This window comes from Winogradskyella sp. (genome assembly GCF_025210595.1).
In the GTDB taxonomy this organism is placed as follows: domain Bacteria; phylum Bacteroidota; class Bacteroidia; order Flavobacteriales; family Flavobacteriaceae; genus Winogradskyella.
Map to the genome: position 1 here is coordinate 1 of NZ_JAOARH010000037.1, position 57,671 is coordinate 57,671.

Here is a 57,671-nt window from a genome sequence, read left to right on the forward strand (position 1 = left end):
TGTTAGGCAAATTGTAAAAGGAAATTTTAAAGATTCGTTACAGCAATTTAGAGTTCAAATGAAGCAGCATGCCGAAGCTATGCAGTTTGAAGATGCTCAAAGAATAAAGGAAAAACTCGAAATTTTAGAAAATTATCAGGTTAAATCTACTGTCGTAAATCCTAAGATTAGTAATGTAGATGTGTTTTCTATTGTAAGTGATGAAACCTATGCTTATATCAATTTTTTACAGATAAGTTATGGTTCAATTATTAGGTCTCATACTTTAGAAATAAAGAAGAAATTACAAGAAACCGATAAGGAGTTGTTAGAAATAGCGATAACAGAAATCCGTCAACGATTCAATTCAAATTCTAAAGAAATATATGTGCCTTTTAAGGTAGATTTAGGTGAAAAGATTAAGGTAACTGTTCCAAAACTTGGAGATAAAAAAAGTATAGTGGATTTATCTGTGCGCAATGCAAAATATTTCCGCATGGATAAATTAAAGCAAATAAAAATCGTAGATCCAGACCGTCATGCCAATAGAATAATGGCGCAAATGAAAGCAGATCTACGGTTGTCTGAAGAACCAAGACATATTGAATGTTTTGATAACTCTAATATTCAAGGTACAAATCCTGTAGCAGCTTGTGTAGTATTTAAAAACGGAAAACCTAGTAAGAAAGATTATCGTCATTTTAATATAAAAACAGTTGAAGGGCCAGATGATTTTGCATCTATGGAAGAAGTTGTTTATAGACGTTATAAACGTTTGTTAGATGAAGATCAATCCTTACCGCAACTTATAATTATTGATGGAGGTAAGGGGCAATTGTCTTCCGCACTTAAAAGTCTAGATGCTTTAGAGTTAAGAGGGGAAATTGCCATAATCGGAATAGCAAAACGTTTAGAAGAATTGTTTTACCCAGATGATCCAATTCCCTTATATTTAAACAAAAAAAGCGAAACACTAAAAATTATTCAGCAATTACGAAATGAAGCGCATCGTTTTGGCATAGAGCATCATAGAAATAGAAGAAGTAAGAGTGCTTTAACTACAGAACTTGAAAATATATCTGGTGTTGGTGAGCAGACTATTATAGATTTAATGAAGCAATTTAAAACCGTAAAGCGAATTGCTAATGCTAAATTAGATGAACTAGAAGCGGTGATTGGAGTTTCGAGAGCCAATAAAGTGTATAACTATTATCATAAAGAATAAATATGTCCCAAACATACAGCCGAATACATGTTTTCTTTTTATTAATTCTCTTTCAATTAATGCTAGGTTTTAATAATCTTCAAGCACAAGATGATAAAGAGCCAAAGGTTGGTCTGGTTTTAAGCGGAGGTGGAGCAAAAGGCTTTGCGCATATTGGTGCTTTAAAAGTTATAGATAGTTTAGGTATTAAGATAGATTATATTGCAGGTACAAGCATGGGAGCTATTATTGGCTCTTTATATGCAACAGGATACTCAGGTAAACAATTAGAAGAGGTCTTTAAAACTATTGATTTTGATGAATTAATTAATGATGAATTTCCAAGAGAAGCTAAATCCTTTTATGAGCGCGAAAATTCTGAAAAATATGCCATAAGTATACCATTTGATAATTTTAAGATTAACCTACCATCGGGTTTATCTAGAGGGCAAAATGTATATAATTTATTATACCATATGATGCTTCCTGTTAACGATGTAAGAGATTTTAAAAAATTGCCAATTCCGTTTTTTTGTGTTGCAACCAATGTGGAAACAGGCGAATCTTTAATATTAGATAGTGGTAGACTTGCAGAAGCGGTAACTGCAAGTGGTGCTTTACCTTCTTTTTTTCAGCCTGTTATTATAGGAGATGATATTTTAATTGATGGAGGTGTTACTAATAATTTTCCTGTTGAAGAATTAAGAGCAAAAGGTATGGATATCATTATAGGTGTTGATGTACAAGATGATTTGAGAGATAAAGAAGATTTAAAGACAGCGCCAGAAATTCTATTGCAGATAAATAATTTTAGAACAATTAATGCAATGAAGGGTAAAGTGCCATTAACCGATATTTATATAAAACCAGATATAACAAAGTATTCTGTGCTTTCTTTTGATGAGGGTGATGATATTATTGCAAATGGGGAAAAAGCTGCAAAGTCTAAAATAGATGTTTTAAATAAATTAAAAAGCATTCAAAAAAGTTTACCAAACCGCCCACATCTCAAAATTATAGATAGTATTAATATAAAATCTGTAAAAATTAAAGGAAATGAACGTTATACAAGGTCCTATTTTTTAGGAAAATTAAAACTTAGAGGCAATGAAACTTTGAGTTATGAGGATTTTAAAAGTCGTATTAATAATATTATTGCTACAAATAATTTTGAAACATTTAGATATTATTTAGAGCCAACAGATAGTATTAATCAATACAGATTGAATGGTCACATAAGAGAATCTGAAGCCACAGCATTTTTAAAATTAGGTGTGCATTATGATGGTTTATATAAAAGTGCTGCGCTGGCAAATCTTACTAAAAAAGGACTGCTGTTTAATAACGATATAGCATCTTTAGATGTTATGCTTGGGGATAACACCAGATATAATTTAGATTATTTTATAGATAAAGGTTTTTACTTAAGTGTTGGAATTAAATCAAGATACAATCAGTTTAATAAAAGTGTAAATCCAAGTTTAGTGCTAGAAAGTGGCTCACCTATGTTAGATAACTTAAATAAAATAAGTATTCACTTTCAAGATTTTACCAATCAGGTTTATTTACAAACGTTATTTAGAAAAGATTTTTCATTAAGATTAGGGGGTGAGCATAAACGATTAAAAATTACTTCAGAAACGCTGATTTCTGAAAATCAGGATGACGAATTTATTTTTGAGAATACAGATTATTTAAGTCTATTCGGAAATTTAAAATACGATAGTTATAGTGATCCTTACTTTCCAAAAAGTGGCGCTTACTTTAATGGTGATTTTCATTGGTATGTAAATGCATCAGATTTTAACTCCGATTTTAAACCATTTTCTATAGCAAAAGCAGACCTAGGTTATGCCTTTAGCTTTAGTGAAAAATTAGCATTAAAAACAGAAACAAGTGGAGGTTTTAAATTAGGTGATGATTCAGCGACAGCACTTGGTTTTGCATTGGGAGGATATGCTAATAATTTAATTAATAATTTTTATAGCTTTTATGGTTATGATTATATAGACATAACAGGAGATAGTTTTGTTAAAGCAACTTTTACTTTAGATTATGAATGGCTAAATAATCATCATGTATTATTAATGGCAAATTACGCTAATGTAGAAAACCAATTGTTTGAAACAGGTAATTGGTTGTCAACACCAGATTATACAGGCTATGCTCTTGGATATTCTTTAGAAACTTTTTTAGGACCTTTAGAAGCTAGGTATACTTATTCTCCAGAAACAGGTGAAGATTATTGGTTTTTTAATCTTGGATTTTGGTTTTAAATTAAAAATTTGCCAAATTTGTAACATTATGAAACCATTTTGGGAAAATTTAAAACTTCATTTACATTTCCTTATTAAGAGGGATCCAGAATAGCATTTTTGTTATTCCTGTATAGCTAGGAATCTAATTTAATCTTAGTTGTTCTCCTCAATTTTTGTACCTTTAGAAACAGCGTTGTTGACTACAGCTTATAAGTTCTATAAACCATAAATTTTAAAATTTAAATCAAGCCATGCCATTTTATCATAAATTAGGAAAAATTCCACCGAAGCGTCATACGCAATTTCGTAAAGAAGACGGAAGCTTATATTATGAGCAACTGTTTGGTACCATTGGTTTCGACGGAATGTCAGCTAATTTGTACCATGAGCAAAGACCAACTCAGGTTAAAGAAATTCGTAAGCAATATTCTGTAGCGCCTAAAGTAGCATTGGCTAACAATATTAAGTCATATCGCTTTAGAGGTTTTCAAGTACCACAAGTTGATGATTATTTAGAAAGTCGAAAAGTAGTGCTTACCAATAGTGACTGTAATGTGATTTTATCAGCACCAAAACAATCTACAAAAGATTACTTTTATAAAAATACAGACGCAGATGAAATAATTTTTATTCATAAAGGTACCGGAAAACTGCGTACACATATGGGTAATCTAGATTTTAAGTATGGTGATTATTTAGTAATACCACGTGGAATGATCTATAAACTAGATTTTGATAATGAGGATAATCGTCTGTTTATTGTAGAATCTTATAGCCCTGTATATACACCAAAGCGCTATCGTAATTGGTTTGGGCAACTACTAGAGCATTCTCCATTTTGTGAGCGAGATTTTCGTCAACCACAAGAACTGGAAACGTATAATGAGAATGGTGACTTTTTAATGAAGGTGAAAAAACAAGATGAGATTATAGAAATGGTATATGCCTCTCACCCTTTTGATGTGGTAGGCTATGATGGCTATAATTATCCGTATGCGTTTTCTATTCACGATTTTGAACCTATTACAGGCCGTATACATTTGCCACCACCAATTCATCAAACTTTTGAGACTGATACTTTTGTGATATGTAGCTTTGTGCCAAGATTGTATGATTACCATCCAGATGCAATACCAGCACCTTATAATCATAGCAATATAGATAGTGATGAGGTATTGTACTATGTAGATGGTGATTTTATGAGTAGAAATGATATTGAAGCAGGTCATATTTCATTGCATCCAGCAGGAATTCCACACGGACCACATCCAGGTGCAACCGAGCGTAGTATAGGTGAAAAAGAGACTTTAGAATTAGCGGTAATGGTAGACACATTTAAACCATTGATGGTCACTGAAGAGGCAATGAAGATTGCAGATGAAGACTACTATAAGTCTTGGTTAGAGTAAAATGTTATTTCTGTTTTTACAAAAAAGAATAAATGAATCAAAATAAATTATCTGCAGATCCTTTAGCTTTAATTTTAGGGATATTAGCTTTAGTAATAGGTGTTGCAGGCTGTTGTTGTTATGGCTTAACAGCGATAGTGCCTTTAATTATGGCGATTATTGGATTGGTAACCGCTAATAAAAGTTTACGTGAATATGGCGATAACCCAGACGCTTTTTCATACCAATCTAGGAGTAATGTTAATACGGCAAAGATTGTTAATATTATAGCAATTGTTTTAAATGGATTGATTTTGTTAGTCACAATAATTGCTTTAATTTTTTACGGAACAATGTTGTCGTCTGGTATGTTAGATGAAATACAATCTGGAGACATAGAAGAAGATGGTTCTAGTGTTATAGAAGTGCAAGAAGATATGGTTTCAGATTCATTAAATGATGATGCATATGTTATTGAAGAAGATACGTTAAAAGCGAATGAAAAAAAGGAAAAATCATTCGAAGAAATAATGAGAGATATAGATTCAAAATATTAAGAATAAATTTTTTTTTATGGCAAAGGAGATAAAATCCGTTAATTACGGTCTAGAAAAAATATTTGAAGGTGCACAAGATTTTTTGCCACTTTTAGGTACAGATTATGTAGAGTTTTATGTAGGTAATGCTAAGCAAGCAGCACATTTTTACAAAACAGCCTTTGGCTTTCAATCTTATGCATATAAAGGATTGGAAACAGGTAGTAAAGAGACTGTTTCTTATGTTGTAAAGCAAGATAAAATTAAATTAGTGCTTACAACACCATTAAATTCTAAGCATCCAATAAATGATCATATTGTAAAACATGGTGATGGTGTTAAAGTTGTAGCACTATGGGTAGATGATGCTCGTAAATCTTATGAAGAGACAATAAAAAGAGGCGCTAAATCATACATGGAACCTGTTGTAGAAAAAGATGAGCATGGTGAAGTAGTTAGGGCTGGAATTTATACTTATGGAGAAACAGTACATATGTTTGTAGAGCGTAAAAACTACAATGGTGTATTTATGCCAAAATTTGAAAAGTGGGAGTCTGATTATAACCCAGAACCAGTAGGTTTAAAATATGTAGACCACATGGTTGGTAATGTAGGTTGGGGTGAAATGAATACTTGGGTAAAATGGTACGAAGACGTTATGGGATTTGTTAACTTCTTGTCTTTTGATGATAAGCAAATCCATACAGAGTATTCAGCATTAATGAGTAAAGTAATGAGTAATGGCAACGGACGTATAAAATTCCCAATCAATGAACCAGCAGAAGGAAAAAAACGTTCTCAAATAGAAGAGTACTTGGATTTTTATGAAGGTCCAGGAGTGCAACATATTGCTGTAGCTACTGATGATATTATTAAAACCGTAACAGCTATGAGAGCAAGAGGTGTAGAATTTTTATCTATACCACCAGAAGAATATTATAGAGCAGTACCTGGAAGATTAGAAGAATTTAGTCACGAGCTGAGAGAAGATATTGAAATGTTAAAAAGCCTTGGTATAATGATAGATGCTGATGAAGAAGGCTACTTATTACAAATATTTACAAAACCAGTAGAAGACAGACCAACCTTATTTTTTGAAATTATACAGCGTATGGGAGCAAGAGGATTTGGAGCTGGTAACTTTAAGGCTTTATTCGAATCTATCGAAAGAGAACAAGCCAAAAGAGGTACATTGTAAAAAAATAGAAGCGCGTTTAGATCCCTAAACTCTAAACGCGCTTTATAATAAGACTAACCTTAAAGCTCTTTCTGTTTAAGGCAAAGGAAATAAAGCATATATTATTATCTACACTTAATTATTTCAACAGGTTTTTTCATAAAGGCTTAAGAACTTCTTTTTTATATCGTTAAGTATTTGAAATGTGAGCATTGATCAAAAAAATATAAAATGCTTTAAGTTTTTTGATTGTGTTTCAAGGTTTTAATAGATTTGGAATAGAAATTGTATTTAATGTGATTGTAACGTAAAAATTGAGTTACATTATTTAAATTTACATATTCTAAATACTATGAAATATTTACTCACCATATTTATTTTTTTTATAGGGTTAAAAACAGCAAATGTAAATCAAGAACCTGCTTTTCAAAAAGGCGAATGGTTTAAGTTTAAAATGAGTTACAGTGGTTGGTTTAAAGCAGGAGAAGCTACTCTAAAAGTTGATGAAAAAAGACTCAATGGTAAAAAAGTTTATCATGTTGTAGGTAAAGGAAAAACAACTGGAGCCGTCAATTTCTTTTTTAAAGTTAGAGATCGTTATGAAAGCTATTTCGATAAAGAAACAGGAATGCCTTATAAATTTATTAGAAAAATAGATGAAGGTGGTCATACTAAAGATATAGAAATAGAGTTCAATCATGAAGAGCAAAAAGCCATTGTAAATAACAAAAAGCACAAAAAGATAAAGACCATTTCAACAGAAGAGGGTGTGCAAGACATGGTGTCTATGTATTACTATCTAAGAAATAATATTGATATATCTTCTTTAAAAAGTGGAGATGAAATAACAACCAATATGTTTTTTGATGAAGAAAATTATGGTTTTAAGCTTAAGTATCTTGGTAAAGAAACCATAAAAGTAGATATAAATGGCTCTAAGGTTAAAGTTAAATCTATAAAATTTAGGCCTTATGTAATGGCAGGTCGTGTTTTTAAAGAAGAAGAAAGTTTAACCTTATGGGTTAGTGCAGATAAAAATAAAATTCCACTAAAAATAAAAGCAGATTTAGCTGTAGGCTCTTTACGTGCAGATTTAATACAATTTAAAGGGCTAAAACACTATTTTCCTATAGAACTTGAAAATTAATTTATGCCAGACCAACCTAATTACACAGAGATTTTAAATGAGCTTCAAGAGAAGTATAATAAAATAGATCAAAACACAGATGATCATTTATATGGCTTACTTTACAGTAAGCCAATTACATATTGGGATTATATACAAACCGATGCGTTATTAAGTCTTCAAATTCAGCGTACCACGCTTCCAGATGAGATGGTATTTATAGCCTATCATCAAATCAATGAACTTATTTTTAAAATGATACTCTGGGAAATTTCTCAAGTAGCAAATAAGGAAGGTTTAGATGTAGTCTTTTTTGAAAACAGATTAATGCGTATTAGTCGTTATTTTGATATGCTTACGACATCTTTCAATATTATGAGAGATGGTATGGATGTAGAGCAGTATATGAAATTTAGATATACTTTAACACCAGCAAGTGGTTTTCAAAGCGCTCAATATCGTTTAATTGAGTTTGCTTCAACTGAGTTGATTAATCTTATTGATTATAGATTTAGAGCTAGTATTGATAGGAATACGCCGTACACACATGCTTTTGAACATTTGTATTGGCAAGCCGCAGGCAAGGACCATAAAACAGGTAAGAAATCTACACTTTTAATCAACTTTGAAGAGCGATATAAAGATGAGTTTTTAAGATTTATGAAAGAGTATAACACTAAAAATCTTTGGACACGTTTTAAAGAATTACCTGAAGAAGATCAAAAAAACGAAGATTTAATTAAAGCAATGCGCCATTTTGATTATACTGTTAATGTAACTTGGGTAATGGCACATTATAATGCGGCAAAACATTATATAGAAAGCGGTATTGGTGATGGAGAAGCAACAGGAGGAAGCGATTGGAAAAAATATATGCATCCAAGATATCAAAGACGTATTTTCTTTCCAGATTTATGGACAGAAGAGGAGTTGAAAAATTGGGGAAATAATTTATAAATAGCAGTATTGATGCGTTTAAGAGGGTTAATGGCACTAGCCTTTGTTACGGTATTTTTCTTAGCATGTAACAATGATGAGTCAAAGAAAAATACTAATAAAGGTGTAGTAGAGAGAGTTGAACAAAAGCAAGTTTTAGAATTTGGTTTTGATGTAGAAGAGTATGAGTTTAAAAGAGATACTGTTAAAAAAGGTGATACTTTCGGGATTATTTTAGAACGAAATAATATAGGGTATCCGAAAATATTTCAAATAGCAGAAAAATCAAAAGACACTTTTGATATTGCAACCAAGCTACAAGTCGGTAAGCCATATACATTATTGTTTTCTAAAGAAAAAGCAAATGATAGTGTCCAAAAACCTACAACGTTCATCTATCAACAAAATTTAGAAGATTATGTTGTTATAGATTTTAAAGATTCTATTCAGGCTTATAAAAGAACAAAGCCTATAACTTATGTAGAAAAAACGGCTACAGGTGTTATAGAGAATAATATATCAGAAACCTTAGAGAAAAAAGGACTTAGTCAAAAACTAGCTTTTAAAATGGCAGATGATATTTATGCGTGGACTATAGATTTTAGGCGTCTTCAACCAGGTGACAGGTTTAAAGTAATCTATACAGATAAGTATATAAACGACACAATTTATGCAGGTGTGCATGATGTTAAAGCAGCTTATTTTGAGCATAATGGTGATTCGCTTTATGCCTTTGAGTTTAAAACAGATTCCATAAAAAATATAGTAGATTACTTTAGTGAAGATGCTAAAAACTTGCGTCGAGCTTTTTTAAAGATGCCAGTGAAATTTGGTAGATTATCTTCCCGTTATAACCTTAAACGACGTATAGCGTATTATGGTTACAAAGTAAGGCCTCATAAAGGAACTGATTTTGCTGCACCAGTTGGTACACCAATTATGGCAACAGCCAATGGAACTGTTATAGAATCTACTAGGCGAGGCGGAAATGGTAAGTATGTTAAGATAAGACATAATGCCACTTATAGCACTCAATATTTACATATGAAAGCTCAGAATGTAAAAAAAGGACAATATGTAAAACAAGGTGATGTGATTGGTTGGGTTGGTATGACAGGTAATACTGGTGGACCTCATGTGTGTTATCGTTTTTGGAAAAACGGAAAACAAGTAGATCCGTTTAGACAAAAATTACCAGAAGCAGAACCTATTTCAGATAGTTTAAAAGTGAAATATTTAGATTATATAAAGCCTATCAAAAAAAGGTTGGATGATATTTTCTTTTTAGAAACTGAACCTGAAAGTATAGAGAATACAATAACTGAAGGCAATAATACAGATATACAATAATGGCACTTAAATCTATTAATCCAACAACAACAGAATCTTGGGGAGCGTTACAATCACATTTTGAAACAATAAAACCAAAACATCTAAAAGAACTTTTTGAGGTTAATCCCAATAGAGTGAAAGATTTAACTGTTGAGTGGGAAGATTTTTATGTGGATTTTTCAAAAAATAGATTTACAAAAGAAACTCTAAGTATGCTCATTGAGCTTGCTAATGAAGTAGATTTAAAGGATGCTATTACAAAATATTTTGAAGGAGAGATTATAAATGCAACAGAAGGTAGAGCAGTGTTGCATACAGCATTAAGAACTAATAATGATGATGAAGTTTTTGTAGACGGAAAGAATGTTATACCAGAAGTTTTTGAAGTTAAACAAAAGATTAAAAATTTCACACAGTCTGTAGTAAGTGGTGAGCATAAGGGATTTACAGGGAAACCTATGACAGATGTAGTGAATATTGGTATAGGAGGTTCAGATCTTGGGCCAGCAATGGTTGTAGATTCACTTCAGTATTATAAAAACCATTTAAGCACACATTTTGTAAGTAATGTAGATGGTGATCATTATAACGAAGTTGTAAAAAACTTAAATCCAGAAACCACACTTTTTGTTATTGTTTCTAAAACTTTTACGACCCAAGAAACCTTATCTAATGCCAATTCAATAAAATCTTGGTTTCTTAAGTCGCTACCAAATGAAGCAATTTCTAAGCATTTTGTAGCGGTTTCTACAAATATTGAAAGTGTAAAAGCATTTGGTATCGATGAGGCTAATGTCTTTCCGATGAAAGATTGGGTTGGTGGCCGTTTTTCGCTTTGGAGTGCTGTAGGTCTGTCTATAAGTTTATCATTAGGTTATGAAAATTTTGAAAACTTACTAGTAGGCGCAAACAAAATGGATGAGCATTTTAGGACATCAGAATTTGAAAATAACATACCTGTAATTTCAGCTTTGTTAACAATTTGGTATAATAATTTCTTTAAGGCAGAAAGTGAAGCAATAATACCTTATACACAGTATCTAAATCAATTCGGAACCTATTTGCAGCAAGGCATTATGGAAAGTAATGGTAAATATGTAGATAGAAACGGAAATGCGATTAATTATCAAACAGGTACAATTATTTGGGGAGAACCAGGTACCAATTCGCAGCATGCATTTTTTCAATTAATTCACCAAGGTACTAAATTAATACCGGCAGATTTTATAGGTTTTATAGAATCACTTTATGGAAACAAAGATCATCATGATAAATTAATGTCTAATTATTTTGCACAGACAGAAGCTTTAATGAATGGTAAAACTAAAGATGAAGTTTTGGAAGAATTAAATGGTCAAGACATTTCCGAAGAACAAAAAAAGAGACTACTTCCTTACAAAGTGTTTAAAGGCAATAAGCCTACAACCTCTATACTCATTAAAAAGCTAACACCAGAAAGTTTAGGTAAGCTCATTGCTATGTACGAACATAAAATATTTGTACAAGGCATTATCTGGAATATCTACAGTTATGATCAATTTGGTGTTGAATTAGGTAAACAACTAGCTAAGTCTATTCTAAATGAGTTAAAAAGTGATGATAATACAGAAAACCACGATTCATCAACTCAGAATTTATTAAAATTTTACAAAAACAATTGTTAAGAACTGTTTAACAAGTTCTTCATAAGAATAATTATGCATGCATAAAAAATGCAAAAAGTATAATTAACTTAGTTGTGTTAAAATTATTAACATTTAGGTAATGTTATAATTAGCCTTATGTGTAATTTTGCGACAATTATTGAAACCAATTAATTTAAATTTTATATGAAAAAATTTAATCAAATTTTATTTGTTGCTGTAATGATGCTATTCACTACAGTAGCGTTTGCTCAATCAACTATTACAGGTAAAGTAATGGATGGTGATTTGAATTCGCCTCTTCCAGGAGCTAATGTGATAGTTAAAGGAACTACAAAAGGAGCTACAACAGATTTTGATGGTAATTTTAGTATTACTACGGAGTCTAGTTCTGGAGAAGTAATAGTTTCTTATGTAGGCTATGTGTCTCAAACAATTGTTTTTAATGGTGATACAGACTTAGGAACAATTACGTTAGTATCTAGTGATGTTGGTCTAGATGAAATAGTGTTAGTTGCATCTGTAGCTGTTGATAGAAAAACACCTGTTGCTGTTTCTACAATTAGAGCAACAGAGATTCAGTTAAAATTAGGAACACAAGAGTTTCCAGAAGTTTTAAAATCTACACCTGGTGTATATGCAACCAAAGCTGGTGGTGGTTTTGGTGATGGACGTATAAATTTACGTGGTTTTGATTCTGAGAATGTGGCGGTTATGATAAATGGTGTGCCAGTTAACGATATGGAAAATGGTCGTGTTTTTTGGAGTAACTGGGCAGGTTTAGGTGATGTTACAAGCTCTATGCAAGTGCAAAGAGGTTTAGGTGCGGCAAGAGTTGCAGTACCATCTGTAGGTGGTACAATTAATATTCTTACAAAAACAACCGATATTGAGTCTGGAGGAAACGTTTATGCAACTTTAGGTAATGACGGTTACGAAAAATATGGCGTAACCTACTCAACAGGTTTAATGGATAATGGTTTCGCAGCTACAGTTTCTGCTGCAAAAACAGATGGTGATGGTTATGTAGATGGTACTCAATTTAATGCAGTAGCTTATTTTGTGAACATTTCTAAAGAAATAAACGAAAAGCATAAATTATCATTTACTGCTTTTGGCGCAAAACAACAACATGGTCAGAGACAAAATAGACAACTTATAGAAACTTATAGAAGAAGTGAAAGAGGGAGAAAGTTTAATGCAGATTGGGGTTATAAAAATGGTCAAGTTACATTCCAAGAAGATAATTTCTACCATAAACCACAGATGTCTTTAAATCATTATTGGGATATAAGTAATAAGACACAATTATCAACAGCGGTTTATGCATCTTTTGGTACTGGTGGCGGCGGAGGTATCCGCGGTGTTAATAAATTTATAATTAATGCGGATGGAACAAGTGATTATAGAGATGGTTTATATGGTCCTATAAACTTTGATAAAATAGTTGATGAAAATGAAGCGTTAGGTGCAAATGGTTCTGAGACAATTTTGAGAGCATCTCGTAATGATCATAAATGGTATGGAGTGCTTTCTACTTTAAAAACAGATTTGTCTGATGAATTAGTATTGTTAGGTGGTTTAGACTATAGGTATTATAAAGGGATACACTTTCAAGAAGTAACAGATCTGTTAGGTGGACAATATTATGCAGATTCTGGGTCAAACGTAAACAACCCATTAGGAATATCTCAAGTTGGTGATAAGATTAACTATCATAATGATGGTATAGTTGGCTGGTTAGGAGCTTTTAGTCAATTGGAGTATTCTAAAGATAAATTGTCTGCGTTTGTTTCGCTTGCAGCGTCAAATACTTCTTACAAAAGAATAGATTATTTTAATTATCTAGATAGTGATCCATTACAAGAAACCGATCGTTATAATTTCTTTGGCTTCAGTGGTAAAGGAGGTGCTAATTATAATATTGATGAAAATCATAATGTATTTGCTAATTTAGGGTATTTTGAAAAAGCACCTAACTTTAGATCTGTTTTTCCATTATTTAATAATGAAGATATTAATGATGGTGCTGAGAATCAAAAAATTACTAGCTTTGAGTTAGGTTACGGTTATAGAGGTGAGAAGTTTTCTGCTAATATAAATTTATACCACACTACTTGGAATGATAGAACAGAGATTTTCCGTTTTCAACAACCAGATGGAACAGTTGCTTTTGCAAATGTACTAGGTGTAAATGCACTACATCAAGGTGTTGAAATAGATTTTAAATATCGAGCAACTGATAAATTAAGCTTTAATGGTATGGCTTCTTTTGGTGATTGGATTTGGAAAGACGATATAAAGAATGTAGAAATACGTGATGAAGAACAAAACTTAGTAGATACTGTAGATATTTTAATTAAAGATTTACATGTAGGTGATGCTGCACAAACTACTTTAGCTCTAGGCGCAGATTATAGATTCTCTAGTGACACAAGGTTGTCAGTAGATTATAACTACTTTGGTAATTTATATGCAGATTTTAATCCTAGTGATAGATCAACTAGAAGACCAGATGCTTGGGAATTGCCAGATTATGGCATTTTTGATGCTGCTCTAAATCATAAGTTTGATTTTGGGTCTTTTAAGGCAACTTTAACAGGTAGAATTAATAACATATTCGATACAGAATATATAGCTGATGCTCAAGATGGTTCAGATTCAAATGCTGAAACGGCTTTAGTATATTACGGTTTTGGAAGAACATTTAGTGTTGGGATGAAGCTTAATTTTTAAAAAAAAAGAAAATGAAAAAATTAGTTTATTTATTAATTGTAATAGGAACAATCTTTACAGGTTGTAATCCTTTAGAAGATATCAATGATGACATTGATGCGGTTGAAAACCCAATTGTAGGCATTTTAGATTATACACTAATTGAAGATGATTATACAGAATTAGAGTTAGATAATATTTATTTTGAATCTGTTGAAGCTGCTAAGTTAGCTTTGCCAGGATTTTTGTCGGGTAAATATCCAAATTTCGGGCAAGGATCTACAATTAATGTAGGTTATAATTTGTTTGTAGGTGACGCAGAGGGTGTAAGTGATTTTATAACATCAGATACATACAGCCTGCAAAATTCTGATTACACCTCTTTTGGTAGTGATGCTTTTGGGTTTTATCCTAATGAAGAACCATCAGATTTTATTCCAGCAATTTTAGATGCTCAAATTTCTGATCCAGTGGAGGACCAACTTGTTTTAGCAACTTTTCAACAATATGTTAGCACGCCACAAGTTGGTTTAGCTAACATATATCAAGCAACATTTCCAACAGATTATGATAGTTTTGAGCTTGTATCTGTATCTGGTTTAGATGAGTTAGGCTGGACAGTTGGTGGTGCTAATGTTCAAGGTTCTGGATATGATGGTGGTGCTAACGCTGTTGAAGAATGGCTTATTTCACCAGAAATAGATTTAACAGGTCAGTCAGATTTAAAATTCCAAATTACTCAAGAAATAGATTTCTTAGGAGACGATACTTTGATTGATGTTATGATTTCTACAGATTATACTACAGGTACAGATCCTATGACAGCTACTTGGACTGCTTTAAGTTTTGATAAAACCATTTATGGTGATTTAACTACGTCTGAAGATTTTGATTTTTCTACTTATGATGGTGAAACTATTCACGTAGGACTTAAATATAGCTCTACAGATTCAGATTCACCAAGATGGAGAGTTCAGGATTTTGCAGTTAGAGCTGTTGGAGTAGAAGGTGAAACAGAAAACTTAGGCGAATATTATACATACTCTGGTACAGAATGGGAGTTGACTGATGGTGTATATTATTTAAGTTCTGCAGACTATGATTCTATGGGTGAGGAATTTGGACAACCAGGTCGTTTTGATAATTTTAGTAATAGTGTAGCGCCAGAAAATTATTTGCCTCAGTTTTTAAATATTAAGTATCCTTTTGCACAAGAGGAAGATGAAATTTTTATTATATACAATTTTTACGATGGTGGTTTAAGTAGACAGGGTAACCTGTATACATTCACAGATGGTGAGTGGATGGGAGATACTGATGTTATTGCAACTACTTTACAATTTGGCTTTAGTGATGGAATATGGGAGCCAGACAATACTATTGCTTACACATTAGTGCAGTCAGATTATGATGCAATTGTAGCAGGTTTAGGGGAAACATATCCAGACGCAACTGAAAGCATGGGCAACTATAGTAATTTTGAAAGAAGAGTTGGTAATGTTTCTGAATGGACAAATTCAATGGTTTTAGAAGCTCTTAATATTGTATTAGATAACATTAATCCTTCTGCAGAAGAAGCTCAAAAGTACGTTGTTACAGTAGCTATTTATGATGGTTCTGTAGGTACAGAATCGTTTGCAGTGATTAAAGAAGGTGGAGTTTGGGTTTATCAATAAAAACCAAATAATTAATCATAAAAAAGCAGCCGATTGGCTGCTTTTTTATTCTCATAGAAATTAATTTTTCCAACGAACAGATTCCATAATGCGTCTAATATCTTTTTTTAGATATTCAGAGGCTGGATAAATAGAATCGTAATTAGGTTTTGCGTAGAAATATAAAGAACCACTTAAAAAATGATTTATGCTATCTGTAACATAGAATTGTGATTGAGATGCAGCATCACCACCAACCTCGTATAGCATACCAAATACTTTGTTTTTAGTATTTTCATAAGGTTTGTAAGATATCTCATCTGCCTTCATTGTGTGTTTTTGTGTAAGATTTTGTGCATCTCTAAGTAGACTGTCTAAATTACGGTTATTTACCTTTTTGTATGTAAAATGAATCGTAGCTTTTAAAGCTGGATATTTTACATCTATTCCTTTTGTGTTTCCAAGAGTTTTTACTTCAGTTATTGTTGATGATATTTCATTTTTATCAAAAGTAAATGGAAGAGGAGTTGTGGCTTTTTTGTAGGTTGCCTCTGGGTACTCTAATCTTAAATAAGCTTTGGGTTTAGGTAAAGGGTCATTGCCACAGCCTAATAAAAAAAGACTTAATATTGGTATTACTATGCGTTTCATATATTTTCTTGCCTTTCGGCACTGCTCAAGATAAACTTTAGCAAGAATCTTTTTAAGTTGAACTTTAATTTGTATTATCTAAAAGCGTAAGCTTAATTTGTTTTATGCGTTTGCGCTCTAAGGCTTCAATAGTAAAAACGTAATTTTTAAAATTTATTTTACTTCCTATTCTTGGAAAGCCTCCAGAAATTTCTAAAACAAAACCTGCAAGCGTTTCTGCTTCCCCTTTTTGGTTTTCAAAATCTTCAGCTTTATCTTCTATGTTTATGATTCTATAAACGTCTTTTAAAGGTGTTTTTCCTTCAAAACTAAAATTATGATCATCTAATTTTGTGTAAATTAAGTCGTCATCGTCATACTCATCACTAATATCACCTACAATTTCTTCAATAACATCTTCTAAAGAAACTAAACCAGAAGTGCCTCCGTATTCATCTACAACTACAGCTAAGTGTACTTTCTTGGTCTTAAATTCTACCATTAAATCGTCTAGTTTCTTGTTTTCTGGAACAAAAAATGGTTCTCTAAGTAACGTAGTCCATTCAAACGTTTTTTTGTTTAAATGAGGTAAAAGATCTTTTACATAAAGTACACCTTTTAGATTATCTATGTTTTCTTCGTAAATAGGAATTCTAGAATATCCTTTATCAACAATTTCTTTAATTACAGTTTCAAAAGGTGTTTCAATATTTAAGGCAAATAGATCCATACGAGGGCGCATTACCTGTTTGGTATCTGTGTTTCCAAAAGAGACGATACCTTGTAATAATTTTTGTTCTTCTTGTGTAGTATTTTCATTATTGGTTAACTCTAAAGCTTGTGATAATTGATCTACACTTAGGTTAGAGCGCTGCTTGCCAAATCTATTTTGAATTTTTATTGTTGTATAACGCATAGGAAGGCTAATGGGAGAAAAAACAACATCTAATATCTTTAGTGGCCTTGCCATAAAGGAAGAAAACTTTACGCTATTTCTGCTGGCATAAATTTTTGGAATGATTTCACCAAAGAGTAAGATTAAAAAGGTTGCAGAAACAACTTCTAGCAAAAACCGAACAATAGTGTTAGTAATGTCTTTAAAAATAGTTTCGCCGATATAAGCAAATAGTAAGACGATTGCAATATTAAGAAAGTTGTTAGCCACCAAGATAGTGGCTAGTAATTTTTTAGGCCTTTCAAGTAATTTAGCAATGATTTCCATTGCCGAAGATTTTTCTTCAATGCCTTTATCTATATTAGATTTTGTTAATGAAAACAATGCAACTTCTGCGCCAGAAATTAATGCAGAACAAGCAAGTAATATAATGAGAAGAATTATACTAGTTAAAAAGGAGGTATTAGAGACTAATAAATTTGAGAATAAAACCGTGGGTTCGGGATCCAAAATAAAATATATTAATTAAAATGGTAAATCGTCATCAACTTCTGGTGTAACGCTATTTTGAGTAGGTTGTTGAGGTTGTGCTTGCTGCTGATTTTGCTGCTGCTCGTTCTTGTTAGTTAAAAAAGTAAAGTCGGTACAATGTATTTCGGTAGAGTAACGATCCATGCCTTTATCATCTGTCCATTTTCTAGTTTTTATACGACCTTCAATATAGACTTTGTCTCCTTTGCTAAGGTATTTTTCGCATATTTCAGCAGCTTTATTTCTTACAACAATATTATGCCATTCAGTACTAGAAACTCTTTCGTTTGTGGTCTTATTGGTGTAAGTTTCGTTAGTTGCTAAAGGAAATCTACCAACACAATTTCTATCATCGAAATAATGCATTTTTACTTCATCACCCAAATGCCCAATTAGCATTACTTTGTTCAATGTTCCAGACATATTAAATTATTTAAGCTTACAAAGTTACTTATTTTGTAATCACACCTTTAAAATTAATAAAAAAATGTGATTTACATCTATTTAAAATTTTCAAGAGCATTAGATATTGGTAAAGCTACTGTTTGCCAAATGCTTATTATTAGTTTTTATGCTTTACGAAAAATTAAAAGCTTTAATGAAGTTATCTATAAGAATTGGTACAGGATAATTTTTTAGTTCTTTAATTGGAACTGATGCCTCAGGTAACTGATTAATTTCTATAATCCAGAATTTAGTATGAAGATGTTGATGAGATAGCTTATGAACTTTGTCTTTAATATTATATAAAGAATACTCAAATTTAAGATCCTTTAAAAAGCTATGATTTAGGTCGAGAAGATGAAATTCATCTGAGGATAAACTTTTTTTAGATTCAATTAAGGGGAATTGATATAAATTCTGCCAAATACCCTTAGAAGTTCTTTTTTCTATAAATGTATTTTTACTTTTATCAATACACACCAAAAAGTTGAAATATTTAATTTTTACTTTGGTTTTCTTTATTTTAACTGGAAGTGTATTGATTAAATTCTTTTCTAGAGCAACACAACTTTGACTTAATGGACAAACCATACAAGATGGGTTTTTAGGTTTGCACTGTATAGCACCAAATTCCATAATCGATTGATTGAAAATAGCAGGTTGCTTACTATCGATAAGCGAAGTTGCCATTTTTTTAAATTCCTTTATGCCTGCAGTGGAATTTATAGGAGTATCAATGCCAAAATAGCGAGCTAATACTCTGTAAACATTTCCGTCTACAACTGCTGCAACCTCATTAAAAGCAATTGAAGCAATAGCACTAGCGGTATAATCACCAACACCTTTAAGTTTTATTAGGTCTTTGTAGTTGTTAGGAAAATCACCTTTTAGACTAAAAGCTATATGTTTGGCAGTAGCGTGTAAATTTCTGGCTCTAGAGTAATAACCCAAGCCTTGCCATAGTTTTAATACTTCTTCTTCATAAGCGTTTGCAAGGTCAAAAACAGTAGGGTATTGCTTAATAAAAGCATTATAATAAGGTAAACCTTGCTTAACTTGTGTTTGCTGCAAAATTATTTCAGAAAGCCAAATATGATAAGGATTTATAGTCTCTCGCCAAGGCAGGCTTCTGTTATTATTTGAGTACCAATTAATTAGCGTGTTGCTAAATTCCATCTGTTCATTTACAATTTTTAACAAAATTAAATCTTTATGTTGTTAAATTTTAATTAATTACGCTTGAAATATTGAAATTAAATTACATATATTTGCATCCCTTAGAATTAATAGTAACCCTAAAACTAATAACAATGACAAAAGCCGATTTAGTAGCTAAGATATCTGATAAATTAGGTATGGAGAAAGGTGACGTACAAGCTACAGTAGAAACTTTTATGGAAGAAGTTAAATCATCATTAGAAGGTGGTGATAACGTATACTTAAGAGGTTTCGGAAGTTTCATTATTAAAACTAGAGCAGAGAAAACAGGTCGTAATATTTCTAAAAATACAACGATTAAAATTCCAGCTCACAACATACCAGCTTTTAAACCAGCTAAAGTATTTTTAGAAGGTGTAAAATCTAATGTTGAAGTTAACTAAGACATTAAAAAAGATTATTAATTTAAAAAGCATTTTTCATTATGCCAAGTGGTAAAAAAAGAAAGAGACACAAGGTAGCGACGCATAAGCGTAAAAAACGTAGACGCGCTAATCGTCACAAAAAGAAATAAGCTGAGAAAAAGTAGTTTTAAACTACTTTTTTCAGTTTTTTTTAAAACGTTCTTTGATATAAAATTAGATGTATTTAATAGAGTACATCATAATTTGTTTGGATTATCCGATAGATTATTATCGGAATCCTGTGTCAAATAATTTAGTAAAATCCATCCCGATGTTTACTATCGGGATTTAAATTAACATTATGAACAAAGAATTAATCGTAAGATCGAGTTCAGATATTGTTGATTTTGCCTTATTAAAAGATGGAAAACTTATTGAATTACATAAAGATGAAGAGGATAGTAACTTTGCAGTAGGCGATATTTTTATTGCTAAAATCCGCAAAGTAATTCCAGGTTTAAATGCAGCATTTGTAAATGTTGGATATGAAAAAGATGGTTTTTTGCACTATCATGACCTTGGACCAAAATTACCTTCACTTTTAAAATTCATTAAACGTGTAAGCACAGGAAAATTAAGAGATTATAGTCTCAAAGACTTTCCGTTTGAAAAAGATTTAGATAAGCATGGCGCTATTGCTAATGCCCTTAAGTCTAATCAATCAATTTTAGTACAAGTAGTAAAAGAGCCTATTTCTACAAAGGGACCACGCATTAGTTCAGAATTATCTATTGCTGGTAGATACATTGTCTTAGTACCTTTTTCTAATCGTATTTCAATTTCACAAAAAATTGAATCTCAAGAAGAAAAAGACCGATTAAAAAGACTCGTTAGAAGTATTACTCCTAAGGGATTTGGCGTTATTATTCGTACTGTAGCTGAAGGCAAAAAAGTTGCCGAGCTAGATAATGATTTACAAAATTTGCTGACAAGATGGACAGCAATGTGTAAAAAGTTATACAAAGCACATCATCCAACTAAAGTTTTGGGAGAAATGAATAAAGCATCCTCAATATTGAGAGATATTTTTAATGATTCGTTCTCTGGTATTGTTGTAGATGATGAAGAATTGTATATACAAGTAAAAGATTACGTGCAAAAGATTGCACCGAAAAAAGAGTCTATTGTAAAGCACTATAAAAACGGAGTTCCTGTATTTGAAAAATATGGAATAGAACGCCAAATAAAAACATCGTTTGGTAAAACCGTTTCTATGGCTAAAGGCGCTTATTTAGTTATAGAACATACTGAAGCTATGCATGTTATAGATGTAAATAGTGGTAATCGTTCTAACAAAGAGAAAAGTCAAGAAGATACAGCCTTAGAAGTTAATTTAATCTCTGCAACCGAAATTGCTCGTCAATTACGCCTTCGTGATATGGGAGGTATTATAGTAGTTGATTTTATTGATATGGGCAAAGCAGAAAACAGAAAGCAACTTTACAATCATCTCAGAGAAGAGATGAGAGACGACAAAGCAAAGCACAAAATATTACCGCCGAGTAAGTTTGGTTTAGTGCAAATTACCAGACAGCGTGTTAGGCCAGAGCGTAATATTAAAACAAAAGAAGAGAATCCAAATCTCGTTGGTGGTGATGAAATAGAAGCACCAATTAAAGTGGTAGAGCGTATTAGGCAAGACCTAGAGCGGATTCTTAAAAAAGACTATAAAAAGATAACATTAAATGCACATCCTTTTATAGCTGCCTTTTTAACCAAGGGGTATCCATCTATACGTGCAAAGTGGTTCTTTGAGCACAAAAAATGGGTAAAAGTTTTACCTAGAGATGCTTACACATATCTTGAATATCATTTTTTTGATAAAGATGGTAACAAAATCAAATAATATCTATTAGAAAAGCCCTTCCTTATTTTGGAAGGGCTTTTTTGTTTTTATGTACAGTTTTATTAGATAGTGTTTGTTTAAAGCGAGATGTTAAATGTAAATTTAAAAGCAATATTATCTTCAAATTTAGGAATATGATATGCACCATAACGATAAGCAAAACTTAATCCAAAACCAAGCAATAATTTATTGATTTCAAAACCAGATTCTGAGTATAAGTGGTTAAGTGTATTAAATGAAATTCCTTGATGCTTACTTATGCTTTTCATATTTCCAAGAGCATATCTAGATATTAATACAAGTTGAGGTTTAAATCGTTGAGAGATTTTAAATGGCCTGAAATAGTGTTTTAACTGCAATGTTGAGAACTTATCGCTAAAAAATTCATTAAAGTACATAGTTTCAAAACTATTAAGACCAGCAACAGAAAAACGTTGCAAAATGGTTTCTTTAGTAATGTTGTTAGGATAGGCATGATACAAATGTGTTAGAGGTACATCTCCTTCTGCTATGCCAGCAACTAATGTAATGTTAGTTTTGGCATCATTAGAGTGAATAAACTCTTGTATAGTCCTAAAGTCTAATTTAGTAAAGTTAAAATCACTGTTTAAAACCGATTTAAAACCTTTTGTAAGCTGTAATGTAAATTTTGGATAGCCATCTTTAGATTCAATAATTTTATCCTCTTTTGTATCAAATCTACTAAAAGGACTCCACTGTAAACTTAATTTAGCTGTACTCAAATTAAATCTGTCATAAGCTACATTATCTAAAAGATAATTATAGTTATACGTAGGATTAATTTTACTGTATGAGAATTGGGTCTCAGACAATAAATGATTAGAAATTTTGTGTTGTAAGCCTATAGATTTTGTAATGTGTTTATGAAATAAACTTATATTAAGAAGTCGTGGTTCAAAAAAGGTAAAGAAACGTTTATCAGTTAAAAATGCTGAGCTTCCTGTTTCTTGTAAATCATCTGTATAAGATAAATTTACCCAAGTATTAGAGGTTTTATTAATCCTAAAACCTCCTCCAATACTGTGCTTGTATTTCTTGTCTAAAAAACCATAAACTAAATACCCATTAACACGATATTTTTCAGAAAAACGTTCGTTAGTTGTTCCGCCTAATCCAGTTCTAAATCCTTCAAACTGATTAAATTTAATAAGATATCTAAGGTCTAAATTAAAAAAGTTTATGGGTAAGTAACCGTTTCCGATGTTTTTAAGAAACTCAGCTTTTTTTATAGAATCTTTTTCTGTTTCAGATTGATAAAAATTCTTTTTTTCTGAAATAGGATTTTGAGCAAAGCTATTTATTGCAAGGCAAAGTAGAAAAACAACAAATAGTCGCTGTAGCATTTAAATTAACAAGTTTTTATATTAAAAAAAGAGACTGTCTGAAAAGGTAATGTTTTGTCAATCTGAACTCTTTTCAGATTCTAAAACATATTGAAAACGAATTAATAGAGATTCTAAAATAAATTTAGAACAACAGGTTTTCGTACTTTTTAGACAGTCTAATGTATTATTATCTAAGTTTTGATTATACAGTCATAATCTCTTTTTCCTTAACGTCTAGAATACCATCTATACTTTTAACGTAAGAATCTGTGAGTTCTTGTATATCAATTTCAGCATTACTTTTTAAATCTTCAGAAGCGTCTGTTTTTTTTATGTCATTCATCGCTTCTTTACGAGCATTTCTTACACCAACTTTAGCATCTTCAGATTCAGATTTTGCTTGTTTAGCTAAATCTTTACGACGTTCTTCAGTTAAAGGTGGTACATTGATTATAATTGTTTCACCATTATTCATAGGGTTAAAACCTAAATTGGCTAACATTATACCACGCTCAATTTCTTGAAGCATACTTTTTTCCCATGGTTGTACTGAAATTGTTCTACCATCTGGAGTGTTAACATTAGCAACCTGATTTAATGGTGTTTGAGAACCATAGTAATCTACCATTACACTTCCTAACATTGCAGGGCTTGCTTTACCAGCTCTAATGTTTACAAGTTGTTTTTCTAAATGCTTAACAGCATTATCCATAGCTTCTTTTGCTGTGTCTATGATAAATTGAATGTCGTCGTTCATAATCTTTAATTTTAATGGATTGCTATCAAAAGTTAAGCCAAATATTATAAGTTAACTTCAGTGCCTATGTTTTCACCAGAAACTACTTTTAGTAGGTTTCCTTTTTTATTCATATCAAAAACAATGATTGGCAATTTATTTTCCTGACTTAATGTAAAAGCTGTAGTATCCATTACTTTAAGCCCTTTACTAAGTACATCGTCAAAAGTAATATGATCAAATTTAACTGCAGAACTGTCTTTTTCTGGGTCTGCTGTATAAATACCATCTACTCTTGTACCTTTTAAAATAACATCAGCCTCTATTTCTATGGCGCGTAATACAGCAGCTGAATCTGTTGTAAAATATGGGTTACCAGTACCACCACCAAAAATAACAACACGTCCTTTGTTTAAGTGGCTCATTGCTTTCCTTCTTATAAAAGGTTCTGCAACTTCGTTTATTTTAATAGCTGTTTGTAAACGCGTTTTTACATCGGCATCTTCTAGTGCGTTTTGTAAAGCTAAACCATTAATTACGGTTGCTAACATTCCCATATGATCTCCTTGTACACGATCCATACCATTAACTGCACCTGCAACACCTCTAAAGATGTTTCCACCACCAATTACAATAGCGACTTCTACTCCTAAGTTAGTTATTTCTTTAATGTCATGGGCATATTCAGCTAAACGTGTAGGATCTATACCATATTGGCGATCTCCCATTAAGGCTTCACCAGATAATTTCAGTAAAATTCTTTTGTATTTCATGCTTAATTTGAAAGTTGAACAAAAATAATAAAATAGTACGTTTTTCTTTTTATTTTTTTGATGACATTTTATAATTGATTCGATTAGTTCATATAATACTAATGCAAAATTTATGAAGTCAAATTACATTACAGTAGTTGTTCTTTTATTTAGTATCAATGTTTTTTCACAGGGATTTGAATGGGTTCAACACATTGGAGGCACAGGACATAAGTATGTAAATAAATCTGTAATGGATGATTCTGACAATGTGTACCTTGCCGGATATTTTTTTGGTGAAGCAGATTTTGATACGTCTGAAAACAATAGTGTAATATTTAATACTACTGACAGTAATAATATTAAAGCCTATGTGTCTAAGTATAATAACGTTGGTGATTTAGAATGGGCTACTGTAATTGAATCTTCAAATATCGTTTATGCAAATACACTTTCAATAGACAATAATGGGATTTATGTTGCAGGTCAGTTTATCGAAAATGTTGATTTTGATTCTGGTACTACAGTATTAACATCAAGCATTAGCTCAGGTTTTAAAATGTTTGTAGCTTTTTATGATTTAAATGGAAATTTTCAATGGGTAGTAGATTGGACGAGTTCAACCGCTAAGACTACTCCAAAAGATTTGCTTTTAGATTCACAAGGGAATCTTCATATTACAGGAAGTTATTATGAAGGAATATTAAAACCAGATCCTATAAGTGATATTGATAGTTATAGTTCAACAAGGCAAAAAGGATTTTGGATAACATTGAATAATCTTCATGAATATGTTCAATCTAAGCAGTTTGGTGATATAGCTAATACATGGTATAATTACGATGATGTAGATAATGCTATTTTAGATGAGTCAGGTAATATATTGATATCTGGAAACTTTAGAGGAAGTTTTGATTTTGACTTTGGAAGCGGTACAACACTACTTGAAAATGATAACGGAGGAAGTTTTTTTGCTAAATATACGTTAGGTGGTACTTTAATTTGGGCAAAACAACTTGAGCGTGTTGAAACCCAGAAGATAGCTTGTGATGATGATGGTAATATTTTCGCTACAGGAACATATGGAGGAAATGTAGATTTTGACCCTTCAGATGCTTCAGAATATTTTGTTCAAGCATTTGGAACTTATTACGATAACTATCTTCTTAAATGGGATAGTTTAGGGAATTTTAATTGGGCATTTGGTTTTGGAGGTAATTATGGACCATCAGATAGAAGTTATGATATAGAATTAGATGCTAATACAGTTTACATTACAGGAAGTATAACCTTTGCAGGTGATATTGATTTTGATCCAGATCCTATTGATGAATACAATATTACTACTTACGGTTTTGCAGATTACTTTGCTGCAAGATATTCTACTGATGGCGATTTTATATGGGCTGTTAATTTAAATGGAGACCAAGCATCAAGTAGTAATGTAACTGGAAAAAGTATTATGCTAAATAATGAGGGTAAACTACTTTCAGTTGGAGAATTTAGTGATATGGTTAATTTTAATTCAGGTGCTAGTTCAGAAATTATCTCAGCTCAAGGTACACAAGATATTTTTTTGATGCAGCTAGATAATGAGCTTCTAGGAATCAATGATGAGAATTTTGCCCCTGATTTATCCGTTTATCCTAACCCAGTGACTAATGATTTATTCATTAAAACAAAATCATTGATGCAATCTGTTTCAGTTTATAATATTAAAGGGCAACAAATGTATTTTAAAGATCATAATGATTTAGAATCCACAATAAATTTGAGTAGTCTAGCCTCTGGAATTTATTTATTGAAAGTTAATTATGCTCAAGGATTAATAGGTTTAAAACGAATAATTAAAAATTAAAAAAGCCTCTCAAATTTGAGAGGCTTTCAATTTATAAATGAATAATTTTATAGATTATCCTACATTAGCTCTATTAAAACCAGTAACTTCAACGTCACCATAAGTTTTAACGTATTCAGCAACAGTTTTCTTTTCGTCTTTAATAAACTTTTGATCTAATAAACATTGTTCTTGATCTAAAGTAGTATTATCAGAAATGAAACGCTCCATTTTACCTGGTAAAATTCTATCCCAGATTTGCTCTGGCTTACCTTCAGCTTTTAATTCTGCTTTTGCAGCTTCTTCAGCCTCAGTTAATACTTCAGGAGTTAATTGTGCCATAGAGATGAACTTAGGAACATTTTTTAAAGTCTTACCTAAACGTCCTAATTCAATATTATCTTTTTCGATTACAGCAATACGAGCTTCAGTTTCTGAAGCTATATAAGCTGGGTCAAAGTCTTTGTAAGATAATGTTGTTGCTCCCATAGATGCAACTTGCATAGCTATATCTTTAACTAAAACTTCAGCGTTATCAACTTTTGCAGATAAACCAACTAAAGCAGCAATTTTATTAATATGAACATATTGCCCTACAAATGGTGCGTCTAATTTTTCGAATGAAGTAATTTCTAACTTCTCACCAATAACACCTGTTTGTTCAGTTAATTTGTCAGCAACAGTCATGCCTCCAAAATCACCTGCTAAAAACTCTTCTTTTGAATTGTAATTTAATGCTAATTCACCTAATTCGTTAGCAAGCTTTACAAAGTTTTCGTTTTTACCAACAAAATCAGTTTCACAACCAAGTACAATAGCAACTCCAGAAGTATTGTCTGCGTTGATTTTAGCTACAGCAGCTCCTTCAGAAGAATCTCTGTCAGCTCTTTTTTCTGCAACTTTTTGTCCTTTTTTACGTAAAACTTCAATGGCTTTATCAAAATCACCACCAGCTTCAACTAAAGCTTTTTTACAATCCATCATACCAGCACCAGTGGCTTTTCTTAGCTTGTTTACTTCTGCTGCTGTAATTTTTACAGTATTTTCCATAGTTTATAAATTTAAAAAAGTCGTTTAATTCATTCTTTTTAAGAAACAATTAAACGACTTAATTATATCGTGTAATTGTTGTTTTTATTCTTCTTCTTGAGCTGCTACTGGAGCTTTTTCAGCTTTTTTAGTTTCAGCTTTTACTTTGTTATCTTTTTCAACACGTTCAGCTTTTCTTTCGTTTAAGCCATCTTCAATAGCAGATGCTACTATAGATAAAACTTTGTTGATAGATTTTGAAGCATCGTCATTTGCAGGAATTACATAATCTACCTGACGTGGGTCAGAATTAGTATCTACCATTGCAAAGATTGGAATATTCAATTTTTGAGCTTCTTTAATTGCAATATGCTCACGCTTAATATCAACAACGAATAAAGCACCTGGTAAACGTGTCATATCAGAAATAGAACCTAAGTTCTTTTCTAATTTAGCACGTTGACGGTCTACTTGTAAACGTTCTTTTTTAGATAAAGAGTTGAATGTGCCATCTTTCTTCATTCTATCGATAGCAGCCATTTTCTTAACCGCTTTTCTAATAGTTACGAAGTTAGTTAACATTCCACCTGGCCAACGCTCAGTAATGTAAGGTTGTTTTACAGCACCTGCTTTTTCAGCAACAATGTCTTTAGCTTGTTTTTTTGTAGCTACAAATAAGATTTTTTTACCTGATGCAGCAATTTTACTTAATGCAGCACAAGTTTCTTCAATTTTAGCAGCTGTTTTGTAAAGGTTGATGATATGGATGCCGTTACGCTCCATATAAATGTAAGGAGCCATGTTTGGATCCCACTTACGTGTTAGGTGACCGAAGTGTACACCTGCTTCTAGTAGTTCTTTTACTTCTACTTTTTCCATTTTTGTAATAGTTTACGTTCTGTTGAATTAGCAATGCTCTATTTTAGCTATTAGCTTTTGCTATTAGCGATTAGCTCATTTAGATGCTAAACTAAATCCCAATGTTTCCATTGTGGACAACAATAACTGGTTTATATATTGCTGCACTATGCAGCGATTTCATTAAAATAAAATAATTCAGAATCTGAACATTCAGATTCTGAATTAAGTGTTGTTGGATATTAACGTTTAGAGAACTGGAATTTCTTACGCGCTTTCTTCTGACCGAATTTCTTACGCTCTACCATTCTTGGATCTCTTGTTAATAGACCTTCTGGCTTTAATATTGCTCTGTTTTCAGCATCTATTTCGCACATTGCACGAGATAATGCTAAACGTATAGCTTCCGCCTGGCCGGTGATACCACCTCCATATACGTTTACAGTAATATCAAAGTTGCCATCATTGTTAGTCATGGCTAAAGGTTGGTTTACTTTATACTGCAGTGTTGCAGTAGTAAAATAATCCGCCATGTCTTTTTTGTTCACGGTAATGTTGCCTTTTCCTTGAGCAACATACACACGAGCAACAGCCGTCTTTCTACGGCCAATTTTGTGAATTACTTCCATTAGTTAATTTCGTTTAAATTAATTGCCTTTGGTTTTTGAGCTTCGTGAGCGTGCTCAGTACCAGCAACAACAGTTAAGTTTCTAAAAAGAACCGAACCTAATTTGTTTTTAGGTAACATTCCTTTTACTGACTTTTCTACTAATCTGGTTGGGTCTTTCTCAAACATCTCAGTAGCAGTCAAGCTTCTTTGACCACCTGGATAACCTGTATGACGGATATAACTTTTATCTGTCCACTTGTTACCAGTTAAGTTGATTTTTTCTGCGTTTATAACAATAACGTTATCACCGCAATCAACGTGTGGCGTAAAGTTAGGTTTGTGCTTACCTCTTAAAAGTATTGCTACTCTTGAAGCTAAGCGACCTAAAGTTTGTCCTTCAGCATCAACTAAAACCCACTCCTTATTAACGGTAGCTTTGTTAGCTGAAACTGTTTTGTAGCTTAATGTGTCCACACTAATTTGATTTATAATCACGTAAAATACGCGATAGATTAAACATTCCTCTTCCGAAAAAGAGTTTGCAAATTTACGATAACTTATTGGATTGGCAAATCTTAAGGGTGGTTTTTTTAGCCTGAAAATCAGAGTAATTCAAATCTAACTTCTTTTTAACTTTTAGTTGCTCTTAGAAGTCTATCGTTTATAGATTTGCCTAAACCATAATCTGGTAATTGTTCGGCAATAATAATGTCTAAATTTTGTTGGTCTAATTGATGCAATGCATCGTATAGTTTTGAAGCCGCTTCTTGTAGATTATTATCTTCAGATAATACAATTTTGAAGTCTATAACATCATCGTCTATAATATCACTATAGGCTAGTACTCCAATACGTTTTCCTGTATGTGCTTTAATAGCTTTATTAAGATTATCTGTGAGTATGGTTTTTGTTTTAGGAGCATAATGACGCTCTAACATGCCAGGAGCTTCAGGCGCGATGTCTTTCTTATTCTTAATGCCAATTTTTCCAATAACAGCTTCAATAGCTTCAATTGGAGTAGAGCCCAAACGATAAATAATAGGCTCATCGTTTTCAAAACCTATTATAGTAGATTCAATGCCTTTTTTACAAGCACCTCCGTCTAATACCATTTTAATTTTGTTTTTAAAATAACCTTCTACATGCTCTGCAGTTGTTGGACTTATTCTATTAAATGGATTGGCACTTGGTGCAGCTAAAGGAAATTCTAACTGATTTAAAAGCTCTATAGTAGTAGGATGATTTGGTACTCTAACAGCAACAGTATCTTTGCCAGCAGTAATAATATCTGGAATAATGCTTTGCTTTTTTAATACCAAAGTGATTGGTCCTGGCCAGAAAGTTTCTGCTAATAGTTTTGCTTTTTCAGGAATCGACTCTACAATCTCATTCAGATGATCTTTTGACGGAATATGAACAATTAAAGGATTAAAACGTGGACGTTTTTTGGTTTCAAAAATGGCTTTGATTGCTTTTTCAGAATAGATATTACCAGCTAAACCGTAAACAGTTTCGGTTGGTATGGCTACTAATTCTTCATTATTAAGTATAGTAACAGCTTTTGATATGTCTTTAGAAATAATGCTCATGTCTTAATCAAGACGCAAAATTACTTCAAAAAAATGAAACCATTATTTAAAATAAGAATGCCCTTTTAGTAGTTTTGCTGCTTTAACGAAGTATAAGATGATTTCAGTAGATAATTTAGCAGTAGAGTTTAGTGGTCATACCTTATTTAGTGAGGTGTCATTTACTATAAACTCAGATGATAAGATTGCTTTAATGGGAAAAAATGGTGCAGGAAAATCAACCATGATGAAAATTATTGCAGGTGTTCAAAAAGCAACTCGAGGCAATGTAAGATCTCCTAAAGAATCTATTATCGCTTATTTGCCACAGCATTTGTTAACCGAAGATAATACAACTGTTTTTGATGAAGCTTCTAAAGCTTTTAGTCATGTGTTTGCTATGCGCGATGAAATGGAAAGCTTAAATAAAGCGCTAGAGACAAGAACAGATTACGAATCTGATGAATATATGAAAATTATTGAGCGTGTATCAGATTTAGGTGAAAAGTATTATGCTTTAGAAGATGTTAACTATAATGCAGAGGTAGAAAAAGCGCTCAAGGGGTTAGGCTTTAAGCAAACAGATTTTGCAAGGCAAACCAATGAGTTTTCTGGTGGTTGGCGTATGCGTATAGAGTTAGCAAAAATATTACTTCAAAAACCAGATTTAATTTTGCTAGATGAGCCTACAAATCATATTGATATTGAATCTGTAATTTGGTTAGAAGATTTTTTGGTGAATAAAGCTAATGCAGTTGTTGTGATTTCTCATGACAGAGCTTTTATTGATAATATCACTAATCGTACTATAGAAGTAACCATGGGTCGCATATATGATTATAAAGCTAAATATACCCACTATTTACAATTACGTGAAGAACGAAGAGCACATCAGATAAAAGCCTACCAAGAACAACAAAAGTTTATTGCAGATAACCAAGCGTTTATAGAAAGGTTTAAAGGGACTTACTCTAAAACAAACCAAGTGTCGTCTCGAGAGCGTATGCTCGAAAAACTTAAAATTATTGAAATAGATGATATTGATACATCGGCTTTAAAGTTGCGTTTTCCACCATCACAACGCTCAGGTGATTATCCTGTAACAGTTAAAGAGGTTTCAAAATCTTATGGAGATCATGTTGTATTTAAAGATGCAAGTATGTCTGTGGCAAGAGGAGAGAAGGTGTGTTTTGTGGGACGTAATGGCGAAGGAAAGTCTACAATGATAAAGGCTATTTTGAGAGAAATTGATGTTGATGGCACTTGTAGTTTAGGGCATAATGTTAAGATTGGTTATTTTGCTCAAAATCAAGCAGCATTATTAGATGAGAATCTTACCGTTTTTCAAACGGTTGATGAAGTTGCTAAAGGTGATATACGCACTCAAATTAAAAACATTTTAGGGCGTTTTATGTTTAAAGGCGATGATATAGACAAGAAAGTTAGTGTACTATCTGGTGGTGAAAAAACCAGATTAGCTATGGTGAAACTTTTACTTGAACCAGTAAACTTATTGATTCTTGATGAGCCTACAAATCACCTCGATTTAAAATCTAAAGATGTACTTAAGGAGGCACTTCAAAATTTTGATGGAACACTTATACTTGTATCTCACGATCGTGATTTTCTACAAGGGCTTGCCAATAAAGTGTTTGAGTTTAAAGAAAAACGTGTTATTGAACATTTTGAAACTATTGATGATTTTTTAGCTAGAAATCGTATTGAGAGTTTAAAAGCTATTGATTTATAGTTTGTTAAATAAGTAGTGCTATAGGTTTCATTTGTTAGCCATACAGATGAAGACGTTGTTTTTAACTATTTTTGCAGTGTGATGAATGAATTAAGACTTTCTAGTTGGTTGCCTACCACAAATAAAGAGGTGAAAATACGCGGTTGGGATGCGTTAGATGTTATTTTATTTAGTGGTGATGCGTATGTAGATCATCCATCGTTTGGTCCTGCAGTAATTGGTCGTATTCTAGAAAGTTATGGACTTCGTGTTGCTATTGTGCCACAACCCAATGTAAATGATAATCTTCAAGATTTTGTAAAGTTAGGTGCGCCAAAATTATTTTTTGGTGTTACAGGTGGTTGTATGGATCCTATGATTAGCAATTATAATGCTAATAAGAAGCGTCGAGATAAAGATGCTTATACGCCAAATGGTGAGATTGGATTTCGACCAGATTATGCTACAACTGTATACTCTAAAATTTTAAAAGAAAAATGGCCAGAGGTTCCTGTGCTTATTGGTGGTATTGAAGCCTCTCTACGTCGTGTAACACATTATGATTATTGGAGCGACCAACTCATGCCAAGTATTCTAGAAAGCTCTAAAGCAGATATGTTGGTTTACGGAATGGGAGAACAACCGCTTCGAGAAGTAGTGCGTTTGCTTCAAAAAGGTGTGCCTTTTTCTAGTATCAATACAGTGAAACAAACCGCTGTTATGTTAAATGCTGAAGCTAATATCCCTAAAAATAAACATTGGGAAGATGTAGAAATTGCTTCACATGAAACCTGTTTGGAAGATAAAAAAGCTTATGCATCTAATTTTAAAATTATAGAGCAGGAATCTAATAAATTAGCTGCACGACGTATTTTTCAGAAGGTAGGAGAGAAGATACTTATGATAAATCCGCCTTATCCAACTATGACAGAAGAAGAGATTGATGCTTCTTTTGAGTTGCCTTACACACGTTTGCCTCATCCTAAATACAATAAACGAGGTCCAATTCCTGCGTTCGAAATGATTAAATTTTCAATCAATATACATCGTGGGTGTTTTGGTGGTTGTAGTTTTTGTACCATTTCGGCACATCAAGGTAAGTTTATTGCTTCAAGAAGTCAAGAATCTGTATTAAGAGAGGTTGATATAGTTGCTAATATGCCAGACTTTAAAGGCTATTTGTCAGATATTGGTGGGCCAAGTGCTAACATGTACAAGATGAAAGGCAAAATACAGTCTATATGCGATAAATGTGTGGCGCCTTCTTGTATTTCGCCAGTAATTTGTAGTAATTTAGATACGTCGCACAAACCCTTAACACAGTTATATCAAGCGGTTGATAAGCATCCAAAGGTTAAAAAATCTTTTATAGGAAGTGGTATAAGGCACGATATGTTAGTGCCAGAGTTTAATAAAAACGCAGATGCTAAAGAACTCGATGATTATACTGAAGAAGTCATGACAAAGCACGTTTCTGGGCGATTAAAAGTTGCGCCAGAACACACCAGCGATCCTGTGTTGAAATTAATGCGAAAGCCTTCATTTAGCTATTTTCATAAGTTTAAAGATCGTTTTGATAAAATTAATTTGAAGCATAAACTAAAGCTTCAATTGATTCCATATTTTATTTCAAATCATCCAGCTTGCGAAGCAGAAGATATGGCAAACCTTGCTGCGGAAACAAAAGATATGGGTTTTCAGTTAGAACAAGTGCAAGGTTTTACACCAACACCAATGACTGTGGCTACCGTAATTTATTATAGCGGTTATCATCCGTATACTTTAAAAGAAGTAAACACACCTAAAACCAAAAAAGAAAAAGATGAGCAGCATCGTTTTTTCTTTTGGTATAAAGATGAAAACAAACAGTGGATTCGTAACACCCTTAACAAACTAGGACGCCAAGATTTACTTAATGTATTACTGCCCAAAAAGGAAGAGCGTTGGCGCAAAAACAAGCCTGGTAAGCCTAAGCATACCTTTAATGATGCTGTGCCTTTTAATCAGCGAAAAGAAAAAGTAAAGTATAAGGGCAAGAAAAAACGTAAGACTAAAAAACGATAACGTTAATTCTGTTTATCTTAATGCGCTTCCAGCCAATTATCACCAATATCTAAACTCACATCTAAGGGTACAGAAAGTTGATAAGCGTTTTCCATTTCGGTTTTAATGAGGTTTTTTAAACCTTCTAACTCTGGTTTGTAAACATCAAAGACTAATTCATCATGCACTTGCAACAGCATTTTTGTTTTATAGTTACCTTCATTTAATCTTTTGTGAATATTAATCATCGCAATTTTAATAATATCAGCAGCACTTCCTTGTATTGGTGCGTTTACCGCATTACGCTCTGCTGCACCACGTACCACAGCATTACGAGAATCAATATCCTTTAAGTAGCGACGACGACCCAAAACCGTCTGTACATAACCGTTATCGCGCGCAAAGTCTACCTGATCTTGTATGTAGTTTTTAAGTTTAGGATAAGTTGCATAATACGTATCTATGAGTTCTTTAGATTCGCTACGTGTTAGGTTGGTTTGGTTGCTCAAGCCAAAAGCAGAAACACCATATATAATTCCGAAATTAACGGTTTTAGCATTACTACGTTGTTCTCTAGTAACTTCTGAAATAGGAACATTAAACACCTTTGAAGCGGTTGAAGCATGAATGTCTTCGCCATTTTTAAAAGCTTCAATCATGGTTTCTTCTTCACTTAAAGCCGCAATGATTCTTAATTCTATTTGTGAATAGTCTGCAGCTAATAAAGTATAATCTTCATTTCTTGGAATAAAAGCCTTACGAACTTGTCTTCCACGTTCGGTACGAATAGGAATATTTTGAAGATTAGGATTGTTACTACTTAAACGTCCTGTGGCTGCAACCGTTTGCATATAATCTGTATGTACACGACCAGTTTGTTCAAAAACCTGTTCTGGTAAGGCATCTACATATGTGCTTTTTAGTTTTGCTAATCCACGATAGTCTAAAACATTTTTAACAATATCGTGCTCTTTGGCTAAAAAAGATAGAATGTCTTCGCTGGTTTTATATTGACCAGTTTTTGTTTTTTTAGGCTTGTCTACCAACTTCATTTTTTCGAAAAGAATGATACCTAATTGCTTTGGTGAAGCAATATTGAATTCTTCTCCTGCGGCTTCATAAATACTTTTTTCAAGATTAACAATATCGTTATCTAATTGCTCTGAAAGTTTGCTTAAGAAATCTTTGTCTAGATTAATACCTTCCAATTCCATATCGGCTAAAACTCTAAGAAGAGGCACTTCAATATCATCAAAAAGCTTTTGTGTGTTGGCTTCGCCTAGTTCTTTTTCAAAATGCTCTTTTAGTTGTAAGGTGATATCAGCATCTTCAACAGCATATTCAGTCTGTTTCTCAAGAGGAACTTCTCGCATTGAGAGTTGATTTTTACCTTTTTTGCCAATAAGTTCTGTGATTGATATAGGAGTATAATTTAAATAAGTTTCGGCTAAAACATCCATGTTATGGCGCATATCTGGATTGATGAGATAATGCGCTAACATGGTATCGAACAATTTGCCTTTTACCTCGATATTATACTTGGCTAAAACTTTGATATCGTATTTTAAATTTTGACCAATTTTTTCAATGTTTTCATTTTCAAAGAAAGGTTTTAATTCTTCAATAAGCGTTTGTGCTTCATTTTTATCTTCTGGAAAAGGCATATAAAACCCTTTGCCAGTTTCCCAAGAAAATGCAATACCAACCAACTCTGCTTCAAGAGGGTTAATGCTTGTGGTCTCTGTGTCAAAACAAACAGAACTTTGAGTTATTAAATTTTTAATAAACAATTTAGTAGCCATTCCTGAAGTCACGCTTTGGTAAAAATGTGATGTGGTTTGTGCTGTTTGCCTTGAGAATGTTGAACTCGTTTCTTCGGAAGCTGATCCATTTGCATTTTCTGATCCAAAAAGTGAAAATTGACCTGCGCCTGCGGACTTTGAAGACGAAGTTGAAGATGAAACCGAAGTTGAAGTTTTCTTTGTTGTGCTTTGTGCTTCGCTAGTGGTGTCTTGAGGTGTAAAGGTTTTAATGAAATTTTCTGTTAGTCTTCTAAATTCTAGGTCTTGAAAAATTTGCTTTACTTTTTCAATATCTGGATGGTCTAATTCAAAATTTTTAGCATCAAATTCAACAGGAACATCGATCATGATAGTTGCCAGTTTTTTAGATAGTAAACCAAGTTCACTGTTGGCTTCTACCTTTTCTTTCATCTTGCCTTTTAGTTGGTCTGTGTTGGCTAAAAGCCCTTCCATACTACCAAACTGGTTAATGAATTTTTTGGCAGTCTTTTCCCCTACACCAGGAAGACCAGGAATATTATCAGAAGCATCTCCCATCATGCCTAAAAAATCAATCACTTGCATAGGATCAGTGACTTCAAACTTCTTTTGTACTTCAGGAATTCCCCAAGTCTCATAACCTCCGCCAAATACAGGTCTGTACATAAAAATATTTTCAGTAACAAGTTGTGCAAAATCCTTATCTGGTGTTACCATAAACGTTTTATAACCTTCTTTTTCGGCTTGTCGAGATAAGGTTCCTATAATATCATCAGCTTCATAGCCTTCTTTCATTACAATAGGAATATGCATAGCTTTTAAAATCTCATAGATGTAAGGTACAGCTGTTTTTATGCCTTCAGGTGTTTCATCTCTGTTAGCTTTATAGGCTTCAAACATCTCTACACGATCAACACTTCCTCCTTTATCAAAACAAACAGCTAAATGATCTGGTCGTTCGCGTTTAATGACATCTAAAAGCGAGTTCATAAAACCCATTATGGCAGAGGTGTCTTCTCCTTTAGAATTAATTCTTGGGTTTTTTATAAAAGCATAGTAGCCACGAAATATTAACGCATAAGCATCAACAAGGAAGAGACGTTTTTGGTCTGACATATCTGAAGTTTGATTTGATAATAATATCAGCTTGAGTGCAGTCTAAAGCGAATTGTATATAAATACAAGCTTATGAAAGTTAATCTTGCCGACAGTTCGCAAATTACAAAACTTAAATCGTGAAATGAAGCAATGAGAAATTAAAATATTTATGAAGAGATTGCTGTTTTTGGTTGTGTAATATATTCTATTTAACACGTTTGTAGTGTTTTAAGGGTTTAAAAAGGGAATTTGTAATTTTAAGCAATTACTTTTAAACCAATGAAATATGCAGGTTAAACACCTAGGAAATACTGATTTTAATATAATTATGGAATGCTTTCTATTAGCATTTGAAAATTACTTTGTACCAATGCCAACCGATTATAATTTTTATAAAAAACGTTGGGAGGTAGCAGGAGTAAGATACGATTTGTCTTATGGTATGTTTAACGAAGATAGATTAGTTGGCTTTATTATTAATGCGATAGATAAACGGCAAGGTTATGTAATAGCATATAATTCTGGTACAGGAGTGATTCCTGAATATAGAGGGAGACGCATTGTAAAATCTATTTATGAGTATGCTATTCCAGAACTCATTAAAAATGGGATTACAAAATGTCAACTAGAAGTAATTACTGAGAACCAAAAAGCAATTAAGTCTTATGAAGGTATAGGATTTAAAATTTGTAAACATTTTAAATGTTATAAAGGGAGGCTTTTAACTCAAAGAGAGACAAATTATTCCTTGAGCCAAGTTTCTCATCGCGATTTTAACTGGGTTGAATTCCTAAATCAGGATTTGTATTCTTGGGATAACCAAAAAGAGAGTGTCATAAAAGGCGATTTTAAATATTATCTGGTTAAAGTTGATGGTACATTACAATCTTATTTTATAATAAATCCTAAGAGTGGTTATATTGCCCAGTTTGAAGTTTTAGATAATACAGTTTTACATTGGCAAAATTTATTTTCAGCAATACAATCTATAATTCCAGAAGTTAAAATTAATAATGTTGATGAGCGTTTAACCTATAAAATCAATGAGGTTGAAAAGTTAGGTTTAAAAAATATAGTAAATCAATTTGAAATGGAATTGTTTCTTAAGGTGTAATTGGTACAAAAGAAAAAGCCGAAAACATAGGTTTTTCGGCTTTTTCAGTGGTTAATAGCATGTTTTTTTAGCAAAGCTTAACAGTCTTAACTTTAATCTGAAGACTTTTTCTGTAAGCTTTAATACTTATGATTTCGTTACTTTTCTTACGGTTTATTTTTAATACTTTAGCTTTCACTTTAGCAGAAATAACAGTTTTCTTAGCTTCAGGCTTTTCAGCTTTTACAGTATCAACAAATTCAGTCTCAACATTACTTACAACATCTTGCTGAGCAAATCCTGCTAAAGACATTGTTAAAAATAATAATATGACTAAACCTTTTTTCATTGTTGTTAAATTGTTTTTTGTTTTTAACTTCGGTTCAAAGTAACGTAGGTTTGCTTGTTTGGAGTGAAATTTTTGGACAAAACAAGAAGGAAATTAGATATCTGGCATGCGAAAACCAAAAACATCGATGAAATACATAAAATGAGCTCGTAGCCCTTTAAAACAGGTGTTTTTACGGATTAAAAACACTGTTTTTTAGACTAAATGAAACGCTTTGCAGATATTATCGATGAAATACACAATATTGATATAATTTTAGATGATTATGAATAACAATTATACCCACAACCCATATTATTCATTGTTTGTTAAACAACAATCAAAACAGATTAGTGTAGGGCAAACATCATATAGTTATAGAATTAAACAATTAGATAAGCTTAAAACAGCTATTGAGATAACCTACAGAGCTCAAATAATTGAAGCATTACAAAAAGATTTAAATAAACCAAAGGTAGAAACCGAGCTTACAGAGATTTATCAGATAATAGGTGAAATTAAATATGCTAAAGCACGTTTGCATAAATGGATGCGCAAACAAAAGGTTGCAACACCTTTGTCTATGTTTGGATCTGGTTCTTATTATATTTATGAACCTAAAGGTGTGTGTTTAATTATATCACCTTGGAATTTTCCTTTCAACTTAACATTTGGTCCATTGGTTTCGGCAATTGCTGCTGGTAATTCTGTAATTATAAAACCGTCTGAAATGACTTCAAATGCTTCAGCATTAATGAAAGAGATTGTTGCTGCTATTTTTAAAGAAGAAGATGTAGCATTGGTTGAAGGTGAAGTAGAAACATCTACTTACTTATTAGAACTGCCTTTTAATCACGTCTTTTTCACTGGTTCACCGCAAGTTGGTAAAATTGTTATGTCTGCTGCGGCAAAGCATTTAGCTTCAGTTACGCTAGAGTTGGGAGGGAAATCGCCAACAGTAATAGATAAGACAGCAAATATAGATAAAGCTGCTAAGCGTATTGTTTGGGGAAAGTTTATGAATGCTGGCCAAATATGTGTATCACCAGATTATATCTTGATAGATGCAAACATAAAAGATCAGTTTATAGAAAACTGTAAAAAATGGATAAACCAATTTTATACCAACCAACCTAAAACCTCACAGTCTTATGCTAGAATTGTGTCTGAAAAACATTTTAAGCGTTTAAAACTTCATCTTGGTAATGCAAAAAGTCTGGATGCTAAAATAGACATTGGAGGTGATGTAGATATTAATTCTAAATATATAGCACCAACAATAGTATCTAATTTAAAAGAAGGAGCTACTTTGCTTAATGAGGAAATCTTTGGGCCAATTTTACCTGTTGTGTCTTATAACACATTAGAAGAAGCGATAGCTTACATTAACTCTAAAGAACGGCCATTAGCGCTTTATATATATAGTAATAGTAAAAAACACAGAAAACAAATTATGATGCATACTAAAGCGGGTGGTACATGCATTAATAATAATGTTATCCATTATTCTAATCATAGTTTGCCATTTGGAGGTGTTAATAATAGTGGTATTGGTAAAAGCCATGGTTTTTATGGGTTTAAAGCTTTTAGTAATCAGAGGGCAGTAGTAAAGCAATATGCTTTTGGGATTAATGAATCATTATTTCCACCTTATACTAAATATAAAGAGAGATTAGCAGAGCTGACTGTTAAGTGGTTTTAAGAAAAAGAAAAAGCCGCTCCCTACTGCGGCTTTTTCACTAATCTGGCAAAGCTTAGCAACGCCAGACTTAAAAACTAAAATTAAAAAATTAACTCTTAGTTAAAACTTTATGCAATACACCACGGTGATATTTAATGGTCTGTTTTCGTTAGATCCAGTAGTAGCAGAATTAAAAGCAGCAATGTTAGTGCTATGCGTATGATTACCAGAATGGGTTGTAGTACTTGAAGGAATTGAGACACTGTGAACGTGGTTGCCTGTAGTATTGGTGTATAAAGCAGGTATATTAACAATGTGACTGTGGTTTCCTGCAGCAGGTGTGTTAAAAGCGTTTGGTCCAGAGTTTCCCATATCATCAACTTGAAAGTCTATATCACCAAAGGCAGAAGTGCTTATTCTTCCTAGATTTCCTCTAATTTGATGTGCATGATTACCAGTAGTATTTGTGTTAGTTGTTCTAGGTGCAGTGTTATGTGAGTGATTTCCTCCAGAACCAGTTGTTACGTTAATAACATTAGTATTATGATTATGATTGCCTGCTGAGTTAGAATATGTAATTGGAGGATCTACTTGATGTAAATGACTTTCCATATCTCCGTCTTGTAGTGTTCCAACAGCATCTCCAGTTGTGCCATCTCCTCGGTCTTGTCGAGTAGCTGCGTCTGGATCATTACCAGCACCATCGTCATAACCTCTTAGAAATTTGCCTCTATAATCGGGTAAATTAAAAGTTGTAGAGCCATTTCCAGCACCGTAAGTTGTACCTAATACAGCAAATAAACCTGCATATGTAGTTCGGCTTACAGCGCTACCATCACACACCAAATAGCCTGTTGGTGGAGTTTCTAAAGGAAAACTAAATATAGCACCTGTAGGTACAGGATCCTTGCTTTCTTTTAACATTCGATCCCAAGACGTACCATCAAAGAAATAAAACCCTTTAACATCATTTGTTTGGAAGACCATTAGGCCTTCTGCTGGAGCAATTATTCCTATACGCTCTAGCGCTGTCATTCTAGGGATTAAAATTCCTTTTTCGTCAGATTCAACATCTAAAATGCTCGAATTATCTGGGGTAGTTGTGCCAATACCTACTTGTGCTATTAAGCTTTGCCCAATAGCGATGTATAGAAGAATAACAAATCGTTTCATAATGTCTTAGATTAATAGCGGTTGTAAAATTCTTAAACTGTATTTGGTTTTATTTCATCCTTATGGGTGATTTTTGGATTTAATGCCTTTATTATCTTTGTGTTACTAAATTTCCTGTATGAAGATTAACCATATATACCTTATCTTATATTTATTGTTTAGCAGTTTTAGTCACAGTCAAGATGCACCTGTAGATGCTTATCAAGATAGTTTGCAGATCATTATAGATGGCAATGCACATAAGACCATAAAAAAAGAATCTTTATTCTTATTGGGTGAGTATCTGGTACAAAGAGATCCTGATAAGGCAAAACGTATTGCTGAAGATTTAAAGGTAAACTACATTGAAAACGATAGCATAGATATACGTCGTAATAATTACATTTTTGCTGCAAGCCATAGATGGCAAGGCAGTTATAAAACGGCATTACAGATTTATAAATCCATATATGATTTTTCTTTAAAACATAACGATTCTATTGATGTTGCTAATAGTGCCCATTTTATAGGGAGTATCAATATGTTTTTAGGGAATAATGTTGTATCTCAAAAGCATCTTATTGAAGCTGCGGCCATTTATGATGTTATTGGAACTACAGAACAGCGTGCTAGAATAAACAATTCGCTAGCTGGGTTTTACATTAATATAGGCCAAGTAGAAAAAGGAAAAGACACCTACCTTTTAGCATTAGAACAGTTCGAAAAGTTAAAGGATAGTACAGGTATGGCAAGTTCTAATGCTAATTTAGGAATGCTATATACTGATCTTGGTGATTTTGAAAAGGCTGAATATCATTTAAAGAAACAAAAAGAATATAATGCTGTATTTCCAACGTTTCGTGAGATGGGCTTTCATTATGATTTTTTAGGATTGTTGCGTCAAGAGCAAGGTCGTTTAGATGAAGCTTATGAAGAGCATTTAAAAGCGTTACAAATTAGAGAGAATTTGAGCAGTACATATAATTTGTGTGAGTCTAAGCTAAATATGGGTGAAGTACTTATAAAATTAGGGCGTTATAGTGAAGCTATTGGGCATTTAAAAGATGTGTTTACTTATGATGAGCACGATTCACTATATCAGCAATTATCAGCTTATGACTTGTTAGCAGAAGCGTATGAAAAAAGTGGAAGTTATGAGCAAGCTTTAAATAATTATAAGTCTTATTCAAAATTAAATGATTCTATTTATTCTAAGGAGTCTTTTGAAATTATTGCTGAGAAAGATGTGCTTTATAATCAGCAAAAGAAAGATGCAGAAATTGCTTTGTTGAGTAAAGAAAATGAGATTTCAGAAACTAGACTGTCGCGTTCTAGAGCAATAATGATGATTTCACTGATTGGTATAGCTTTATTAGCTATTGCAGCATTTACACTGCTAAAAATGAATCAAAAGATTAAAAGTAAAAATATAACAATTTCTAAGGCATTAAAAGATAGAGAGCTATTGTTACATGAAACGCATCATCGTGTTAAAAATAATTTGCAGATGATTTCGAGCCTGCTCAATTTGCAATCAAAGTATGTAGAAGATGAAAAGGTGTTAGAAGTGTTGCAAAATGGGCGAAACCGCGTGCAATCTATGGCGTTATTACATAAAAATTTATATGTAGGTGAAGATTTGAATATGGTAAATATTCAGCAGTATTTTGAAAGTTTAGTAGAGAGTATTTTAAACTCTTATAATAAAACAGAATATGATATAGATTTAACCATAAATGCAGATAAAGTAAAGATGGATGTGGAATCTGTAATCCCTTTAGGGTTGATTGTTAATGAGTTGATTACTAATTCGTTAAAGCATGCGTTTCCAGCTGGAGTAAAAACCAAGCCCGAAATTACTTTAAAAATGTCTGAACGCGAAGAGTTCTATACCTTAAAAGTAACAGATAATGGTATTGGTATACGTAAAGATATTATTGAAAATAGCAAAAAAGAATCTTTTGGGCAACGACTTATAAATTCGCTTTCTAAGAAGTTGAAAGCATCTATTAGCATTACTAATAATAGTGGTACTTCGGTATCGTTTGTGCTTCCTAAGTAATTTTATAGCAGTAATGAATGTACCAATGTAATTGTTTCTGAACGTGTGTTGGTATTCATTTTTTCGTAAATATTCTTAATATGGGTTTTTACTGTATTTACACTTATAAAATTAGATTCTGCTAATTGTCTGTTGGTCTTTCCTTCAAACAAACCTTCAAGAATATCAAACTCTCTTTGTGTTAATGAAGAATTTATTTTAGAGTTAATCAATTGTATATTAAAGGTAGCAGGTAATACAAATTTTGAGAAATTATAAAGCGCTACCTCTATGTTAGAGTAGAGTTCTTTTTCATTGAATGGTTTAACGATATAGCCCATTGGCATAGTAGGTTTTGCACGTTCTATAATTTCTTTTCCAGAGTAAGAGGTGAGATATAAAAAAGGAATTCTACGGGTTTGGTTTATATGTTCTGCAATATCAAAACCTTCATAATTACCATCTAGATTAATGTCAAGAAGCACTAAATCTGGGTTTTCATTATTAATATAATCAATGGCTTCCGCTTTAGAGTAAGCCACACCTATAGCAGTATAATCTACATTAGTAAGTATATCGCGAATGTCTTCTCCAATTATAGGATCGTCTTCAACAATAAGTACTCTAATAGTAGACATATTACAATGGGATTTTTAATTTTTGAAGCAATTTACCAAGTAGGTTGAGAGAATCAAAAAAAGACGATATAAAACTAATTATAATAGATTAATAGAGTTAAGTTATTGTTTTTTAATGTAATAATCAGACTGATTTTGCTCATTAACTCCATCTTGGAATTTGGTCATGCTAAACCATTGGTGTATGGCATAAGAGCCCGTTTCTCCCTTTTTGTTTACAGCAATATAACCAACCTGAAAATCTTTATAATTACTATTTGGTTTTGATACAATACGACGGATAGCTTCCTCACAGGCTTGCTGAGGTGATTTGCCTTGTCGCATCAATTCTACTACTAAAAAACTACCAACCGTTTTTACAACCTCTTCACCCAAACCTGTAGCAACACAAGCTCCAATTTCGTTATCTACAAACAATCCTGAACCAATAATAGGTGAATCACCAACACGACCTCCCATTTTATACGCCAAGCCACTAGTTGTACAAGCGCCAGAAATATCTCCGTTTTTATCAATGGCTAACATTCCAATGGTATCATGATTTTCGATATTAATTATAGGTTTGTACTTGGCTTCTATTTTCCATTTTTCCCAAGCTTCTTTAGATGCTTCAGTAAGCAAATCTTCGGGTTGAAAGCCTTTAGACATAGCAAACTGTTTGGCACCTTCACCAGCTAACATTACATGAGGTGTGTCTTCCATTACTTTTCTAGCTACAGAAACTGCATGTGTAATGTTTTGTAAATAAACTACCGAACCGCAATTACCATACTTGTCCATGATACAAGCGTCTAGCGTCACGTTTCCGTCTCTATCTGGTAAACCACCTTTACCAACCGAAGAATTATTAATGTCTGCTTCTTCGACTCTACAACCTTGCTCTACAGCATCGAGTGCAGTACCACCAGCTTGTAAAATTTCCATAGCCTTTGTTGTAGCATTTTTTACATGCCATGTGGCTATAACTAATGGTAATTTGTTAGTTGATACAGCAACGTCAGATTTGTTGTCTTTCGATTCAGAATCAGCACAATTGGTAAGCGAGTTTCCAATAGCCAATCCTGCACTAGTTAAAGCAGCGTTTTTTATAAAATTTCTTCGTTTCATCAATATATAGTTTTGCTTCCATGTAAATGGAAGTCTATTTTTAATAAATCACTCTTTGTTTATATCAAGCTTATTCAACTTCAACTTCGATTTCATTAGTATTCGACTCCTTGTTTATCTAGAACTGTTTTTGTTCTAAAGGCATAAAACAATAAATAAGCAAAACAAGCCACAGCAATCCAATACGATGATTGAATAGTAAATACATCAGCCAATTTTCCTTGTACTGGAGGAATTATAGCGCCACCTAAAATCATCATAATTAAAAAAGCAGAGCCTTGAGACGTGTATTTGCCTAATCCAGCAATACTTAATGTAAAAATACAAGGCCACATGATGGAGCAGAATAAACCACCAGATAAGAAAGCAAACAGAGCGACGTTACCTGAGGCAAATAAGCCAATTAGCATTCCAATTATTCCTAAAAGACTAAATATTTTTAAGGTTTTTACAGGTTGGTCTTTTGCTAAGAAGAATCCAATGATTTGAACAGCAATACAGATGGCAAAGAATAAGATTTCATTGGTTGAAAATTCATTTCCAGCAATCCAATTCGAAAAGAGAATAACACCAAAAGCAACATAAGGAACTATAATCAATAACACTTTTTTAAGTCTATTACTAGGATTAAAAACAGTTATAGCTCCAACCCAACGACCAATCATTAAACCTCCCCAATACAATGAGATGTATATGCCTAATTGCGAATCATTAAGTACTGGCAAGCCAAGCGCATTTAAACCTGTGTTTTCAATGCCTTGTTTTAGCAGTTCGCCTAAGTTACTACCAATAGTTACTTCTACACCAACGTAAGTGAAAATCGCTAGCATTCCTAAAACTAACTGAGGATACTTCATTGCTCCCCAACCTTCAGGTTTTTTTGAGGCACTAGAGTAGGCTATAAAAATAGCTGCAATTACTGCAAATAGTGCAATAAATAAGACGATTAATCGTGTTTGTTCTATGGCTTCAGTAGCAACTGAACCGTCAGAGTATGTGCTAAAAATATAGCCAAAGCAACCTACAATTAATAGCGTTAGAATGATTAATAAATTACGAGCTTTGTTTGCAGACTCAAACGCAGTATCAGATTTAAGAGCTGGTAGTTTTTTTGAAAAATGGAATAAGGCAGCAGCAATTAAAAACAATGCGCCTACACCTAGATATAATCCTTGAACTGTAACAAGTGTAATTTGATTGTTAGCAATCATTTGTGCTAATTCATCAGTACTCCAACTAGCAGATCCGAAAATAACAAGGCTCACAACGATAGGTCCAATGGTAGTGCCAAAAGAATTTATACCTCCAGCTAAATTTAGTCGATGCGAACCTGTTTTTGGATCACCAAGTGCTATGGCAAAAGGGTTAGCTGCAGTTTGTTGCAATGAAAATCCTAAGCCAACAATAAATAAAGCAATTAGTACAAGGTAAAACACTCCTGTCTGCCCTTGCTCAGCGCCTGCGGTTGAAGGATACATAACAAAAGCACCAATAGCAGATAATAATAAACCATAGACAATACCATTTTTATAACCCCAATTATTTAGAATATCTTTTTTGATGGAGCCAGAGAGAATGAATAATAACAACGCGCCTATGTAATACGCTCCATAAAAAGCAAAATCTACTAATTGTGACTGAAATTGATCAATATTAAAATAGGTTTTGCAAAAAGGAATAAAAACACCGTTAGATGCTGCAATAAATCCCCAGAAAAAGAACACAGTAACTAATGTAGCCAGTGCTGATTTGTTGTTTTGGTTGCTCATATATAGTTGTTGTTAGTTAGTTTATTTTATTTTATTGAAATTTCATCTACAAAAATCCAGCTTCTACCATTGTGTTTATAGCCCAAGTGCCATTTAGGAAGTTCTCCTAGTTTTTTGGCGATAAGCTTTACATAACGATAGTTTGTTTTAGGTTGCTTGAATTCTAATGTTTTGATGATGACATCTTCTGTATTTGTTGTGGTATCTAAAGTTTGATTTCCTAAAGATTTGAATGTCGTACCATTGTTAGATACTAGAATTTCAACCTTGGATGGAAGAAATATCCATGAGCGTTGGTCTCTTAAAAAGCTTACAGTTACCATATTTATAGGTTTTTGACTTCCTAAATCAACTGTAGCAATAACATCTTCATCCCAATAGCCTTGCCATGTTCCTGTTCTAAAATCTTTAGCTCCAAAAATGCCATCAATAAGTGCATCATTACCACCAGCATTATATTGGTTGGCATAACTTGTTTCAAGTTTGATGCTTAAATTAGGATCTATTTTATAAAATTGGGTTGCAATGGTGCTGCTTCGTTTACCAGAAGCATTTGCTGCATAGACTTTTAATTCCGAAGGTTTAGAAATTATAAAAGGCTTATCATATAATTTAAATTCAGAATTATCTAAACTGTAAAAGATTTCAGTTTTTGAGTTGGCAATACCTAATTCTACTTCGGTTTCTCCTTTAAAGGCTACATCTCCTTTTGCTATAAATGGCGTAGGAACAATAATATGCTCATCTATAGAGGTTTTAGGTTCTTGTCCGTCTAGACTTCCCCAAACCGCAGGTTTGTCTGTCATATTAAACTCTAATGTGCCACCTTTCATAATATCTTCGTGGGTGATGTAGGTTTTATTTAGTTTTTGACCATTGAGATATACTTGTTCTATATACTTATTGGTGTCACTTAGATTATAAGTTTTAATGGTAAATTGATTGCCGTTTTCTAAATTAAACGTGGCTTTATCCATAATAGGAGTTCCAATGATATATTGATTGCTTCCAGGTGTTACAGGATAAAATCCTAAAGATGAAAATACATACCAAGCGCTCATTTGTCCGCAATCTTCATTTCCAGAAATACCATCAGGTTCATTTTTATATAATTCTATAAGAATCTGGTGTACTTTCTCTTGAGTTTTAGGAGGTTTGTTTACAAAATTATAGAGATAAGCCATATGGTGGCTAGGTTCGTTGCCATGTGCATATTGCCCAATTAGTCCTGTAATATCAGCTTGGTTGCGTCCTGAAGTTTCTGCTTCAGCAGTAAAAAGTTTATCTAAGTGTGCTTCAAGCTTATCTTTTCCTCCAAGTAGTTTTATAAATCCGGAAATATCTTGAGGTACATAATAACTGTATTGCCATGAATTAGCTTCGGTATAATTAAAATTCACTTCATAAGGATCAAAAGGAGCAAACCATGTATTTCTAAAACGACCTCTCATAAATTGCGATTCTGGATCGAAGATATTCTTATAATACTGAGCGCGTTCAGAGTAGGTTTTATAATCATCAGATTTACCCATAGCTTTTGCCATTTGGGCAATCGTCCAATCATCATAAGCATATTCTAAGGTTTTTGAAACCGATTCGCTTTCATTTTCAACAGGAATAAACCCAAATTCTTTGTAAGATTCTAAGCCTAAATGATCTCTGGTAGCAGAATGTTTCATGGCAGTAAAAGCCTTTTCTGTATCATACTCTTTAATACCTTTTAAATACGCATCTGCAATAACAGGAACAGCATGGTAGCCAATCATACAACCTGTGTAGCAAGCCGAAAGATCCCAAATAGGCATTATACCACCTTCATCATATTTAGCTAAAAATGTATTGATAAAATCATTAGTGCGTTCTTCTTCGATTATGGTATACAATGGGTGAGCAGCACGATAGGTGTCCCAAAGCGAAAATACAGTGTAGTAATTAAAGTCAGTATGATGAATTTCTAAATCCATGCCTCTATAACGACCATCGACATCTTGATAGCGGTTTGGAGCTATCATGGTGTGATAAAGAGCGGTGTAGAAATTGGTTTTTTTATCTACATCGTCACTATTAATAACAATTTTTTCAAGTTGGCTTTCCCAATAGTTTTGTGCTTCCTGTTTAACATCTTCAAAGGTTTTAGAACCTATTTCTGCGGTCATATTTTCCTTTGCACCTTTTTCATCTACAGCGCTAATACCAATTTTTATATAAACAGGTTCGTTATTAGGATTGTCTAAAATAATTCCGGCTTTTTTGCTTTCATATTTATAGTTCTTAGAGATGTGTTTTTCGTTTTCTTCGTAAATCACATCTTTTATGGGTTGCGAAAATGTCATATAGTAAAACAAACGCTGATCGGTTGCCCAAGCCTTACTATGCCTATAGCCTGTAATGGTTTTGTCATCGACTTGCTGAATTTTATAGTCTAATAATTCATCACGATGATCTAGATCTAACATAATAATTTGATTTTCGGCTTCAGGAAATTGGTATTTATGAATTCCACTTCGTAATGAAACGGTCAATTCCACATCAATGTTTGTTGAGTCTAGCTTAACCTTGTAATAACCTGGTTTAGCAATTTCATTGTCGTGTGAAAAATGAGCGCGATAACCTACTTTTTCATCAGCCCCATTATTAAAATTCACAGCATTTGTTGGCATTAGTAAAATGTCACCATAGTCTGAAACACCAGTGCCACTAAGATGTGTATGTGAAAACCCATAGATATATTTATCGGAATAATGATAGCCAGAACATCCATCCCAACCGTCTAGACGAGTATCTGGACTCAGTTGCATCATTCCAAAAGGCATTGTAGCTCCAGGATACGTATGTCCATGACCGCCAGTGCCAATAAAAGGATTAACATAATTTATTAATGGTTGGTCTTTTTTAGTTGCTGAGATTTTTGGCGATTTGTTACAGCCAAAAAGAAAGGCTATAACAATTAAAATAGAGGTTGGTTTAAAGTTCATCAAAAAACATTACTAAGTTTTAAAGCATCTAATATACTAAAATGCCAATAAGAAGATAACTGTAATGATTCATTAAAGTTGCGGAAATGTTTTATTAAGGGTTTTTGTTGAAGATAGTCTTTTTCAATAATTTATGTCTTTTTCTTTTTAAATATATATCAATTAACGCTTTACGATATTTAACCAAAATAATATTAAAATATGAGTTTTTCCGCTTATCTATAATAATCAAAGATTTGTCGAAGTAAAATATATTTTGAACGATTTTAACCACAGACAGTCGTTTTGGAAAACCAATTTTGCAATAATCATAACTTAACAACCATGAAAGAAAGAATATTTTTATCCCTCTTACTTCTTGTATTAGTATTTTCATGTAATATGGATGTAGAGGATAATCAAAATGATCAATCAGATCCATCAATAGAAGATATTACACAACTTAATATTCCGGCTAATTTTGATTTTAATACCACTTCGGAGATAGAAATGGGAATTGTGGTAAAAAGTATTGCAGATGTTGCGTTACCTGGAGTTAAAGTTAGTTTCTTTACGAGTCATCCAGATTTTGGCGGTAAGCTTATATCTAACGCATTTACTAATTCATTAGGTGTGTTACAAACTAAGATTGAAGTATCAAGTTATTTAGATGAGGTTTTTGTTCAGGTACATAGTGTAGGGTTTGCTAACCAAAAGACTGTAAGTGTTGAGCCACAGATTAATATTGAATTTGGTGGAATACCTGAAACAAGACCAAGTAATAGAACTTTTAATACTAATTCTGATGCTATACCTATATCAGGTAATTATTACTATATGGGTAATTTTAATACTGGTAGTTGGAAAGGTTTACCTCATTATCTTGAGTCTGAAAGTGATCAATTAAGTCAGACCTTCTTAGACGATGTTAATGCGTCTTTACCAGAAGGGAAACCTGTCCCTAATTATAATCCTGAATATTTAACCACAGGCAATGAGCTTGATGTGGTAGTTAACGAGTTGAGTGATGTTTGGGTAACTTTTGTAACTGAAGGAGCTGGGTATAGAAATGCACTTGGCTATTATGTTTTTGATACGGATAACCCACCGAATAATGTAAGTGAGATAGATTCTATTCATGTTGTATTACCTAATGCTTCTCTTGCGTATTCAGGCGGAGAGTTATATGCAGGTGATAAGATAAGATTAGGTACTTTTGAAGGAGGAAAAACTATTTCTTGGGTATTGTTTCAAAATGCTTGGACAGGTTCTGGTGTTAATGTAAATGCTACAAAGTTTTATTCTCGACTAGATTTCAATACTTCAGAGTCGAATCCTAATATGCGTCAGCATACTGTTCAATTAATGGATATTGGACGTCAACGTTTATTAAATGCATTTGAAGATTTATTAAGGTCAGGTGGAGGAAGTGATGATGATTTTAATGACCTTGTATTCTATGTGTCTGCAAATCCTTGGGAAGCTATAGAAACTGGTGGGATGCTACAGGTAAGGCCTAATGTAGATGCTGACGGAGATGGTGTTTCTGATGAAAGTGATGACTTTCCAAATGATCCGCTAAGGGCTGTGCGAAATACATATGAAGGTTCGTTAGCATATGAAGATCTTTGGCCCTCAAAAGGCGACTATGATTTTAATGATTTAGTGATTGATTACGAAGTTGATCATATTCTTGATGGTAATAATCTTTTAGTAGATATTGAAGCTGATTGGACTATTAAAGCAGTTGGTGCAGGGTTTAGGAATGGATTTGGGATAGAGTTAGATGGTTTGTCGTCAAATGATATTGCTAGCATAAGTGGTCAGGATTTGCAAGAAGGTATAGTGTCTAATAATGGTAATGGTACTGAGGCTAGTCAATCTAGTGCTTCAATTATAATATTTGATAATGTTTTAAACCAAATTCAAAGTGCTGGAGGCGAATTTATTAATACAGTGCCGTCTAATCCGTACACTACTCCAGTAACCTTAAGTACTGTTATTAATCTTAGCAATCCTATGAGTCAGGATATTGTAGGTTTGCCACCTTATGATCCGTTTATTTTTGTAAATGGTAATCGAGGTAAAGAGATACATTTACCAGGTCAGGATCCGACAGATCTTGCTGATGTAAATTGGTTTAATACTTCTGCAGATGCTACTAATCCTTCTAGTAATTATTATTACAAAACAGCGAATGGATTACCATGGGCAATTAATGTCTCAGAATCTTTTGAATATCCTATAGAATCAACGCCTATAAATAGAGCTTATTTAGATTTTGCTATCTGGGCATCTAGTGGAGGTAGCGTAAAAAAGGATTGGTATCTTGATTTGTCTTCTAATAGAGCCACAGATAAAATATATTAATTAAATGATTTGGTTAAGGTTAAGAAGTCTCGGATGTTTTTAAAAATATTCGAGACTTTTTTATTCCTAAACAATTTGTGAGGTTTATTATCTTATAAAACTTACGAGAGATTCTAGATGACTATTCAAAAAAATGGGCTAAGTTTTGAAAGCATAAAAAATAGATTGCTAATTTTAAAGCATCTAATACATTAAAATGCATTTCAAGAAATTAGTAGTACTTTTCATTTTAAGCTTAATTATCATTGCATGTAAAGGAAATAAGGTTGAGGTTGTTGTGCCTCATATTATTCCTGTTCCAAATTCAAGCGAAGTATTAAACGGTAGTTTTACGCTTAATTCTAATATTCATCTCATTAGTGAGGAGGATTTAAATGAAGTTGCTGAGTTTAGTGCAGCGTTTTTAAAACAAGGGTTTAAAAATAATACTGATGATTATAAACAAAAGAGCTTTTTAGAGTTTAAAATAGATTCTAATCTGCATGAAGAAGAATATGTATTAAGGATTACTGAAGAAAAGATTCTGATTACATCGAGTTCTCAAAAAGGAGCATTTTATGGGTTTCAAACGCTGAGGCAAATGCTGCCTGTTAATTTTGAGAATGGAACTTACACAGAAAATAAAGTCGCTCTACCTTGTATAAACATTAAAGATAAACCGAAATTCTCATACAGAGGTATGCATTTAGATGTTGGTCGTCATATGTATTCCGTAGATTTTATAAAAAAATATATCGATGCATTGGCAATATTAAAGATGAATACGTTTCATTGGCATTTAACTGAAGATCAAGGTTGGCGTATTGAAATAAAAAAATATCCAAAACTTCAGGAAATTGCAGCATACAGAGATGAGACTTTAGTTGGGCATTACAGCGACCAACCACATCAATTTGATGGTGAAAAATATGGAGGTTATTATGCACAAGAAGAGGTTAAGGGTATTGTTGCTTATGCAGAAAAAAGATTTATAACGATTATTCCAGAGATAGAGATGCCAGGTCATAGTCAGGCAGCAATTGCCGCATATCCAGAATTAGGATGTGCAGGCGAGCAAGTTGAAGTTGCAAAAAAATGGGGAGTTTTTGAAGAGATTTATTGCACAAAAGACAGCACGTTTGATTTTCTCGAAGATGTTTTAGATGAGGTTTTAGAACTGTTTCCAAGCAAATACATCCATATTGGAGGAGACGAAGCACCAAAAACACGTTGGAAAACTTGCGCAAATTGCCAAAAACGAATTAAAGACGAAGGTTTAAAAGACGAACATGAATTGCAGAATTATTTCATTACCAGAATGGAAAAATATCTTAACTCTAAAGGGAGGCAAATCATAGGTTGGGACGAAATTTTAGAAGGTGGTCTAGCTCCTAATGCAACAGTAATGTCGTGGCGAGGAACTAATGGAGCTGTAGAAGCGGCAAAATCTGGACATAATGTAGTTATGACACCAACATCACATTGTTATTTTGATTATTATCAATCTGACAATGAAAATGAGCCATTGGCTATCGGAGGTTTTTTACCTTTAGAAAAGGTTTATGAATTTAACCCTATACCAGAAGAACTAACTAACGAAGAGGCGAAGTATGTGCTAGGAGCGCAAGGTAATCTCTGGACAGAATATATGCCAACGGAAGATCAAGTAGAATATATGGTATTCCCAAGAATGTTAGCTATGAGTGAAGTATTGTGGTCTCATCCTAAGCAAAAAAATTATGCTGATTTTATATCAAGATTAGAAAACTTCCATAAAAGATTAGATGCTTTAAATATTAACTATGCCAATCATTTGTATGAGATAGAAGGTGAGATGATTTCTGAAAGTGGTAAGTCGTATTATGAATTAAAAACCTTGACGGAAGGAAAAACGATTAGATATACTTTAGATGGAAGTGAGCCTGATTTAAATTCTAAAGTATATAAATCTCAAATTCCTTTTGTTGAAAGTACAACTATTAAAGCCGCAGTTTTTAATGATGAAGTACAACTAGGAAAAACATTCATACAATATATCAATTATCATAAAGCTGTAGGCGCAAAAATCACTATTGATAAAACACCACATAAAGCCTATTCAGGATCTGGATCAGAAGGGCTTATCAATGGCATTAGTGGAAGTGATACACGTTATGGCGATAAAGAATGGTTAGGCTTTTGGGGAGAAGATATTTTGATTGAAATAGATTTAAGAGAAGAAAAAGAAATTCATTCTATTGAGACTAGATTTTACAATGGAAATGGGCAATGGATTTATGCACCTAAAGAAATAGATATGCAATTTGTTGTTAATGATGGAAGTATAGTTAAAGACAAAGTTTATTTAAAAAAAAGGGATGTTTTAAAAGTAGAAATGAACTACAATTTCAACCCACCTAAAAACATGAATATTAAAGTGAAATCAATAAAATTAATTGTACCCAACTACGGAATTATACCAGAAGGTAGACAAGGTGCAGGTAATAAAGCCTGGACTTTTATTGATGAGATAATAATTAATTAGGATGTTATTAGAAATCTGTGCCAACTCATACCAGTCTGCTAAAAATGCTCAAGTAGCAGGAGCACATCGAATAGAATTGTGTCAAGAATTATCTGTTGGTGGTATTACACCATCTTACGGATTGCTAAAAAAGGTTGTGGAAAATCTTCAGATTCCTGTTTTTGTATTGATAAGGCCAAGAGCTGGAAATTTTGTGTATTCCGTTGATGAGTTTGAAATTATGAAAGCGAATATTCAAATCTGTAAAGATTTGGGTTGTAAAGGCATTGTTTCAGGAGTGTTGAATAATGATAATACCATTGATGTTGAGCGAACAAAAGCATTAATAGAGCTGTCAAAACCATTGTCATTTACATTTCATCGTGCTTTTGATGAGGTTAAAAACCCTAAAAAGACTTTAGAGCAATTGATAGATTTAGGAGTAGATCGTGTTTTAACTTCAGGTCAAAAATCAACAGCTGAAAATGGGTTGGAGTTATTAAAAGAATTGAATGAAATAGCAAATAACAAGATTGTCATTTTAGCTGGAGGAGGCATCAATGTTGATAATGCCTTTAAATTTAAAGATGCTGAAATACAGGAAATTCATGCATCAGCTTCACATCAACTAAGCTCAGTTCAGGATTCAAAAACAGTGGGTGGTAAATCTATGTTTTCAATGCCATTAACATATTCCGATCCACTAAAAATAAAAGCCATTTTAGATGCGATATAGCTTACTATTTTTTGTCTTAATCTGTTTTAGTTGTCAACCAAGACATGATGTTCCTGTTATCGTTGAAATTAATAATAATTGGCAATTCAAAAAGGTTTCAGATTCTACTTGGTATTCTGCAACGGTTCCAGGGAATGTATTTTCAGATTTATTGGATAATAAACTTATTGAGGATCCATTTATTGGTAAAAATGAAGAAAAAGTGCAATGGGTTTCAGAAACCGATTGGGAATATAAAACTGAGTTTAGTTTAGATAAGCAGACTTTAGATAAGCAGCATTTAGAGCTCAATTTTGAAGGTTTAGACACATACGCTTCAGTGTATTTAAATGATAGTCTCATTTTAAACGCTAATAATGCGTTTCGCAAATGGCAAATTGATGTAAAATCGTTATTGAAAACCGAAAACGAGTTGCGTTTGGTGTTTGAGCATACTTCAAAACATGAAGCAGCTGAAAAAGCAAAATTACCATACGAGTTACCTGAGGGCAATCGCATTTTTACACGTAAAGCGCAATTTCAGTATGGTTGGGATTGGGGACCAAAATTGAATACTTCTGGAATTTGGAAACCTGTTGAATTGGTGGCTTGGAATGATTTTAGAATTAAGGAAATTAAAATAGATACAGAAGATTTATTGTTTGATAATCATCTTGGAGTTTTTAGAGCTACATTTAATTTGGATACTCCTTTATCTAAAGATTTGGATTATGAGTTGTTTATTAATGACTCATTGTATGTTTCGCAAACAAGAAAAATGCATTTGGTCAATGATGAAAAGTTGTCAGAATTGATATTCAATATAGAAAAACCAAAACTCTGGTGGCCACATAGCATAGGTGAACCTTATTTGTACGATATAAAAGTTGTTGTAAAGGATGGGCGCAAAATTCTAGATAGTATTTCTGTAAAACATGGTATTAGAACTATTGATTTGGTAACAGAAAAAGATAGTGTTGGTAAAGCTTTCTATTTTAAAGTTAATGGTGTGCCAGTTTATGCTAAAGGGGCAAATTATATCCCGCAGCATAGCTTCCAAAATAAAGTTACAGATATGCATTATGAGAAGCTTTTAAATGATGTTGTTGATGCTAATATGAATATGCTAAGAGTATGGGGAGGAGGTATTTATGAGAATGATATTTTTTACGATTTATGTGATGAAAAAGGCATTTTGGTTTGGCAAGACTTTATGTTTGCTTGTGCCATGTATCCTGGTGATGAAGCGTTTTTAGAGAATGTGAAAATTGAAGTTGAGCAACAAGTTAAGCGATTACGCAATCATCCTTCAATAGCGTTGTGGTGTGGCAATAATGAAAGTTCAGAAGGTTGGCATCGATGGGGTTGGCAAGCCAATAGAAGTGATCAAGAGAAAGAAGAGATTTGGAATAATTATCTTAAAGTATTCGATTCTATTTTGCCTAAGACTGTATCAAAATATACTAAAGCAGACTATTGGGAAAGTTCTCCAAAATACGGTAGAGGAAATCCAAAATACAAAACTGAGGGAGATGCGCATGATTGGTGGATTTGGCACGATGGTTACCCTTTTGAGCATCTAGAGAAAAACGTGCCACGTTTTATGAGTGAGTTCGGGTTCCAATCGTTTCCTAGTTATGAGGTGATTCAATATATCAATCAAAATGATTCTATTGAAATTGAGTCTTATGGCTTTAAAAATCATCAGAAACACGTTAGAGGATTTCAACTCATTGAAGACTATATGCAACGCGATTTCCCTGTGCCAGAAAAAGCAGAAGACTATGTGTACATGAGTCAATTATTACAAGCTTATGGGATTGCTAAAGGTATAGAAGCACATCGACGAGCCAAGCCATACAATATGGGAACGTTATTCTGGCAGCTTAATGATTGTTGGCCATCGGTTTCGTGGAGTAGTATCGACTATTTTGGGAATTGGAAGGCTTTGCAATATAAAGTTAAACAGGTTTTTAATAATGTTATAGTGTCGTCTCATATAGAAAATGACACATTAAATGTTTATGTTATTAACGA

General features: G+C 32.8%; 42 protein-coding genes (1 of these 42 running past the window's edge). 23 read left to right on the forward strand and 19 right to left on the reverse strand.

Annotated elements, in window-relative coordinates:
* The 11 genes from N4A42_RS03570 to N4A42_RS03620 form a co-directional block, all read left to right on the forward strand.
* Window positions 1-1,204, forward strand: a 1,204-nt coding sequence (locus N4A42_RS03570) for an excinuclease ABC subunit UvrC (RefSeq protein WP_294069969.1), incomplete at its 5' end; no start/stop codon positions are given.
* 2 nt (window positions 1,205-1,206) lie between these two features.
* On the forward strand, window positions 1,207-3,459 hold the full coding sequence (locus tag N4A42_RS03575; protein WP_294069971.1) for a patatin-like phospholipase family protein: 2,253 nt from the start codon (window positions 1,207-1,209) through the stop codon (window positions 3,457-3,459).
* Window positions 3,460-3,692: 233 nt separating this feature from the next.
* A complete protein-coding gene (locus N4A42_RS03580; protein ID WP_294069973.1) occupies window positions 3,693-4,850 on the forward strand; it encodes a homogentisate 1,2-dioxygenase in 1,158 nt (385 codons plus the stop codon).
* Window positions 4,851-4,882: 32 nt separating this feature from the next.
* Entirely contained in the window at window positions 4,883-5,386 is a 504-nt protein-coding gene (locus N4A42_RS03585) for a CCC motif membrane protein (RefSeq protein ID WP_294069976.1), read from the forward strand.
* Window positions 5,387-5,402: 16 nt separating this feature from the next.
* Entirely contained in the window at window positions 5,403-6,563 is a 1,161-nt protein-coding gene (gene hppD / locus N4A42_RS03590) for a 4-hydroxyphenylpyruvate dioxygenase (protein ID WP_294069978.1), read from the forward strand.
* 331 nt (window positions 6,564-6,894) lie between these two features.
* Entirely contained in the window at window positions 6,895-7,689 is a 795-nt protein-coding gene (locus tag N4A42_RS03595; protein ID WP_294069980.1) for a DUF3108 domain-containing protein, read from the forward strand.
* Between the two features lie 3 nt (window positions 7,690-7,692).
* Entirely contained in the window at window positions 7,693-8,625 is a 933-nt protein-coding gene (locus N4A42_RS03600; protein ID WP_294069983.1) for a tryptophan 2,3-dioxygenase family protein, read from the forward strand.
* A 30-nt stretch (window positions 8,626-8,655) separates the two neighbouring features.
* The gene (locus tag N4A42_RS03605; protein ID WP_294069986.1) at window positions 8,656-9,954 is read left to right on the forward strand and encodes a peptidoglycan DD-metalloendopeptidase family protein; all 1,299 of its coding nucleotides are present in this window, start codon (window positions 8,656-8,658) and stop codon (window positions 9,952-9,954) included.
* A complete protein-coding gene (pgi, locus tag N4A42_RS03610) occupies window positions 9,954-11,600 on the forward strand; it encodes a glucose-6-phosphate isomerase (protein WP_294069989.1) in 1,647 nt (548 codons plus the stop codon). Before N4A42_RS03605 ends, pgi begins: the two co-directional genes overlap by 1 nt.
* Window positions 11,601-11,765: 165 nt before the next feature.
* Window positions 11,766-14,315: a TonB-dependent receptor gene (locus N4A42_RS03615; protein ID WP_294069992.1), complete on the forward strand. Its 2,550-nt coding sequence runs from the start codon at window positions 11,766-11,768 to the stop codon at window positions 14,313-14,315.
* Between the two features lie 11 nt (window positions 14,316-14,326).
* Window positions 14,327-15,970, forward strand: a complete 1,644-nt coding sequence (locus N4A42_RS03620; protein WP_294069995.1) for a choice-of-anchor J domain-containing protein — start codon at window positions 14,327-14,329, stop codon at window positions 15,968-15,970.
* Between the two features lie 60 nt (window positions 15,971-16,030).
* On the opposite strand, the gene gldD is transcribed toward N4A42_RS03620, so the two are convergent.
* From gldD to mutY, 4 genes are all read right to left on the reverse strand, one after another.
* The gene (gene gldD / locus N4A42_RS03625) at window positions 16,031-16,600 is read right to left on the reverse strand and encodes a gliding motility lipoprotein GldD (RefSeq protein ID WP_294069998.1); all 570 of its coding nucleotides are present in this window, start codon (window positions 16,598-16,600) and stop codon (window positions 16,031-16,033) included.
* 64 nt (window positions 16,601-16,664) lie between these two features.
* Complete coding sequence (locus tag N4A42_RS03630) at window positions 16,665-17,984, reverse strand: gliding motility-associated protein GldE (protein WP_294070001.1); 1,320 nt, start codon at window positions 17,982-17,984, stop codon at window positions 16,665-16,667.
* 15 nt (window positions 17,985-17,999) lie between these two features.
* Window positions 18,000-18,428, reverse strand: coding sequence for a single-stranded DNA-binding protein (locus N4A42_RS03635; protein WP_294070004.1), 429 nt, complete (start codon window positions 18,426-18,428; stop codon window positions 18,000-18,002).
* 153 nt (window positions 18,429-18,581) lie between these two features.
* Window positions 18,582-19,625 (reverse strand): A/G-specific adenine glycosylase, encoded by a 1,044-nt coding sequence (gene mutY, locus N4A42_RS03640; RefSeq protein ID WP_294070007.1) that lies wholly within the window; start codon window positions 19,623-19,625, stop codon window positions 18,582-18,584.
* Window positions 19,626-19,759: 134 nt separating this feature from the next.
* Between mutY and N4A42_RS03645 the strand changes: the two genes are divergently transcribed.
* Together N4A42_RS03645 and N4A42_RS03650 are read left to right on the forward strand one after the other, a co-directional pair.
* Entirely contained in the window at window positions 19,760-20,050 is a 291-nt protein-coding gene (locus N4A42_RS03645; RefSeq protein WP_114302077.1) for an HU family DNA-binding protein, read from the forward strand.
* Window positions 20,051-20,372: 322 nt separating this feature from the next.
* Entirely contained in the window at window positions 20,373-21,917 is a 1,545-nt protein-coding gene (locus N4A42_RS03650) for an Rne/Rng family ribonuclease (protein WP_294070015.1), read from the forward strand.
* Window positions 21,918-21,994: 77 nt separating this feature from the next.
* On the opposite strand, the gene N4A42_RS03655 is transcribed toward N4A42_RS03650, so the two are convergent.
* The 3 genes from N4A42_RS03655 to pyrH form a co-directional block, all read right to left on the reverse strand.
* Window positions 21,995-23,281, reverse strand: a complete 1,287-nt coding sequence (locus N4A42_RS03655) for a DUF5686 family protein (protein ID WP_294070018.1) — start codon at window positions 23,279-23,281, stop codon at window positions 21,995-21,997.
* Between the two features lie 184 nt (window positions 23,282-23,465).
* Window positions 23,466-24,020, reverse strand: a complete 555-nt coding sequence (frr, locus tag N4A42_RS03660; protein WP_294070020.1) for a ribosome recycling factor — start codon at window positions 24,018-24,020, stop codon at window positions 23,466-23,468.
* A 44-nt stretch (window positions 24,021-24,064) separates the two neighbouring features.
* Window positions 24,065-24,772: a UMP kinase gene (pyrH, locus tag N4A42_RS03665; RefSeq protein WP_294070023.1), complete on the reverse strand. Its 708-nt coding sequence runs from the start codon at window positions 24,770-24,772 to the stop codon at window positions 24,065-24,067.
* A 112-nt stretch (window positions 24,773-24,884) separates the two neighbouring features.
* On the opposite strand from pyrH, the gene N4A42_RS03670 reads away from it, so the two are divergent.
* On the forward strand, window positions 24,885-26,609 hold the full coding sequence (locus N4A42_RS03670; protein WP_294070025.1) for a T9SS type A sorting domain-containing protein: 1,725 nt from the start codon (window positions 24,885-24,887) through the stop codon (window positions 26,607-26,609).
* 54 nt (window positions 26,610-26,663) lie between these two features.
* Here the strand turns inward: N4A42_RS03670 and tsf are convergent, their stop codons facing one another.
* The 5 genes from tsf to N4A42_RS03695 form a co-directional block, all read right to left on the reverse strand.
* Window positions 26,664-27,638 carry a translation elongation factor Ts gene (gene tsf / locus N4A42_RS03675; RefSeq protein WP_294070027.1) on the reverse strand — a complete coding sequence of 325 codons (975 nt, stop codon included), beginning with the start codon at window positions 27,636-27,638 and terminating at the stop codon, window positions 26,664-26,666.
* 84 nt (window positions 27,639-27,722) lie between these two features.
* Window positions 27,723-28,496 (reverse strand): 30S ribosomal protein S2, encoded by a 774-nt coding sequence (gene rpsB, locus N4A42_RS03680; RefSeq protein WP_294070029.1) that lies wholly within the window; start codon window positions 28,494-28,496, stop codon window positions 27,723-27,725.
* 221 nt (window positions 28,497-28,717) lie between these two features.
* Window positions 28,718-29,104 carry a 30S ribosomal protein S9 gene (gene rpsI / locus N4A42_RS03685; RefSeq protein WP_294070032.1) on the reverse strand — a complete coding sequence of 129 codons (387 nt, stop codon included), beginning with the start codon at window positions 29,102-29,104 and terminating at the stop codon, window positions 28,718-28,720.
* Window positions 29,104-29,559, reverse strand: a complete 456-nt coding sequence (rplM, locus tag N4A42_RS03690) for a 50S ribosomal protein L13 (protein WP_294070034.1) — start codon at window positions 29,557-29,559, stop codon at window positions 29,104-29,106. The genes rpsI and rplM overlap by 1 nt, the downstream gene beginning before the upstream one ends.
* Before the next feature lie 155 nt (window positions 29,560-29,714).
* Window positions 29,715-30,674: an L-threonylcarbamoyladenylate synthase gene (locus tag N4A42_RS03695; RefSeq protein ID WP_294070036.1), complete on the reverse strand. Its 960-nt coding sequence runs from the start codon at window positions 30,672-30,674 to the stop codon at window positions 29,715-29,717.
* A gap of 97 nt (window positions 30,675-30,771) precedes the next feature.
* Between N4A42_RS03695 and N4A42_RS03700 the strand changes: the two genes are divergently transcribed.
* Both N4A42_RS03700 and N4A42_RS03705 read left to right on the forward strand, forming a co-directional pair.
* A complete protein-coding gene (locus tag N4A42_RS03700; protein ID WP_294070038.1) occupies window positions 30,772-32,403 on the forward strand; it encodes an ABC-F family ATP-binding cassette domain-containing protein in 1,632 nt (543 codons plus the stop codon).
* Between the two features lie 81 nt (window positions 32,404-32,484).
* Window positions 32,485-34,446, forward strand: a complete 1,962-nt coding sequence (locus N4A42_RS03705) for a YgiQ family radical SAM protein (protein WP_294070040.1) — start codon at window positions 32,485-32,487, stop codon at window positions 34,444-34,446.
* Between the two features lie 17 nt (window positions 34,447-34,463).
* Here the strand turns inward: N4A42_RS03705 and polA are convergent, their stop codons facing one another.
* Window positions 34,464-37,322: a DNA polymerase I gene (gene polA, locus N4A42_RS03710; protein ID WP_294070042.1), complete on the reverse strand. Its 2,859-nt coding sequence runs from the start codon at window positions 37,320-37,322 to the stop codon at window positions 34,464-34,466.
* Window positions 37,323-37,590: 268 nt separating this feature from the next.
* Here polA and N4A42_RS03715 point away from each other — a divergent pair, with 268 nt between their 5' ends.
* Window positions 37,591-38,418: a GNAT family N-acetyltransferase gene (locus N4A42_RS03715; protein WP_294070044.1), complete on the forward strand. Its 828-nt coding sequence runs from the start codon at window positions 37,591-37,593 to the stop codon at window positions 38,416-38,418.
* A 67-nt stretch (window positions 38,419-38,485) separates the two neighbouring features.
* Here N4A42_RS03715 and N4A42_RS03720 read toward each other — a convergent pair whose 3' ends face one another.
* Window positions 38,486-38,746 carry a hypothetical protein gene (locus N4A42_RS03720; protein ID WP_294070046.1) on the reverse strand — a complete coding sequence of 87 codons (261 nt, stop codon included), beginning with the start codon at window positions 38,744-38,746 and terminating at the stop codon, window positions 38,486-38,488.
* A 265-nt stretch (window positions 38,747-39,011) separates the two neighbouring features.
* On the opposite strand from N4A42_RS03720, the gene N4A42_RS03725 reads away from it, so the two are divergent.
* Window positions 39,012-40,427, forward strand: a complete 1,416-nt coding sequence (locus N4A42_RS03725) for an aldehyde dehydrogenase family protein (RefSeq protein ID WP_294070048.1) — start codon at window positions 39,012-39,014, stop codon at window positions 40,425-40,427.
* Between the two features lie 99 nt (window positions 40,428-40,526).
* Here N4A42_RS03725 and N4A42_RS03730 read toward each other — a convergent pair whose 3' ends face one another.
* The gene (locus N4A42_RS03730; protein ID WP_294070050.1) at window positions 40,527-41,579 is read right to left on the reverse strand and encodes a phage tail protein; all 1,053 of its coding nucleotides are present in this window, start codon (window positions 41,577-41,579) and stop codon (window positions 40,527-40,529) included.
* Window positions 41,580-41,697: 118 nt separating this feature from the next.
* Here N4A42_RS03730 and N4A42_RS03735 point away from each other — a divergent pair, with 118 nt between their 5' ends.
* Complete coding sequence (locus tag N4A42_RS03735; protein ID WP_294070052.1) at window positions 41,698-43,620, forward strand: histidine kinase dimerization/phosphoacceptor domain -containing protein; 1,923 nt, start codon at window positions 41,698-41,700, stop codon at window positions 43,618-43,620.
* A 2-nt stretch (window positions 43,621-43,622) separates the two neighbouring features.
* On the opposite strand, the gene N4A42_RS03740 is transcribed toward N4A42_RS03735, so the two are convergent.
* The 4 genes from N4A42_RS03740 to N4A42_RS03755 all read right to left on the reverse strand — a co-directional run bounded on the left by N4A42_RS03740 (window position 43,623) and on the right by N4A42_RS03755 (window position 50,088).
* Window positions 43,623-44,237: a response regulator transcription factor gene (locus N4A42_RS03740; RefSeq protein ID WP_294070054.1), complete on the reverse strand. Its 615-nt coding sequence runs from the start codon at window positions 44,235-44,237 to the stop codon at window positions 43,623-43,625.
* A 102-nt stretch (window positions 44,238-44,339) separates the two neighbouring features.
* Window positions 44,340-45,344: a N(4)-(beta-N-acetylglucosaminyl)-L-asparaginase gene (locus N4A42_RS03745; protein WP_294070056.1), complete on the reverse strand. Its 1,005-nt coding sequence runs from the start codon at window positions 45,342-45,344 to the stop codon at window positions 44,340-44,342.
* A 95-nt stretch (window positions 45,345-45,439) separates the two neighbouring features.
* Window positions 45,440-47,113 (reverse strand): MFS transporter, encoded by a 1,674-nt coding sequence (locus N4A42_RS03750; RefSeq protein WP_294070058.1) that lies wholly within the window; start codon window positions 47,111-47,113, stop codon window positions 45,440-45,442.
* Window positions 47,114-47,139: 26 nt separating this feature from the next.
* Window positions 47,140-50,088: a GH92 family glycosyl hydrolase gene (locus tag N4A42_RS03755; RefSeq protein ID WP_294070139.1), complete on the reverse strand. Its 2,949-nt coding sequence runs from the start codon at window positions 50,086-50,088 to the stop codon at window positions 47,140-47,142.
* 324 nt (window positions 50,089-50,412) lie between these two features.
* On the opposite strand from N4A42_RS03755, the gene N4A42_RS03760 reads away from it, so the two are divergent.
* From N4A42_RS03760 to N4A42_RS03775, 4 genes are all read left to right on the forward strand, one after another.
* The gene (locus N4A42_RS03760; RefSeq protein WP_294070060.1) at window positions 50,413-52,437 is read left to right on the forward strand and encodes an LruC domain-containing protein; all 2,025 of its coding nucleotides are present in this window, start codon (window positions 50,413-50,415) and stop codon (window positions 52,435-52,437) included.
* A gap of 196 nt (window positions 52,438-52,633) precedes the next feature.
* Window positions 52,634-54,940, forward strand: a complete 2,307-nt coding sequence (locus N4A42_RS03765; protein ID WP_294070063.1) for a family 20 glycosylhydrolase — start codon at window positions 52,634-52,636, stop codon at window positions 54,938-54,940.
* A 1-nt stretch (window position 54,941) separates the two neighbouring features.
* Complete coding sequence (locus tag N4A42_RS03770) at window positions 54,942-55,655, forward strand: copper homeostasis protein CutC (protein ID WP_294070066.1); 714 nt, start codon at window positions 54,942-54,944, stop codon at window positions 55,653-55,655.
* Window positions 55,645-57,671 carry the 5' portion of a glycoside hydrolase family 2 protein gene (locus N4A42_RS03775; RefSeq protein ID WP_294070068.1) on the forward strand. 478 nt of this gene lie beyond the right edge of the window, so the window shows 2,027 of its 2,505 coding nt (coding positions 1-2,027); it begins with the start codon at window positions 55,645-55,647; the stop codon falls past the right edge of the window. Before N4A42_RS03770 ends, N4A42_RS03775 begins: the two co-directional genes overlap by 11 nt.

Bases quoted from the DNA above. Each gene is read 5' to 3' on its own strand.
- tsf (WP_294070027.1), bottom strand. From the start codon at position 27,638: ATGGAAAATACTGTAAAAATTACAGCAGCAGAAGTAAACAAGCTAAGA.
- N4A42_RS03765 (WP_294070063.1), top strand. From the start codon at position 52,634: ATGCATTTCAAGAAATTAGTAGTACTTTTCATTTTAAGCTTAATTATC.
- N4A42_RS03740 (WP_294070054.1), bottom strand. From the start codon at position 44,237: ATGTCTACTATTAGAGTACTTATTGTTGAAGACGATCCTATAATTGGA.
- N4A42_RS03615 (WP_294069992.1), top strand. From the start codon at position 11,766: ATGAAAAAATTTAATCAAATTTTATTTGTTGCTGTAATGATGCTATTC.
- N4A42_RS03705 (WP_294070040.1), top strand. From the start codon at position 32,485: ATGAATGAATTAAGACTTTCTAGTTGGTTGCCTACCACAAATAAAGAG.
- N4A42_RS03670 (WP_294070025.1), top strand. From the start codon at position 24,885: ATGAAGTCAAATTACATTACAGTAGTTGTTCTTTTATTTAGTATCAAT.
- N4A42_RS03645 (WP_114302077.1), top strand. From the start codon at position 19,760: ATGACAAAAGCCGATTTAGTAGCTAAGATATCTGATAAATTAGGTATG.
- N4A42_RS03725 (WP_294070048.1), top strand. From the start codon at position 39,012: ATGAATAACAATTATACCCACAACCCATATTATTCATTGTTTGTTAAA.
- N4A42_RS03600 (WP_294069983.1), top strand. From the start codon at position 7,693: ATGCCAGACCAACCTAATTACACAGAGATTTTAAATGAGCTTCAAGAG.
- N4A42_RS03755 (WP_294070139.1), bottom strand. From the start codon at position 50,088: ATGAACTTTAAACCAACCTCTATTTTAATTGTTATAGCCTTTCTTTTT.
- N4A42_RS03575 (WP_294069971.1), top strand. From the start codon at position 1,207: ATGTCCCAAACATACAGCCGAATACATGTTTTCTTTTTATTAATTCTC.
- N4A42_RS03620 (WP_294069995.1), top strand. From the start codon at position 14,327: ATGAAAAAATTAGTTTATTTATTAATTGTAATAGGAACAATCTTTACA.
- rpsB (WP_294070029.1), bottom strand. From the start codon at position 28,496: ATGGAAAAAGTAGAAGTAAAAGAACTACTAGAAGCAGGTGTACACTTC.
- N4A42_RS03605 (WP_294069986.1), top strand. From the start codon at position 8,656: ATGGCACTAGCCTTTGTTACGGTATTTTTCTTAGCATGTAACAATGAT.
- N4A42_RS03715 (WP_294070044.1), top strand. From the start codon at position 37,591: ATGCAGGTTAAACACCTAGGAAATACTGATTTTAATATAATTATGGAA.
- N4A42_RS03770 (WP_294070066.1), top strand. From the start codon at position 54,942: ATGTTATTAGAAATCTGTGCCAACTCATACCAGTCTGCTAAAAATGCT.
- N4A42_RS03650 (WP_294070015.1), top strand. From the start codon at position 20,373: ATGAACAAAGAATTAATCGTAAGATCGAGTTCAGATATTGTTGATTTT.
- frr (WP_294070020.1), bottom strand. From the start codon at position 24,020: ATGAACGACGACATTCAATTTATCATAGACACAGCAAAAGAAGCTATG.
- N4A42_RS03720 (WP_294070046.1), bottom strand. From the start codon at position 38,746: ATGAAAAAAGGTTTAGTCATATTATTATTTTTAACAATGTCTTTAGCA.
- N4A42_RS03730 (WP_294070050.1), bottom strand. From the start codon at position 41,579: ATGAAACGATTTGTTATTCTTCTATACATCGCTATTGGGCAAAGCTTA.
- pgi (WP_294069989.1), top strand. From the start codon at position 9,954: ATGGCACTTAAATCTATTAATCCAACAACAACAGAATCTTGGGGAGCG.
- rpsI (WP_294070032.1), bottom strand. From the start codon at position 29,104: ATGGAAGTAATTCACAAAATTGGCCGTAGAAAGACGGCTGTTGCTCGT.
- N4A42_RS03695 (WP_294070036.1), bottom strand. From the start codon at position 30,674: ATGAGCATTATTTCTAAAGACATATCAAAAGCTGTTACTATACTTAAT.
- N4A42_RS03635 (WP_294070004.1), bottom strand. From the start codon at position 18,428: ATGTCTGGAACATTGAACAAAGTAATGCTAATTGGGCATTTGGGTGAT.
- N4A42_RS03655 (WP_294070018.1), bottom strand. From the start codon at position 23,281: ATGCTACAGCGACTATTTGTTGTTTTTCTACTTTGCCTTGCAATAAAT.
- N4A42_RS03595 (WP_294069980.1), top strand. From the start codon at position 6,895: ATGAAATATTTACTCACCATATTTATTTTTTTTATAGGGTTAAAAACA.
- N4A42_RS03760 (WP_294070060.1), top strand. From the start codon at position 50,413: ATGAAAGAAAGAATATTTTTATCCCTCTTACTTCTTGTATTAGTATTT.
- N4A42_RS03700 (WP_294070038.1), top strand. From the start codon at position 30,772: ATGATTTCAGTAGATAATTTAGCAGTAGAGTTTAGTGGTCATACCTTA.
- N4A42_RS03580 (WP_294069973.1), top strand. From the start codon at position 3,693: ATGCCATTTTATCATAAATTAGGAAAAATTCCACCGAAGCGTCATACG.
- N4A42_RS03745 (WP_294070056.1), bottom strand. From the start codon at position 45,344: ATGAAACGAAGAAATTTTATAAAAAACGCTGCTTTAACTAGTGCAGGA.
- gldD (WP_294069998.1), bottom strand. From the start codon at position 16,600: ATGAAACGCATAGTAATACCAATATTAAGTCTTTTTTTATTAGGCTGT.
- pyrH (WP_294070023.1), bottom strand. From the start codon at position 24,772: ATGAAATACAAAAGAATTTTACTGAAATTATCTGGTGAAGCCTTAATG.
- N4A42_RS03735 (WP_294070052.1), top strand. From the start codon at position 41,698: ATGAAGATTAACCATATATACCTTATCTTATATTTATTGTTTAGCAGT.
- N4A42_RS03585 (WP_294069976.1), top strand. From the start codon at position 4,883: ATGAATCAAAATAAATTATCTGCAGATCCTTTAGCTTTAATTTTAGGG.
- mutY (WP_294070007.1), bottom strand. From the start codon at position 19,625: ATGGAATTTAGCAACACGCTAATTAATTGGTACTCAAATAATAACAGA.
- N4A42_RS03750 (WP_294070058.1), bottom strand. From the start codon at position 47,113: ATGAGCAACCAAAACAACAAATCAGCACTGGCTACATTAGTTACTGTG.
- hppD (WP_294069978.1), top strand. From the start codon at position 5,403: ATGGCAAAGGAGATAAAATCCGTTAATTACGGTCTAGAAAAAATATTT.
- polA (WP_294070042.1), bottom strand. From the start codon at position 37,322: ATGTCAGACCAAAAACGTCTCTTCCTTGTTGATGCTTATGCGTTAATA.